Source organism: Rhodococcus sp. 14-2483-1-2 (genome assembly GCF_002259405.1).
Lineage (GTDB): Bacteria > Actinomycetota > Actinomycetes > Mycobacteriales > Mycobacteriaceae > Rhodococcoides.
This window is the reverse complement of record NZ_NPFW01000004.1, coordinates 113,093-170,763: the sequence shown is the minus strand read 5'-3', so window position 1 is coordinate 170,763 and position 57,671 is coordinate 113,093. Positions and strand designations below refer to the sequence as shown.

The following is a 57,671-nucleotide window of genomic DNA, read 5'->3' as shown; positions in this document are numbered from 1 at the left end:
CGGCGCGAGGTGGTCGAGGGCGCTCCGAAAACCGGTGGCCCACAGGATCACATCGGCGTGCTGACTCGACCCGTCCTCCCAGACCACCGAATCTTCCGTGATGGACGAGAACATCGGCTTCCGGTCGAGCGCGCCGCGTTTCTGGGCGGCCGCCAACGACGGCGTCAGCAGCAGCCCGGTCACCGAGACGACCGAACCGGGTGGCAGGCCGGCCCGCACACGTTCTTCGACCATTGCGACGGCCTTGCGGCCGGCATCGTGGTCGAACTCGCTGTCCCGAAACACCGGTGGTCGGCGCGTCACCCAGGTCGTGGACGTGACCTGCGAGATCTCGTCGAGCAGCTGGACGGCCGAGATGCCGCCGCCCACCACGACGACGTGCTTGCCGGCGAACTCGTCGGCGGTTCGATAGTCCTTGGTGTGCACTTGCCTGCCTGCGAACGTCTCGGCACCGTCGTAGTGCGGAACGAACGGCTTCTCCCATGTCCCGGTCGCATTGATCAGCCCCTCGGCCATGACGACGGTCTCGCCTGCCTCGACCCGGAACCGGGGTTCACGATCGCACACGACGGTCACCGTGACGGGGCGTCGAACATGCAGTTCGAAGCGGTCCTCGTAGGCGCGGTAGTAGCGGGGGACGGCGTCGGCGGCTGCGATGGTCTCGGCAGGCTCGTCGCCGAGGGTGTCGGTGAACGCCATTCCTGGCAGGTCGTGCACGCCGTTGACGGTGCTCAGCGTCAGCGAGGGCCAGCGGAACTGCCACGCACCACCCGGTCCGGGCGATCGGTCCAGCATCACGAACCCCTCACCGGCGGTCAGGCCCGCACGATGGAGGTGATAGCCGGCCGAGAGTCCGGCTTGGCCGGCGCCGATGACGGCGACCCGAGTGTCGATCATGCAGACCAGTAGATCAGGCCCCGCACTGTCAATTCCTGTACTGGTGGGTAACCTCTGCTCTCGTGATCGGACTCTCTCGTGACGGCGACGTCGTCACCATCGAACTGCAGCGCCCGGATCGACGGAACGCGTTGAACTCCGAGTTGTGCCTCGCGGTGCATCGCGGAGTCGAACAGGCCGAGCGTGACGGCGCGCGGGTCGTGGTCATCACCGGCCAGGGCACCAGCTTCTGCGCGGGCGCGGATCTGACGGGGGACGCGTTCCCCGAGCATTTCGGACAGATCCTCGAGGACATGCTGACCGCGGTGGAGGCGGCCTCGATTCCTGTGGTCGCGGCGGTCAACGGCCCGGCCGTAGGGGCCGGCACTCAGTTGGCGATCGCCTGCGATCTGCGGGTCGTTGCGCCGGGCAGCTTCTTCGAGATTCCGTCGACGCGCCTCGGTATCGCGGTGAGCAACTGGACCATCCGGCGATTGGCTGCGCTCGCGGGCGGGGGAGTGGCGCGCACCATCCTGCTGGGCGGGGAGCGGGTGCACGCAGATCAGGCGTACACGTGCGGGCTGGCCAACAAGCTCGGTGATCGCGATGTCGCGACGCAGTGGGCGAAATCGATCTGCGAGCTCGCTCCGTTGGCGCTGAAGCACCTCAAGCTCGTGTTCAACGACGACAGGATTCACGATCATCCGACGCCGGAGCAGGCCGCAGCGTTCGAGGCCGCGTGGAGCAGTGAGGACATGAAAGAAGCGCGCCGCGCACGAGCAGAGAAGCGCAAGCCGAAGTTCGTGGGCAAGTGATCACCGGAGCGCCCGATGCGGGCGACACCGCCTGGCTGATGGCCAGCACCGCGCTGGTGTTGCTCATGACTCCCGGCCTCGCGTTCTTCTACGGCGGCATGGTGCGCTCGAAGAGTGTGCTCAACATGATGATGATGAGCTTGTCGGCGATCGCAGTGGTGTGGTTGCTGTGGTTGGCGTTCGGTTTCTCGATGGTGTTCGGCGACAGCGTGATCGGTGGGTGGATCGGGAACCCGTTGCAGTACGCCGGGTTCGAGGGATTGCTGGGTGGGGTGTACACCTCGGCCGCAGGGACGGTGTCGATTCCGTTGGTGGGAACCGTTCCGGCGCTGGTGTTCGCGGCGTTCCAGGCGGGCTTCGCGATGGTGACGGTGGCATTGATCTCCGGGGCCGTCGCAGACCGCATGCGGTTCGTACCCTGGGTGCTGTTCGCGGCGCTGTGGTCCACTCTCGTGTATTTCCCGGTGGCGCACTGGGTGTTCTCGCTCGACGGCCTCACCAGTGAGTTCGGTGGGTGGATCACCAACCGGCTCGGTGCCGTCGACTTCGCCGGTGGCACCGCGGTGGAGATCAACGCAGGCGTCGCCGGGCTGGTGTTGGCTCTGGTCGTCGGCAAACGTCGGGGCTGGCCGCGAGATCCCATGCGCCCACACAACCTTCCGGCCGTCATGCTCGGAGCCGGATTGCTGTGGTTCGGCTGGTTCGGTTTCAACGCGGGATCGTCGTTGGCCGCGGACGGTGTCGCGGCGGTGGCGTTGGTGAACACGATGGGTGCCGGAGCGATGTCCATGGCGGCGTGGCTCGTCGTCGAGAAGTGGCGGGACGGCCATGCGACGTCGTTCGGCGCGGCCTCGGGCGTCGTGGCCGGACTGGTGGCCATCACACCGTCGTGCGCGGCGGTCACCCCTATCGGTGCCGCGGCGATCGGCATCGCGTCGGGTGCGCTGTGTGCTCTGGCCATCGGCCTCAAATACCGCTTCGGGTACGACGATTCGCTCGACGTCGTCGGTGTGCACCTCGTCGGTGGCATCGTCGGCACACTGATGATCGGACTCGTGGCCAGCGCCGAGATGCCGGCAGGCGTCGACGGTCTGTTGTACGGCGGCGGGCTGCATCAGCTGTGGGTGCAGGCGATCGCGGTGGTGGCGGTGTTCGCCTACTGCGCCGCCGTCACCACCGGCATCGCATTCGCGATCAAGGCGGTCATGGGAGTGCGCGCCGACGCTCAGCACGAAGCCGACGGCCTCGACGAGCACGAGCACGCCGAGTCCGCCTACGACTTCGGAGTGGGCCACGGAGGCAGCAACAAGCCTGGTCTTTTCGGTAAGTAGGGGCAACCCGTACGCGCCCTTTGGAAACCGATCGGTCGCTGAAAGTCGTTCTGTCCCTTTCGAGTCGAAATGATCGATCGTTGTTCGGATCGACCCCGTTCGTTCATCTCGGGTTCGCCTCACTCGCGTGTTCCACCCATAGTTTTTCGCTGCTCGGCATCGAGTGATGGACACGACGAAAGACTGAGGAACATGAAGCTGACTCGATTCGCGGCAACGTCCGCATTGGTCATTGCAGCGATGACGACCGCCATGGGCACCGCCTATGCGGATCCGGCACCGGCTCCCGCCGCTGCCGTCGGGTGGAATGTCACCCAGGCCGGCAACCAGGTCCTCGTCGACACGACGGCCGGCACCCTGAGCAACGAAGACAACCACCTCGTGGTTCGTGACGCCACTGGCGCACTGGTCGACTCGGTTCCGCTGGCCATTGCCGCCGACGGATTCTCGCACCCCGTCGCCGCCGTGATCGACGGCAACCACGCCACCCTGACCGCCGATGTCTCGCCTGCCGCGGCAACGCCGGTCTCCGCCTCACTCCCGGGTCTGCAGCAGGTCGACCTGCCCGCCGCAGTCTCCGGCGTCAAGGACAACATCAGCCTCTCTGCATCGATCGGTGGATTCCTCGGAGCCGCAACCGGTCTGGTCACCGGTTGCTTCCTCGGAGCCATCGCTGCCGGCACCGTCTCCGCGCCTGCACTGCTGCTCTTCGGCGCTGCACCGGTTGCCGGATGCGTCGGCGGCGCACTGCTTCTCGGCTCGGGTGCCTCGCTCGCCGGTACCGCCATCGGCGGTCTCGGTGCCATTGCCGGCAACGCAGGGCAGTTCATTCAGCTCCTCAATGCTCCCCCCGCCGTCAAGAAGTAATTCGCTTTCAGTGCTGTGGCCCGCATCGGATTTCCGTTGCGGGCCACAGTCGTCGGAAGGTTCTCGTGGCTAGCGAGCCAACGCAAGATCTCCCACGTGAGCACGTCGAGCGGCCGTCACGAGTTCTACGATGGCCTCGGCCACCTCGTGGGCCCGTTCCAGAATCACCATGTGCCCGGCCTGCGCGACGCGCACCAGGTGAGCGTCGGGTAGGTGTGCGGCAAGGGTTTCCGAGTGTCGCATCGGTGTCATCACGTCGTCGGATCCGCAGAGCACGAGGGTGGGAATCGAGGCGAGAGCGGCCAGGCCGGCCACCTCGTCGAGTCCTCGGAACGCCCCGAGGAAGCCGGCCATCGTCACGATGGACGTCTCGCCCAGCATCGCCGTCGCCAGCGTCACCACCCTCGGATCGACTTTTCGGGATCCGCATCCCGCTGTCCTGACGATGGGTGCACACACGCCACGACTGAGTCGCTTGGCACCCGACATCAGTCGAGGGGCTCGTCGCACAGCGGCCTGGAATGCCGACACCGCGGGATGCGCGAGACAACTACCGAGTCCGTCGTCGGTTATCCCACCCGCCGACGTCGCGATCAAACCGACTCCGATCAGGCGCGTGCCGATGGCCTCCGGGTTCTGACGGGCGTAGGACAGCGCCGTCATTCCCCCCATCGAATGGCCGACGACGACGAACGGTCCGGACGGGACCACCGCGCGGATGACGTCGGCCAGGTCCTCGCCGAGTCGGTCGATGGTGCAACTGTCCGGGGCGGCCGCGCTCGACTCACCGTGTCCGCGGTGGTCGTACATCACGATCCGCACATCGTCTCCCCAGGTGTGCTCCACCTGTCGACGCAGTTCGGTCCACGACTGCATGCGCAGGCAGTGTCCGTGCACGAACACCGCGGTCAGCGGCGCATTCGGATGCCCGAACTCGCGAACCGCCAGCGCGGTGCCGTCGCCGGCAGCGACGGTGCTGCGGCGACCGACCTGATGGGTCTGCTCGCTGGTGATCTCGTTGGTACTCATGGGCGGCGCTCCGCGGGTGTGAGTGTCACGTGCTGCGACGACGGTGTTGTCGGGTACTTCGCTCCGTCGACACGCCGTGTTACCTGAATCACACATTTCGGTCGGTGTGGTAGCTGCTCGGACCAAGCCGGTTGGGAATCGGCACCGAAGTACTGGTGAGCGTTCAGGAGAGGACGCGCGTTGCCAGTGAGGAGATCGACCATGAGCTTCGGCATGGACAGGCTCGAGGATGTTGTGCCCCGAGCCGTAGCGGGAGATCGACTCGCTCTCGAACAGGTGCTGGTGCTGATCCAGCCACCGGTTCGTCGATACTGCGCCTCCCGGATCGGAAATCTCGACGTCGCCGCGGACGATGTGGTGCAGGAGGTCTGCCTCGCACTGGTCACCGCCATCCCCAAGTACCGCGACATGGGCAAGCCCTTCATGGCGTTCGTGTACGGGATCGCCGCGCACAAGCTGGCCGACGCCGGTCGCAAATCGGTTCTGCGACAGACGTTCTCGATAGACGAGATGCCCGAGGAGCAGTCCACCGATGCCGGGCCGGAGCAGCTCGCGCTCGGCGACGAACTGCGTAGCCACACCCAGGCCTTGATGGACACCCTGCCGACGAAGTACCGCAAGATCATCCTGATGCGAGTCGTGTGGGGCATGACGGCACCGCAAACCGGCGAAGCACTCGGAATGACGGCAGGAGCCGTGAGAGTCGCCCAGCACCGGGCGATGAACATGCTTCGTGCGGAACTGTCGAACTTCTCGCTGCTGGCGGCCCGCGCAGCCGCGTGATGTAGCCGCAGAAGCGGGGCATTCGGTCCGTAATGTCCTGATCGTCGGAGTGAGTAACAGTAGCTACATCTTTCCAAGACACCCCGGCAACGTGGCGGTTCTACGTTACTGACCCATGACCGCCGTACAACCAGCGCCGACAGACACCGCGCTCAAAGAGACGCTAGAGGACTACACGCTGCGCTTCGCGCCGCGTAGCTACCGCAAGTGGGGAACCGGCGTCGTCGCGACGTCCGCGCTCGGCGGCATCGCGTACCTCGCGGACTTCGCGATCGGTGCCAACATCGGAATCTCCTACGGAACCGGCAACGCACTCTGGGGCATCCTGGTGTTCGCCGTGGTGATCTTCCTGACGGGACTCCCGCTCGCCTACTACGCCGCCCGCTACAACATCGATCTCGACCTGATCACGCGCGGTAGCGGATTCGGCTACTACGGGTCGGTGGTCACCAACGTCATCTTCGCGACGTTCACGTTCATCTTCTTCGCGCTCGAGGGTTCGATCATGGCGCAGGGACTCGAACTCGGACTGGGCATCCCGTTGCCCATCGGGTACGCGGTGTCCACGATCATGGTGATCCCGCTGGTCATCTACGGCATGAAAGCCCTTGCCAAGCTGCAGGTCTGGACCACGCCGCTGTGGCTGGTGCTGATGGTGCTGCCGTTCGTCTATCTGGTGATCAGCAATCCCGATTCGGTCGGGGAGTTCTTCGCCTACGGCGGCCAGGACGGTGCCGACGGCAAGGGCGTCAACATCGGGTCGGTGATGCTCGCAGCCGGCGTGTGTCTGTCGCTCATCGCGCAGATCGCCGAGCAGATCGACTACCTGCGCTTCATGCCACCCAAGACACCCGATAACTCCCGACGCTGGTGGACGGCAGTGCTTCTCGCCGGGCCGGGCTGGGTCATCTTCGGCGCGCTCAAGCAGGTCGTCGGCCTGTTCCTCGCCGTCTACCTCATTGCCAACGTCGTCGACGGATCCACCATCGCCAACGAGCCGGTGCACCAGTTCCTGGAGATCTACGAGAACTTCATGCCGGGCTGGCTCGCCATGACCCTCGCGGTGATCCTGGTAGTCATCAGCCAGATCAAGATCAACGTCACCAACGCCTACTCCGGATCGCTGGCGTGGACCAACTCCTACACCCGCCTCACCAAGACGTACCCGGGCCGCATGGTCTTCGTGCTGTTCAACCTCGCGATCGCGCTGATCCTGATGGAAGCCAACATGTTCAGCTTCCTCAATGACATCCTCGGTTTCTACGCCAACTGCGGTATCGCATGGATCGCCGTGGTGGCGTCGGACATCGTCTTCAACAAGTACATCCTCAAGCTCTCGCCCAAGGTTCCCGAGTTCCGACGCGGCATGCTCTACAACATCAATCCGGTGGGCTTCGGGTCGATGGCGGCGTCGGCGATCCTGTCGATTCTGGTCTTCTTCGGTGCATTCGGATCGACGATCAAGCCGTACTCGCCGATCGTGGCTCTCGTTCTCGCACTTGTTCTTCCGCCCATCCTGGCGGTGGCGACCAAGGGCAGGTACTACCTGCGACGCACCGACGACGGCATCGATCTGCCGATGTTCGACGAGCACGGAAACCCGTCCGACGCGCTCGTCATGTGCCACGTCAGCGGAATGGAATTCGAGCGACCCGACATGATCGCGTCCAACGTGCCCGGGCCGAACGGGGAGAAGCAGTACATCAGTTCACTGTCGCTGAGTACCGACAAGACGGGGGAGCACATCCTGCCCGAGCAGTAGGCGACTTCGTCGCAGGTGAGTGGAAACTCGTAGTGGGCCCGAGTTTCCACTCACCTGGCGAGTCAGCGTCCTCGGAACTCGGGATCGCGACGCTCGAGCATCGCGTTCACAGCCTCGGAATGATCCTCGGTGTGGTGTGCGATGGCCTGATAGGCAGCGGAGAGTTCGAGCAAGGATTCCAGACTCTGCTGCTGGCCCTCGCGCAACAACTTCTTCGTCATACGCAGTACCTGCGGTGGGTTGGCCGCCACACGCCGAGCCAGTGTGTGGGCAGCGTCGAGCAGGTCTTCGGGCTCGACGACCCGAGAGACCAAGCCCCATTCCAATGCCGTAGCGGCGTCGATGGCCTCGCCGGTGAAAGCCATCTCGCTCGCCCGTGCCATGCCGATGGCCCGGGGGAGCAGCCAGGCCCCACCGTCTCCGGGAATGATGCCCACCTTGGCGAAACTCTCGGAGAATGTCGCAGTGGTCGAGGCGATTCGAAGATCGCACATCAATGCCAGATCGCAGCCGGCTCCGATAGCTGGGCCATTGACCGCGGCGATTGTGGGAATCTCGCAGTGATACAACGCCTTCGGGATTCGTTGAATGCCGTGGCGGTAGCCCTGCCGCAACTCGGCCGGGCTACCACCGAACATTCCCTGCTTGTCCCGCATGTGCTTGACGTTCCCGCCCGACGAGAATGCCGAACCGGCACCGGTCAGGATGGCAACCCTGATCGATGGATCCCCGTTCGCGTCGGCGATCGCGGCCTCGAGAGCGTCGATGGTCTCCATCTCGGAGATGGGATTACGGGCCTGGGGGTTGTTCAACGTCCAGGCGACGATGTCCCCGGTTCGCTCGATCAGCAGTGGTGCGTCGGTCATGGCGGGAGGGTCCTCCATCTTCTCGTGCAGCTCGGGTCGTGAGTGGAACCTCGTAGCAGGCTACGAGGTTCCACTCACATACGGCGAAGCCGCTCAGATGGTGCGCGTCAACCGATCCGCCAGCAATCGGGAGAACTTCGCCGGGTCCTTGAGCTCGGTGCCTTCGGCCAACAAGGCCGTCGCGTAGAGCAATTCGGCAGTCTCGGCGAGGTGCGGATCGTCGCTGCGATCCTCGCGGGCCTTCTTCAATCCCGTCACCAGATCGTGGGTGGGGTTGAGTTCGAGGATGCGCTTGGAGGTCGGCACGAACTGTCCCGACGCCTTGTACATCTTCTCGAGCTGCGGGGAGAAGCTGAACTCGTCGCCGACGACGCAGGCCGGTGATGTCGTCAGGCGCGTCGACAGGCGCACCTCCTTGACGTCCTCACCGAGGGTCTCGGTCAGCCACGTGAGCAGGTCGGCGAACTCCTTGTCCTGCTCCTCGCGCTTGGCCTCGGACTCCTTCTTCTCCTCTTCGGTGTCGAGGTCCACCTCGCCCTTGGCGATGGACTGGAACGACTTTCCGTCGAATTCGGTGACGTTGCCGACCCACACCTCGTCGACCGAGTCGGTGAGCAGCAGCACCTCGAGCCCGCGAGCCTTGAAGGCCTCCATGTGCGGCGAGCTCTCGATCTGCTGACGGGATTCGCCCGTCATGTAGTAGATCTGCTGCTGGCCGTCCTTCATCCGGTCCACGTACTCGGCGAGGGTGGTGACGCCCTCCTCGGAGTCGGTGGACGCGAACGACGCGATGCCCAGCAGGGTTTCGCGGTTGTCACTGTCGGAGATCAGGCCCTCCTTGAGGACCGTGCCGAACTGCGACCACAGTGTCTTGTACTTGTCGGGCTGCTCGCTCTGCAGTTCCTTGACCGTCGAGAGCACCTTCTTGGTCAGGCGTCGACGGATCGCGCGGATCTGCCGGTCCTGCTGCAGGATCTCGCGAGAGACGTTGAGCGAGAGGTCCGCTGCGTCGACGACACCCTTGACGAAGCGCAGGTACTCGGGCAGCAGTTCCTGCGAGTCGTCCATGATGAACACGCGCTTGACGTACAGGTGCACGCCGGCCTTGCTCTCGCGCATGAACAGGTCGAACGGTGCCTGCGACGGAATGAACAGCAGCGCTTGGTATTCGAAGGTGCCCTCGGCCTTGAACGGGATGACCTCGAGCGGCTCGTCCCAGGCGTGGCTGACGTGCTTGTAGAACTCCTTGTACTCCTCCTCGGACACCTCGTCCTTGGAGCGGGTCCAGAGCGCCTTCTGCGAGTTGATCGTTTCCGTCTCGATCGTGACCGTGTCCTCGCCGACATCGCCATTCTCATCAGCTGGGCTCTTGACGCGCTTCTCGACGTCGATGCGAATGGGCCAGGCGATGAAGTCGGAATACTTCTTGACCAGTTCCTTGATCTTGCGCTCGGACGCGTAGTCGTGGAGGTGATCCTCCTCGTCGGCGGGCTTGAGAGCCAGCGTCACCGAGGAGCCCTGCGGGGCGTCCTCGACGTCGGTGATCTCGTAGGTGCCCTCGCCGGCGGACTCCCACTTGGTGGCCGTGCTCTCGCCGGCCTTACGGGTGAGCAGCGTGACCTTCTCGGCCACCATGAACGTGGAGTAGAAGCCGATGCCGAACTGGCCGATCAGCTCCTCGGAAGCCGCTGCGTCCTTGGCCTCCTTGAGTTTCTTGCGAACCTCCGCGGTGCCGGACTTGGCCAGCGTGCCGATCAGGTCGATGACCTCGGCGCGCGACATGCCGATGCCGTTGTCGCGGATGGTCAGCGTGCGGGCCGCAGCGTCGATGTCGATCTCGATGTGCAGATCCGAGACGTCGACGTCCAGGTCCTTGTTGCGGTACGACTCCAGGCGCAGCTTGTCCAGCGCGTCCGAGGAGTTGGAGATCAGTTCACGGAGAAAGCTGTCCTTGTTGGAGTAGATGGAGTGCACCATCAGATCCAGGAGCTGACGCGTCTCCGCCTGGAATTCGAGCTGTTCGGTACTCAATGTCTCCCCTTCTAGCAGCAAAACCGACGCGAATATTCTACGGCAAGGCTACGGGTGAGCTGCGAAGACGTCGACGCCGCCTACTGTGGTGGCCGTGACGAAGACGAAGTTCGTTCTGGGAGCCACGGCAGCATTGAGCGGGGCATGGTTGGCGCGTGCGCTGTGGGGTCTGCCGTCGGCCATCGGTGCCAGACGCGTGCACATCACCCCCTACGCCGCCGCGTCTCCGCGCTACCGCGATCGCCGGTTCCACAACTCCGACCCCAGTTCCAGCTACGTACCGGGGCGGGGCGAGAAGGGACAGCAGAACATGTTCGTCTCGCTCGTCACCGAACGCGGCAAGGGCAGGCCGCAGCGTCCGATTCCGTTGGCACCGCCGATCGCGCCGGTGGACGCGGGCGAGCTGGCCGTCACCTGGTACGGCCATTCGAGTGTGCTCATCGAGGTCGACGGCTATCGGGTCCTCGCCGATCCGGTGTGGAGCAATCGCGTCTCGCCGTCGTCGGTGGTGGGGCCCGCGCGCCTGCATCCGACGCCGGTCGAGCTGACCGATCTGCCGAAGGTCGACGCCATCGTCATCTCCCACGACCATTACGACCACCTGGACAAGGCGACGGTGCAGAAGCTGGCGAGCACACAGTCGGCCCCGTTCGTCGTGCCGCTCGGCATCGGTGCGCACCTGCGCAAGTGGCGGGTGCCCGACGATCGCATCATCGAGCTGGACTGGGACGAGCAGACGAACCTCGGCGGCCTCACCGTCACCTGCACCGAGGCTCGGCACTTCTCCGGTCGCGGCCTGACCCGGGACTCGACGCAGTGGGCATCCTGGGCGTTCGCCGGTCCGGTTCGACGCGTCTTCTTCGGCGGCGACACCGGCTACACACCGAAGTTCGCCGAGATCGGCAGCAACTACGGCCCCTTCGACCTGACGCTGCTGCCCGTCGGGGCCTACGACGTCCGGTGGCCGGACATCCACATGAATCCCGAGGAAGCGGTCACGGCGCACATCGATCTGACGGCGTCGGGCATCTTCGTCCCGATTCACTGGGCCACGTTCAATCTCGCCTTCCACCCCTGGTCCGAGCCGATCGTGCGCCTGCACGCCGCTGCGCAGGACGTCGGAGTTCAGGTGGCGGTGCCGATGCCGGGGCAGCGAATCGACGGCACGCGAACGCTGCACGACGATCGTTGGTGGGCTCGGCTGGGCTGACCGGACCGGGTTTAAGCTGCACGCATGTCTATCGAGGCCGATGCGCAGCGGGATACCGGGCTGACCGAGGCGGATGTCGCCAGGCTCAGGGCCGAGGGAAAGTCGAACGACGTTCCGGCCCGCGCTTCTCGGTCGGTTCGCGACATCGTCCGCGGCAACGTGTTCACCCGAATCAACGCCATTCTCGGTGTGTTGTTGATCATCGTGCTCTCCACGGGCTCGGTGATCGACGGCATGTTCGGGCTGCTGATCGTGGCGAACAGCGGCATCGGCATCGTGCAGGAGATCCGCGCGAAGCGCACGCTGGATCGACTGGCCATCGTCGGGCAGAACAAACCCCAGGTACGACGCGAGGGCACCTCGAAGCAGATCCCGCCCGACGAGGTCGTGCTCGGTGACATCGTCGAACTGGGCCCAGGCGATCAGATCGTCGTCGACGGTGAAGTGATCGAGACCGCAAGCCTCGAGATCGACGAGTCGTTGCTCACCGGTGAGGCCGACACGGTGCACAAACTTCTGGCAGCGCAGGTACTTTCGGGCAGTTTTGTCGTCTCGGGCAGCGGTGCGTATCGCGCGACGAAGGTCGGGCGCGACGCCTATGCCGCCAAGCTTGCCGAGGAGGCCAGCAAGTTCACGCTGGTCAAGTCCGAACTGCGTAGCGGTATCGACAAGATCCTCAAATTCATTACGTACCTGATGATTCCGGCCGGCGCACTGATCATCTACAACCAATTGTTCTCCAGCGGTCAGGCTTTGAAGCCGGCTCTCAACGGCATGGTCGCGGCCCTGGTGCCGATGGTCCCCGAGGGTTTGGTGTTGATGACCTCGATCGCGTTCGCGGTGGGCGTCATCAGGCTCGGTCAACGGCAGTGCCTGGTGCAGGAGCTGCCTGCGATCGAGGGCCTCGCCCGCGTCGACGTGGTGTGCGCCGACAAGACCGGCACCCTCACCGAGAACGGTATGCGGCTGTCCGAGTTGGTGCTGATCGACGAGCATGATTCCGATTCCGTCACAGCGGCTCTTGCGTCCCTGGCCCACGACGATCCGCGGCCGAACGCGAGTGTGCAGGCCGTCGGCGAGGCGTATCCGGACGCGCCGGGGTGGGTGCAGACGGCCGTGGCCCCGTTCTCCTCGGCCAAGAAGTGGAGCGGCCTGTCGTACGGCGAGCACGGAAACTGGCTCCTCGGTGCTCCGGACGTCCTGCTCGACGCCTCCTCCGACATCGCTCGTCGCGCCGAATCCACAGGTTCGAGAGGGCTGCGGGTATTGCTGCTTGCCAGCACTGACATCTCCGTCGACGATCCGGATGCGCCCGGTGTCGTCACCCCGCGAGCGCTGGTGGTTCTCGAGCAGAAGGTACGCGAGGATGCCCGAGACACGCTGGAGTACTTCGCAAGCCAGCACGTGCAGGTCAAGGTCATCTCCGGCGACAATGCCGTCTCGGTCGGCGCAGTCGCGGGATCGCTCGGCCTGCCCGGCGGCGACGCCCCGATCGATGCGCGTGAGCTGCCCGAGGACTCCGAGAAGCTGGCCGACACTCTGGCGACCTCCACCACGTTCGGCCGCGTCCGGCCCGATCAGAAGCGGGCGATGGTGGGCGCGTTGCAATCTCGCGGCCACACGGTCGCGATGACCGGCGACGGCGTCAACGACGTGCTCGCGCTCAAGGACGCCGACATCGGTGTGTCGATGGGTTCGGGGAGCGCAGCCACGCGAGCCGTCGCTCAGATCGTGTTGTTGGACAACAAGTTCGCCACGCTTCCCTACGTCGTGGGGGAGGGGCGACGTGTCATCGGCAACATCGAACGCGTCTCCAATCTGTTCCTCACCAAGACGGTGTACTCGGTGCTGCTGGCGTTCCTCATCGGGCTCTCGGGCGTGCTGTCGCAGATCTTTCACTTCGAGCCGATTCCGTATCCGTTCCTGCCCCGGCACGTGACGATCGCGGCGTGGTTCACCATCGGAATCCCCGCTTTCGTTCTCTCGCTCGCACCCAACAACGAGCGGGCCCGCAGTGGATTCGTCTCGCGGGTGATGCGACTGGCGGTTCCGTCCGGTTTGATCGTCGGCTCGTGCACGTTCGTGTCCTACCTGCTGGTCTATGCAGGCCCGAACGCCACCGAGACTCAGGTGACACAGGCCAGTACCACCGCGCTGATCACCTTGATCATGATCGCGCTGTGGGTGTTGGCCGTCGTCGCGCGGCCCTACAACTGGTGGAAGATTCTTCTTCTCGGTGGATCGGTCGGTGGCTATCTGCTGTTGTTCGCGATCCCGTTCTGCCGCACCTTCTTCAAGCTCGATCCGTCGAACGTCGGAGCCACCACCAGTGCGTTGATCATCGGTGGCGTCGGTATCGCGCTCGTCGAGGTGTCGAACAGGATCGGCACTGCGCTACGCAATCGGCAGAACAAAACGTAGGCTTTCGGGTGTTCCGTTGCACCCGACCGGCAGGAGAGTTTCATGGGCTTCGCAGACAATTTGAAGGGCATGGTCGACAAGGGCAAGGACCTTGCGGCCGAGAACTCGGACAAGATCGACGACGTCGTGGAGAAGGCGGGGGACTTCATCGACAACAAGACCGGCGGCAAGTACGCAGACAAGGTCGACAAGGTTCAGGACGCAGTCAAGAAGGCAATTCCGGACAAGTAGGACCTTTCGGTCTCCCGCATCGGTGATCGTGGCCGTCGGTCGTACCCCAGGGTGCGGCTGACGGCACAATCGTCGGGGTGGACGGACCGATTCTTCTTCTCGTAGTCATCTTCGCGATCGCGGTCGCCGGTTTCGCCAGGCGCATCGACCTGCAGGTCCCGCTCGTCCTGGTCACCGTCGGATCCATTGCCTCGTTCGTTCCCGGAGTACCGCACGTCAGTCTCTCGCCCCAGCTGATCCTCGGCGTGGTGCTTCCGCCGCTGCTGTACTCCGCCGCGTTGGATTTCTCGTTCGTCACCTTTCGGCGCAACCTCGGCCAGATTCTCCGGCTCGGTTTGGTCATGGTGATCGTGACGACGTTCGTGGTCGGCTGGTTCGCAAATCTGTTGATCCCGGAACTGACCCTGGGCGCGGCGCTGGTGCTCGGTGCCGTCGTTGCCCCGCCCGACGCGGTGTCCGCGGTCTCCGTCGGCCGCAAGCTCGGCCTGCCTGCTCGGATGATGGCCATCCTCACCGGCGAGTCTCTGGTGAACGACGCGGCCGCGTTGACTCTGTTCACTCTGGCCGTGGCGTCGGTGACGGGCAGTCGGATCGAACTGGGTTCACCGGTGCTGTTCTTCCTGTACGAGATCGCGGGCGGCGTACTCGTGGGGCTGGTCCTGGCTCGCATCGTGCGGTTCGTCCGCAATCGCATCGCGGACTCGGCGCTGGAGACCGTGCTCGGTCTGGTGCTGCCGTTCACGGCGTATCTGGCGGCCGAGGAGTTGCATGCCTCCGGTGTGCTCGCTGTCGTCACCGCCGGTTTCGTGTTGGGCCGCGTCACCGCCGACGTGTCGGTCTCCACCCGGGTGCAGGAACGCCAGGTGTGGCCGACGCTGGATCTTCTGCTCGAAGCATTCGTGTTCGCCTACATGGGTTTACAGCTGAAGTTCGTCATCGAGGAAGTCCAGCGTGAAGGGCTGCCGGTGCACCACGTGTTCGCCTACGCGTTGCTGGTGCTCGTGGTGGTGATGGCCGTCCGGCCGGCGTGGATCTTCGTCAATTCCGGTCGAAACACAGTGCTCCGCAAGCTGTTCCGGCGATCGTCGCCGGGTGAGGCCGGTCTCACGTGGCAGCAGAACCTGGTGCTCTCGTGGGCGGGCATGCGTGGGGTGGTGACGCTCGCTGCAGCGGCCGGTGTGCCGCTGACCACGGTGCTCGGTGACGAATTCCCCGGGCGTGCAGTGATTCAGGCCGTGGCCTTCGTCGTTGCCGTCGGTACGTTGCTGCTGCAGGGTCTGACGCTTCCGCTGTTGATCCGCCGACTCGACGTCGCAGATCCACTCGAGCAGCAGCGCAACGACAATCAGCGGCTGCTCTCGCAGGCCATTGCCCGTACGGCGGCAGAGGACTACCTCCAGCGCGCGGCGAAGGACGGAATTGCCGGAGTGGACGCCGAGCGCGTCGACGAGGTGATCGAGCGCGTCCGACGCTCGGTGCGCGCTCGGTTGGATGCCGACGAGACCGAGGATCGCGAGAAGCGGATCGCGGCGGCAGGGGCGTTGTTCGATTCGCTGCGGCACAACGTGCTGGTCGCGCAGCGGGCGGCGCTCATCGCGGCCCGCGACTCGGGGGAGTTGGAAGACGAAGCTCTGCGGGCAGTGTTGAATGGCTTGGACGTGGAAGAAATTGCGGCGGAGGCTCGCATCGCACGACGTACACCGTAGGAGCGCAGAGACAGTGAGGTCGACCGGACCGGTGGTCGCCGCGGCACTGGTGTTCGCCCTTGCCGCGTGCAGCAGTCCCACCGCCGAACCCGTCGACGCCGCCCCCACTGCGGTCGCGGCACCCGAAGGCCTCGAACGCGGTGAGATCGTGTCGTCGATGCTGCTGGGACAGGTCGACATCGGTGTCGCCTACCTCGGCGGGACCGCCACGAAAATCGTCTACCGCACCACCGACGGGATCACCGGAGGCGGCACGCAAACCTCGGGAACGGTGTTCGTGCCCAAGGGGTCTGCGCCACCGGGAGGCTGGCCGATCGTTTCCGTCGGGCACGGAACCACCGGTGTCACCGACGAGTGTGCGCCGTCGCTGTACCCCAACCTGTTGGGCACCATCGGCCTGGTGACGCCGTTCCTCGAACGCGGCACGGTGGTCGTGGTGACGGACTACCAGGGCCTCGGGACGCCGGGAGATCCCGCCTACCTCGACCGCGACGCCGCAGCGTACGACGTCATCGACGCGGTGCGTGCGGCCCGCAACGTGGTTCCCGACGTCGGCACCAGGTGGGGCGCAGTAGGCACTTCTCAAGGCGGACAAGCAGTCTGGGCGGCAGCCGAACGCAGTGACGACTACGGCGACGGTCTGCAACTGGTCGGTGCCGCGGCACTCTCTCCGGTGGCCGATGCCACTCGATTCTTCGCACCCGAGACCGAGCAGACCGTGCCGCGTCAACTGCTGGTGCCGTATCTCTACGAGGGTCTGCACGCCGTGGATCCGACTGCCGAACGTTCGGATTACATCCGCGGCACGTTCGCCGACAACGTGTCCGCACTGACCGCCTGCAGTGACCTCCTCGGCTTCTCCAAGGCCGACGCCGGAGCCGTCCTCGATCCGGCCGATGCTCTCCCGGACTCCGAGGAGGCATCGGATCGGATGACGCAATGGCTCGAATCGGTTGCGGTTCCGACTTCCCGCACCGGGGTACCGCTGTTGGTCCTGGTCGGCGAACGCGACGACCTCATCGATCCCCAGTGGACCCGCGACGCGGTGGCCGAGGCCTGCGCATTGGGCGACGACGTCGAGTTTCGCTCCGAACCGGAGCAGGGCCATGCCGAACTGGCCGCCAACGGCACCGGAGTCGACTGGCTCGTCGAACGCTTCCTGAACGTGCCCACCTCGACCACGTGCGCGCGATGACCGCGGCACTGGCAACGATGGCGGTGATCGTGGCCGTGATCGTCTCGGTGATCGCCGTGATCAGTCTGCGCGGGCGACGGGACCTGACCACACCTGCCGAGCGCGCCGTCCACGCCACTCTGCATACCGCCTCGCTGGCGGCCAAGCCGCTGCGCGACGGCCTCGACGCTCGTTCGGCCGCCGCGGCCGCGCCGCATCTGCGGGTGCTGACGGGTGCGGACGCACTGGGCATCTGCGATCCCGACGGTTCGCTGCTGGCCTGGGACGGCCCGTGGGACGAGCTGACGCCGGCCTTCGTCGAGGCGGCGAAACGGGCCGTGGACGGGCAGCGTCGCGTCCTGGTGCGTCTGCCGCTCGGTTCGATCCACGAGGTCAGAGCGCTGGTGGTGCAGCCGTTGGTCGTCGACGAGTCTCCGGTGGTCGGGGTGTTGGGCGCCGCTGTCGTCGCCGAGCCCGGACCGGGCATGCTCGGGGCCATCGCCGAGGTCGCGCGCTACGCCTGCGGTCAGATCGAGCTTGCCGAACTCGACGCGTCGAGGGCGCGGTTGGACCGCGCCGAGGTGCGGGCCCTGCGCGCACAGATCAGCCCGCACTTCATCTACAACGCACTCGGCACGATCGCGTCGTTCGTGCGCACCGACCCGGATCGGGCGCGGGAGCTGGTGCTCGAGTTCGCCGACTTCACCCGATACTCGTTCCGCAACGCGGGCGAGTTCACGGTGCTCGCGGACGAGCTGCGCAACATCGATCGGTACCTGACGCTCGAACGCGCCCGCTTCGGCGATTCCCTGCAGGTCACGTTGCAGGTCGCTCCCGAAGTGTTGGGCGTAGCACTGCCGTTTCTCGCGCTGCAGCCGCTCGTCGAGAACGCCGTCCGGCACGGCCTGTCCGGTAAGGCCGACGGCGGCCGAGTGACGATCATCGCCGCCGACGAGGGCACCGACGCGGTGATCAGTATCGAGGACGACGGTGTGGGGATGGATCCCGAAGTGTTGCGCTCGGGAAGTCTGCACACCGAGGACGCGGCCCATGTCGGATTGGCGAACGTGGACGATCGGCTGCGGGCAGCCTTCGGGAACGATTACGGTCTCGTGGTGGACACCGCACCGGGCGCAGGCACCAAAGTGAGCATGCGGGTGCCCAAATTCAGGCCGGGTGTGCGGGCATGACGCAGGCTGCCACCCCCGGCCGTGGGTTGATCGTCCTCGCCGTCGACGACGAGCGCCCGGCACTCGACGAACTCGCCTTTCTGCTGCGCCAGCAGGACACCGTCGCCGAGGTGTTCACCGCGCAGGACGCCACCACCGCACTGCGGCAGCTGCAACAGACCTCCGCGCAACCGATCGACGCAGTGTTCCTCGACATCAACATGCCCGGGCTCGACGGCCTCGAACTGGCCGGCATCCTGTCGGCATTCGCGCGGCCACCCGCCGTCGTGTTCGTCACCGCCCACGACGACCGGGCCCTGGCCGCCTTCGATCTCGGTGCCGTCGACTACCTGCTCAAGCCGTTGCGAGAGGATCGGCTCACCGAGGCACTGCGCCGGGTGTTGCTGGCGCGGCGTCGACCCGCGGAGTCGACGGACACGTCGGCCGACGAGGTCATCCCCGTCGAACTCGGCGGAACCACCACCTTGGTGCACCGATCGTCGGTCGCGTGGGTGGAGGCCGACGGCGACTACGCGAGGTTGCACACTTCCAACGGCTCGCACCTGGTGCGTATACCGATCTCGGCCCTCGAAAGTCGCTGGGCCGATGCCGGATTCCTCCGCGTGCACCGCTCGTACCTGGTCTCGCTGCGATTGGTCACGGGGATCCGCAGCGTCGGTTCGGGTCTGGTGGTGTGTCTGCGGGCCAGCGGAAACCTCGCTGCCTGCGAACTGCCGGTGAGCCGACGGCACGCCAGAGAACTCAAGGACAGACTGGTCCGCGGGCCGCTGCAATCGTGGTCGTCCCGGTGACGAGGAATACGCAGTGAGCCAGCCGCACCGACAGCGGGTGGTGCTCTCGCAACGTCGCGGCGCACGGATGGTGCGCACTCGTGTCGAAGTGCAGGAGCAAACCGAGGTCGGCGACGCCCTGGTCCGTAGCCTGGTTCGCGCGCAGCTGTTGCTGTCGGTGCGCCTGGCGGTGATGACGCTGTCGATTCTGTTCGCAATTCCGTTGCTGGGGCTGCTCCTCGCGCGTGTGACCGACGTCCCGCTGCTGGGAATCGGGCTGTCGTGGGTGGTGCTGGGAGCAGCGATCTATCCGATGCTGTTCGGTGTGGGCTGGATGTACGTGCGTAGAGCCGAACGCAACGAACACGACTTCACCGTCTTGATGGACGATTGACTCGATCGATGATCAGATAGCGTTCACTGTCATGTACAGGCCAAGGGCCAGGAGTATCGCGATCAAGACGACGTCGCTGTACGCGACGAACCGGTCGACGACGGTGCTCATGGGACGTCGGGCACGGTCGCGGAAGACGAGCAGCGCGACGGCAGGTGCAGCGACGCCCAGGCTGGACACCACCACGAACACCACCGCGGCCGTGATCTGGACGGCCACAACCGAGGACGCGTCGACGATCACCGCGACGGCGGAGAGCGCGATGACGGCACTCTTCGGATTCACCGATCCGAGCAGGAACGCAGTGGCGAAAGCCTTGCCTCCGGTGAGGTTTCGGGCCGTCCCGACCCACCCCGGTTCTTCCTGCGCCGGGCCGTTCCGCACCCGCCCGACCAGCTTGCGGACGCCGAGAACGAGCAGAGCGAGACCGAGAGCCACCCTCAGCCACCGCACCCACCCGGACGAGTCCGACGCCAGGACTGCGGTGTCCACGACCACCAGCCCCGCGGCGGTGACGGCCGCGACGCCTGCCAGCCATCCGGCAGTGAACCGAGCGAGCACGGAACCGGTGTTCAGAGAGCCGAGACCGGCCGCCACAGCGGCCGTGGGCAGATGCGCGAACACAGCACCTGCTGCGAACGGCAGACACGCAGCGACGGCCGCCGATACCGTCATCGGGTCGCGCTCGGCACGTGCACACACTCAGTGTCCCACCGCGAAACCGATCACCACATGAGTTTCGGTGCTGGGATCCACGATCAGCAGATCGCCGTCCAGTGAACCAATCCATTCCGATCGCGACGGTGATCGCGCTGCTGGTGGCCGCCGTGGCCACGGTGGGCATCGGTATCTACGGAGTTCGGCTGGCTCGCACCACCTCCGACTTCCTGGTGGCCTCGCGTACCGTCGGGCCACGCTGGAACGCCGCCGCCATCAGTGGTGAATACCTCTCCGCTGCATCCTTTCTCGGGGTTGCGGGTCTGATTGCGAAGTACGGAGCCGATGCGCTGTGGTACCCGGTCGGCTTCACCGCCGGCTACCTGGGTCTGCTGTTGTTCGTCGCGGCACCGCTGCGCAGGAGCGGCGCGTACACGGTGCCCGATTTCGTCGAATTTCGGCTCGGCGCACCGTGGTTGCGGACCGTGGCGATGCTGGTGGTCGTGGTCATCTGCGCGCTGTACCTGGTGCCGCAGTTCCAGGGCGCAGGCCTGACCCTGAACATTCTGCTCGGAGTGCCCGGCTGGGTCGGTGCCCTGGCGGTGGGGCTGATCGTCATCGCGAACGTCGTCGGCGGTGGCATGCGCTCCATCACCTTCGTTCAGGCGTTCCAGTACTGGCTCAAGCTCACCGCAATCGCCATCCCGGCACTGGTGCTGGCCGTGCATTTCTATTCCGACGACCGCGACGTCGGCAGTCCGGCCCCACCCACGGTGACCGAACAGACCGCCGTCGACATCACCATCGATGTTCTCGTACAGGTGGATTCGCCGATCGTCGTCACCGTGACGGGGACTCTCGACGACGAGAGCGTCGACGGGCGAGTCCTGCTGGACGCAGGTGAACACCGGCTGGGCTCGGGTACGTTGCTGACACTCGACGCCGGATCGCCCGTCCCCGTCGTCGCGGGAGCGCCGACCACCGACCGGGCGTGGGCTATGCCCGGCGGGGGACTGGGCGGAGCACACCCGCTGTATCAGGTGTACTCGCTGATTCTGGCCACGTTCCTCGGAACCCTCGGCCTGCCGCACGTGCTGGTGCGCTTCTACACCAACCCCGACGGCCGAGCGGCGCGACTGACCTCGCTCACCGTCCTCGCGCTGCTCGGCATGTTCTACCTGTTCCCGACGGTGCTCGGAGTGTTCGCCCGGCTGTACGTGCCACAACTGCTGATCACCGGGGCATCCGACGCAGCGGTGCTGCTGCTGCCCGGCTCGGTGCTGTCCGGAATACCGGGCCAACTGCTCGCCGCACTCGTGGCCGCCGGTGCCATCGCCGCCTTCCTGTCCACGTCGTCGGGCCTGCTGGTCAGCATCGCCGGTGTGCTCAGTACCGACGTCCTCTCGGGCAAGGTCCGAGATTTCCGCGTCGCTGCCGTTCTGGCCGGTGCCGTGCCGCTGGCACTGTCGATCGGCGTTGTCTCACTCGATCTTTCGCGCACCGTCGGGCTCGTGTTCGCCGTCGCCGCATCCACCCTGTGCCCGCTGCTGGTACTGGGCATCTGGTGGCGCGGTCTCACCGCAGCCGGAGCCGCGACCGGACTGCTCCTCGGTGGTGGCATCTCACTCGTCGCCGCGTCGATCTCCGTCGTCACCCCCATCTCCGACGGCGTCCTCGGCGGCTGGGCGGCAGCGATCCTCGGCTACCCCGCCGCCGTCAGCGTCCCCGTCGCCTTCGCCTCGATGATCGCCGTCAGCCTCGCCACCCGAAGAACGATCCCGTCGGACATCTCCCGCATCTTCGCGCGACTGCACCTGCCGGAAGGCCTCGACATGGGCAAAGACCGAGAGCGCGAGCTCTGAGACCACTGGGTCATTCCGCAGGCTCCACTCCCGCAGAGCCGCTCAACTGCCATTCTCGACCGCTCGTCGCACACTCCCGCAGCCCATCGTGTGATCGACACCACCTCCTGATTTTGTGACCTGACTCTCATTACTGTTCCGAGTCAGCTACAGCTCACATCTACTTCAGGAGTCCAAGGTGACCGCATCGGAAACCAATTCGCCACCGGACGCGCAAGCGTTCGTCGACATGCAGGCCAGTCCCGAGTTCCAGGAACTCCGACGACGCCTGCGTAGCTTCGTGTTCCCGATGGCCGGGTTCTTCCTGGTCTGGTACGTCCTCTACGTGCTGCTGAGCACCTACGCGGTCGACTTCATGTCGACCAAGGTGTGGGGCAACATCAACATCGGCCTGCTGCTCGGCCTCGGCCAGTTCGTCACCACGTTCGCCATCACCGGCATCTACGTGAAGTTCGCCAACCGTGAACTCGATCCTCGCGCCGCAGCCTTGCGCGCCGAGATGGAAGCCTCCCAGGGAGCCAAGCGATGAATCTCGCGCAAGCAGCAAGCACCACCGTCGGCGAACCACTCGTCAACATCGCGATCTTCGGCGCGTTCGTCATCATCACGATGGCCGTCGTCATCCGCGCATCGAAGAAGAATGCGACCTCTGCGGAGTTCTTCACCGCAGGCGGCGGATTCTCCGGACCGCAGAACGGCGTCGCCATCGCCGGTGACTACCTTTCGGCCGCAAGCTTTCTCGGCATCGCCGGTGCCATCGCCGTCTACGGTTACGACGGCTTCCTGTACTCCATCGGCTTCCTCGTCGCATGGCTCGTTGCACTGCTCCTCGTCGCCGAATTGCTCAGGAACACCGGCAAATTCACGATGGCGGACGTGCTGAGCTTCCGGCTCAAGCAAGGACCGGTTCGTACCGCAGCTGCTCTGTCCACGCTGACGGTGTCACTGTTCTACCTGCTCGCACAGATGGCAGGTGCAGGCGGACTCGTCGCACTGCTGCTCGACATCTCCGACCGCACCGGGCAGTCCATCGTCATCGCCATCGTCGGTGTGCTGATGATCGCGTACGTGCTCATCGGCGGCATGAAGGGCACCACCTGGGTGCAGATCATCAAGGCCGTTCTGCTCATCGCAGGTGCGGCGTTCATGACCGTTCTGGTTCTCGCCAAGTTCGGCCTGAACTTCTCCGAGCTGCTCGGCAGCGCACAGGCCATGGTGGCCGGATCGGCCAACGAGGCCGTGGCAGCACGTGACGTCATCGAGCCAGGCGCTCAGTACGGCGGCAGTGCCACCTCGAAGATCAACTTCCTCTCGCTCGGTATCGCACTCGTGCTCGGCACCGCGGGTCTGCCGCACGTGCTGATGCGCTTCTACACGGTGCCCACCGCCAAGGAAGCTCGTCGCAGCGTCGTGTGGGCCATCGCGCTCATCGGTGCGTTCTACCTGTTCACCCTGGTGCTCGGCTACGGTGCCGCAGCGATCGTCGGACCCGACCGCATTCTGGCCTCGGCCGGCGGTCAGAACTCCGCAGCTCCGCTGTTGGCCTTCGAGCTCGGCGGCGTCATTCTGCTCGGTGTCATCTCGGCGGTCGCCTTCGCGACCATCCTGGCCGTGGTCGCCGGATTGACGATCACCGCGTCGGCGTCGTTCGCTCACGACATCTATGCGAGCGTCATCAAGAAGGGCAAGGTCGACGACAAGAAGCAGGTCAAGGTCTCGCGCATCACCGCCGTCGTCATCGGCCTGCTCGCCATCGGCCTCGGCATCCTCGCCAACGGGCAGAACATCGCCTTCCTGGTGGCACTCGCGTTCGCCGTCGCTGCGGCCGCGAACCTGCCGACCATCCTGTACTCGCTGTTCTGGCGTCGCTTCACCACCACCGGCGCACTGTTCAGCATGTACGGCGGCCTGATCTCGACGATCGTGCTGATCATCTTCTCCCCGGCCGTCTCCGGATCGCCGACGTCGATGATCCCCGGCTCGGACTTCGCGTGGTTCCCGCTCTCCAACCCGGGCATCGTGTCGATTCCGCTCGCATTCATCCTCGGCATCGTCGGAACTCTGATCTCGAAGGACACCGAGAGCACCGACAAGCAGGCCGAGATGGAGGTTCGCTCCCTCACCGGTATCGGTGCGGAGAAGGCCAGCGCCCACTGATCGATCGCAGCACCATCGAAAATGCCCGTGTGAGCAAGGCCTCACGCGGGCATTTTCGTTTCAGCGGTTACCATCCCTGCTGTGGCCAAGCTGAAGGTTTCCCTCGACGTCCCGCTGACCCCCGAGCAGACGTGGGCGCACGCGTCCGATCTGTCCGGATACGAGCAGTGGCTCTCCATCCACGAAGCGTGGCGCGGTGAGCTGCCCGAGCAGCTGGCCGTCGGCACCACCCTCGACTCCATCGCCAGCGTGAAGGGCATGCGCAACCGGGTGTCCTGGAAGATCGAGTCCTACGATCCGCCCAAGAAGCTCGAGCTCAAGGGCAACGGCAAGGGCGGCGTCAAGATCGGCCTGAACATGTCCGTGAAATCCAAGGGTGACGGTTCCGAGATCACCATCGACATCAACCTCGGCGGTGCGCCGCTGTTCGGTCCGATCGGTTCCGGTGTCGCCCGCGCGCTCAAAGGCGACATCGAGAACTCGTTGAAGACGTTCGTCAAGATCTACGCCTGACGGTGTAGGAGTGGAGATGCATGCCCGGTAGGCACAGTGCGCCGTCGTCCGCGACGAGCAGCAGAGGACTCGCCAAGTACGGTGTCGTGGCCGTTTCCGTCCTGCTCGTGGTCGGCGGCGGTGTGGTCGTCGCGCAGAAGGCCTTCGGGTCGGAATGCGGCGACCCCGCGTCGTACTCTCTGGCCGCGGACCCGGCGATCGCACCTGTGCTGCAGAAGATCGTCGACGACACATCCGCGGAAAGTCTCGGTTGCGCCGAGATCGAGGTCACGGCGACCGAGTCCGGTCAGGTCTCGGCGGCTGTTGCCAAGGGCGACGATGTCCCCTCACTCTGGATTCCGGATTCATCGCTGTGGGTCGGCAAGACCGTACGGTCGACCGCGACACTGATCGACCTCGCGAGTCAGTCGGTGGCCGCCACCCCGGCCGTGCTCGCGGCACGCAAGGACGAGGTGCCGTTCTTCGACACCTGGCTCACTGCCCTGAAGCTCGAAGGTCTGCGCATCGGTAACCCGTTGGCCAACACCACGTCCGACGCGGCCATCCTGGGCGCGGTGGCCGAGGCCGGATCGGACGAGGCCGCCCTCGACTCGGTCGGGACGGCGCTCGTCCCCATCGCTCAGGCTCAGGCCGCCACTCGTGGTGAGGCCGATCCGACGGTACGGCTCGACGATCTGGTCGCCGACGGAGGCGTCGCAGTGGTCTCCGAGCAGGCTTTCCTGGCCTACCAGCAGGACAACAGCGTCGAACTGGGCGCGACGGTGCCGCCGACGGGCACCATCTTCCTGAACTTTCCGCTGGCGGTGACCGAACCCGCAGGCGATCGACACGAGGCCGCGAAGTCCGTAGGGACGGCACTGGCCACGGCCATCGAATCCGAGCTGGGGCAGCAGGCGCTGTCCGACGCCGGCTTCAGATCGGCGGACAACGCACCCCTCGATGCCGGTCGTGGGATCGGTGACGTGACATCACTGACCGTGGCCGACCAGCAGGCCGCCGAGTCGACGTTGCGTCAGTACCAGGTCTTGGCTCTGCCCTCTCGTGCGTTGGTGATGGAGGACGTCTCCGGGTCGATGAACTACAGCGCCGGGGCGAATACACGCATCGCCATGACGGTGCAGGCCAGTGAGACCGGAAATCGGCTGTTCCCCGACAACGCGTCGATGGGTTTGTGGGCGTTCTCGATCGGACTCGGCGGCGAATCGCAGGACTACCGTGAGCTCGCACCGATCCGGCGAATGGACGAGCAGGTCGGCAACACCACGCAGCGTGAGGTGCTGTTGCAGCAGACTCGGACGCTTCCGACACTGGTCGGAGGTGGTACCGGTCTCTACGACACCACGTTGGCGGCGTTCCGCACCGTGCAGCAGGGCTACGACCCCGATGCCGTCAACAGCGTCATCATCCTCACCGACGGCACCAACGAGGACCCCGCCAGCATCTCGCTCGACGAGCTGCTGTCCACTCTGCGAGCCGAGCAGGACCCGTCCAAGCCGGTCGTCATCGTGACCATCGGCATCACCGATGATGCAGATGCCGGTGTGCTGCAACAGATATCGGCTGCCACAGGCGGTACGAGCTTCGTCGCACGAAATCCGGCGGAGATCCCGAATGTGTTCGTCAATGCACTCAGAAGTCGCTCGGGTCGCTGAGGGGGCTACTATGCTGTGCGTCGCGTCACTTCTGAGCGCGCGTGCTGTTGCACTCGCCCGGTGAGTGCAACGGGGGGGCCGAGCAGGGGGTTGCATCGATGTCGGGACGTCACAGCGGTAGTAGTTCCAGGTTCGGCCGCGTGTGGACCTGGGCGGTTCTCGCTCTGACTGCGGTCATCGTCGTGGTCGGTGGATGGTTCGGAGTGCAGGCAGTGCGCGCGTCCGGTGCGGATTCCTGCGATTCCCTCGACACGGTGTCGCTCGCGGTGGACACCTCCATTGCCGAACCGGTCCAGCAGATTCTGGCGCAGGCCGGCGAGTTCGACCGCGGCTGCGTGAACTTCGAGGTTCGCCCCGAACGTCCAGCCGACACCGCCACCGAGATCGCGGGAACCGAAAATCGCCCGGACCTGTGGATACCGGATTCGACGCTGTGGCTGCTCAAGACGCTTCGCTCGACCGGTGCCCTGCCCGAGCTGGCCAAGACATCCGTCGCGAACACGTTGCCGGTGCTGGTATCGAAGTCCGACGCAGTGCCGGTGACCGATACCTGGCTCAGCGTGCTCCAGCTTCCCGGTCAACGCATCGGTGACCCCTTGACCAGTAGTGCCTCGAACGCCGCGATCCTCGGTGCGCTGGCCGAATCCGAGGTGGCCATTTCCGACGCCAAGGCCGTGTCCGCCGCTCTGGTCCCGATGGCGCAGGACTTCGGACGGATAGCGAACACTCCACACGACACTCCGGATCTGGTGGCCCTGGCGGCTGCCGAGGGTGGCACCAGCGTGGCCACCGAACAGGCATTGCTTGCGTACGAGGCCGACAACCCGGGATCGGGACTGACCGAGTCGGTTCCGCCGACCGGCAGCTATTTCCTCAACTACCCGCTGGCCGTGACCGCGCCTGCCGGCCCCGAATACGACCGCGTCAAGCAGGCCGGAGCGGCACTGGCCTCGGTTCTCGCCACCGCGTCGGCCGCCGACACCATGGTCGCAGCAGGCTTCCGAACATCGAGTGGCACACCACTTCCCGACGGCCGAGGCGTCGGGTCCGTGGCCTCGCTCGAGATCAAGAACCCGTTGTCGATCGAGACGACGCTGCGGGATTGGGCGGTGCTCGCGCTACCGCTGCGGACCCTCGTCGTCGAGGACGTGTCGGGTTCGATGGCCGCGAGATCGGGCGACTCCACGCGTATCGCGCTGACCGTGGACGCGTCTGTCGGTGCGAATTCGCTCTTCAGTGATCAGACACAGATGGGGTTGTGGGCGTTCTCGATCGGTCTCGGTGGTGGCAAGCAGGACTACCGCGAGTTGGTGCCGATGGGTAAGGCCGACGGTACATTCGGCGGAAAGTCGCAGCGCGACGCCATTCTCGATTCGATCCGAGGCCTTCCTGCTCTCGTCGGAGGCGGAACAGGGCTCTACGACACCACGTTGGCTGCGTTCCGGCGGGTGAAGGAGGGCTACGACCCCGATTACGTCAACAGCGTCATCATCCTGACCGACGGAGCCAACGAAGACGAGGGCAGTATCTCCCTCGACCAGCTGCTGGCGTCGCTGCAGAAGGAACAGGATCCGGTGCGACCCATCGTGATCATCACGGTCGGCGTCACCAGTGATGCAGATCCGGTTGCACTGCAGCAGATTTCGGCGGTCACCGGTGGAACGAGCTATGTCGCCGAGGATCCGCGAGACATCCCGGACGTGTTCGTCAAGGCCTTGAACTCGCGCACCGAACGTCTCGCGGGCGAGTAGCTCAGCTCCACAGGAAGCTGATCGCGATGGCCGCAGTGCACGCGAGCGTCACCACGGTCAGCGTCACCGCGTCGGAGGCCTTGAAACGCGCGTCGGTTGCGGTGATCATTCCGGTGCCCCCGCGGGCCGTGATGGCCCCACCCATCTCGTCGGCCCGTCGGATGGCAACCGACATCACCGTCGTGACGATGTCGACCAGGGAATTGTCCGACGCGCTGTTGACGACCGGTTTGGGGCGCAGGCGTCGGGCGGCATTGAGGGTGCGCATCTCCTCGATGAGCAGCGGAAGCGAGCGCAGGCTCAGGGCCACGGCGATCGCCCACTCGTCGACCGGCAATTTCAGCTTCTTCAGCGGTGTGCCCAGTTTGGAGACCGCAGGGGCGATGTCGCTCATCGACGTGGTCCAGCCGATCATCATCGATGCGCCGAGCAGGACGAAGATGAACAGCGTCGCGCGCAGATACACCAGCACTGCCGCGCCGCCGATCGGCAGATTGATGAGAGCTCCGACGCCGAACAATGCCCAGATCCACCACGGGGGACGCGGAATTGCGGTGATCGGGACATGCGCGATGATCGCGGCGATGATTAACAGTGCGAAAACGATTCCGAGCGCGGGCCACGTCGGTGCGACGACAAGAGTGATGCTCAGCAGTAGTACGACGACGAGTTTGGTGCCGGCCCACAGGCGATGGATCGGTGAGAATCGCGGGACCTGACGTAGTACGACGGTGGTCACGAGTGCACGCTCCCCAGGATCGAATCGGAGACGATGTGGCCGTCGGCCATCGTGATGGTGCGGCTGCAGACGGTGTCCATGCCATCCACGTCGTGGGAGATGACGACGATGGCGACGCCGCGATCGCGCAGTCCGGCGAGAACGCCGATGATGTCGTCGCGCCCGGGCGGGTCGAGCCCGGCCAGGGGTTCGTCGAGAACCAACATGCGAGGCCGACGCGCGATCAGCCCGGCGAGCACCACGCGTCGCATCTGCCCACCACTGAGTGAATCGATGTCGCGAGCGGCCAACGACCTGTCCAGGCCGACGGCGTCCATCGCGGCCGATACTGTGGCAGAGCCTGTTTCGGGACCGGCAGCGGCAGCGATGTCCTCGGAGACGGTGCGCCGCTGCAGCTGCAGGCGCGAGTGCTGGAATGCGAGCCCGACGTCGCCCACCCGTGCAGTCATCGCCTTGCCGCCGAGCTGGGCGGTGCCCTTGGTCGGGCCGGTGAGGCCGGCCATGATCCAGGCGAGAGTGGATTTGCCCGAACCGTTTCCACCGAGAACGAGTACACCCTCACCGCGTTTGACAGTGATGTCGATGCCGTTCAGTGCTACCTGCGCCCACGGTGTGCGCCGGTTGTACGTGTGCTCGACGCCGCTCAGTTCGAGGAGGCGTTCACTCGAATTGTCGTGCAGCGCAGCGGAATTCTCCGTTCGAGCCTGCATCCACGTGGAGTCGTGCTGCACCTGATAACCCTCGTGCAGATGCACGACGCGATCTGCGGCGACGGTTTCCGAGACATGGTGCGTGACGAGCACGACCGACATCCGGTGCCTGCGGGGCAGTTCGGCGAGGAGCGAGACCAGATGTTCGCGCCCTGAGGCGTCGATCATCGCGGTTGCCTCGTCGGCGATGAGAAGTGCAGGACGGCGAGCAAGTGCTGCGGCGACAGCGAGCCGCTGCATCTCGCCGCCGGACAGGGAGGAAGTGTCGCGCGCTCCCATGCCGCCGAGTCCGACCTCGTCGAGCAGGGCTTCGACGTCGGGGCGTGAATCGCCGGGCGGCAGTCCCCACACCACGTCGTCGGCGACGCGGGTGCCGAGGATCTGGCTTTCGGGACGCTGCAGCACCACCGCGGTGCCGCCGTATCGTCCGAGGCCGGTCGAGCCGGGCCTGTCCACTGTGCCCTCCGACGGTTCGAGGCCGGCGAGGATCCGCGTCAGTGTCGATTTACCGGAACCGTTGTGGCCGACGATCGCCACGAACTCACCTATGTCGATGCGGAGGTCGACGCCGGTCAGCGCGGACGTCGTGCTTTCCGGGTAGCGGAAACCGACTGCGGTGAGCGTGACCGGTAGTGGCCCGATCTCGTCGTCGGCGTTCGAGACCAGAGGCTCGGGGGTGGGGATGGTGGAGAGACGGTCGAGGATCGCGGTGAGGATGAGCCACGCGAACAGCGTTCCGGTGACGATGCCGAAGGCGATCGATCCTCCGACCCACCACCACCAGTTGTCGAGCACGGCGGTGCTGCTACTGCGGAGCACATCCGCGGCACCTTGCAGCGCCGACGTTCGCTCGAGCAATCGAGAAATGCCCTCCATCGTGTTGCGGAGCGTTTCGAGGAACAGCTCGCGCAACGGAACGAGGATGAGCAGCATCAGCACGGTCAACGCCCCGAGTGCCGGCCCGACGACCATCGAGGTGACGAGAACGCCGAACAGTCCTTGCTTCTTGCGCTTCGCCCGCCCGACCAGGCCGCCCAGTAGGGCGGCGCTGGCCACGGTGATGGCCGTCTGGGTTCCGGCCGCGACGAATCCGACGAGGGTGCCCGCGACCGCGGAGGTGACCAGTGCGCGAGTCCGATACCGGAGCGCGACCACCGACATGGGAATCGCCGCGACGACCTGAAGGATCGCCGCCATCGGTACCAGCACACCGATCACCGTCAGGGCAACGGTGAAGCTGCTCATGACGGCAGCGGTCGCCATTTCCTGCGGACCGAGGGGCCCTGACTTCGGCGTGTGGGAAGAGCTGACGGTCACCGCTCCAGTGTGCCAGCCTGAGATCAGCGGCTGCGCTGGCTCGTGGCAGGCCCTGCTGCACGACGGCTGTGGCCGCCGCCACCGCTGCGCGGCTGACCGCCACTGCGGGGCTGTCCTCCACTGCGCGGCTGTCCACCACTGCGGGGCTGTCCACCGGAGCGGGCCGGGCCGCCGCGTCGCGCGTTGTTGCTGTTACGAGGGTTCGCGGCGCGAACTTCCGGCTCGGCCTTCGGCGCGGGCTGGACGTAGCGAGCCTGCTCGCCGACGAGGTTCGCCACTGCGGGCGAGTCGGCGGTGACGCGGACCGGGGTGACCTTGATGTCGGCCTTGCGCAGCAGAACTGCGGTGTCCTTGCGCTGCTCGGGCAGGACGACGGTCACGACGTCTCCGGCGCTTCCCGCGCGTGCGGTGCGGCCGGAACGGTGCAGATACGCCTTGTGCTCGGCCGGCGGGTCGACGTGGACGACGAGCTGGACGTCGTCGACGTGGACGCCGCGAGCTGCGACGTCGGTGGCGACGAGAACACGGGCCTGGCCGGAGGAGAACGCGGCGAGGTTGCGGTCACGCGCGGCCTGCGAGAGGTTGCCGTGCAGGTCGACGGACGGGATTCCGGCGTCGGTGAGCTGCTTGGCGAGCTTGCGGGCCTGGTGCTTGGTGCGCATGAACAGGATGCGTCGTCCGGTGCCCGATGCGAGCTGGTGGACGAGCTTCTTCTTGGCTTCGACGCCGTCGACCTCGAAGACGCTGTGCGTCATGGCCTCGACGTGCGAGGTGGCCTCGTCGACGGAGTGCGTGATCTGGTTGTGCAGGAAGCGCTTGACCAGCTTGTCGACGCCGTTGTCCAGGGTCGCGGAGAACAGCATGCGCTGGCCCTTGTCCGGAGTGGCGGCGAGGATGCGGGTGACGACGGGCAGGAACCCGAGGTCGGCCATGTGGTCTGCCTCGTCGAGGACGGTGATCTGAACGCCGTCGAGGGTGAGGTGGCGCTGCTTCATCAGGTCTTCGAGGCGACCGGGGCAGGCGACGACGATGTCGACTCCACCCTTGAGCGCGGAGACCTGGCGGACCTGAGACACACCGCCGAAGATGGTGGTGACCTTCAGCGAGTATGCGGAAGCAAGCGGCTCGATCGCGACGGCGATCTGGGTGGCGAGCTCACGCGTCGGCGCGAGGATCAGGCCGCGCGGGCGGCCGGGCTTGCGGTTGCCGGGAAGCTGGCCTGCGAGGCGAGCGACCATCGGGATGGCGAATGCGAGTGTCTTACCGCTGCCGGTCTTTCCGCGTCCGAGTACGTCGCGTCCCTGCAGTGTGTCGGGGAGGGTGTCGGCCTGGATGGGGAATGCCTCGGTCTTGCCCTGGCTCGCGAGTACATCCGCGATGGCCTGGGGTACGCCGAGTGCAGAAAAAGTCTGTGGGGTCGTCATAGTGATGAAAAGTGCCTTTCGGGCAGGGTGTTGCACCTGCGGACCTTCGGGCCGAGATGCAAGGTGGCGAGACTGCCGGTGGGCAGTTTCGATCGCCGTAAGAGAAGCCTGTGCAGGGTGCACATGGACTGCGCGGCCGGAGCCGGGCGGAAGTAAAAGCATTCCACGACGTCTGACGTGCAGCTACGCGCGTCGTTACCGAGTGTAACCGAGTTGGTGCTCGGTCTCTTCCCGCGGCGACCTGTCACGCGGCATCGTCGTCGAAGAGACCGGTGATGATCACGTTCTCGATCCGCGAGTTGTACAGCTCCACCACCGGCATCGGCGGCGCACTCGAGTCATAGGTGTGCCCGGTTGGTGAGATGAGTGTGTATCGGTGTCGAGCGCCCCATTTGTCGCGTCTCGCCTCGGCCGTCCAGCCGTCGCCCTCTTTCGCGTAATTGCATGCGGCACAAAGGCCTGCGCCGTTCTCGGCACTTGTTCTGCCGCCCGCGGAGTGGGGTCTGATGTGATCGTGGTGACGGATCGGTGCGTCGCACCACGGGGTTCGGCAGGTGCGGTCGCGGAGATCGATGAGGCGTCCCAGCGCGGTCGGGAATGCGCGTGATGTGGACTCGACCGCCGTCAACGCACCGGACGTCGGGTGCGCATAGAGGCGGCGCAATGCGACGTGCGTCTCACTGTCGAGTGTGTCTCGGATGAGTTGCCGGGCGACGTCGGACGGAATGTCGCCGTAGCCGTGCATGTATGCGGACGTGTCACCGCCGGCGAGGAGGGCGGAATCCGCGATGACGACGTCGACGGTCACCGGTGGGCCCTGTGCTGCGGATGCGCCGGTGATGCGCTCGAATACGAGGTCGGCCATGATCTGGTCGCGGGTGCGTGTGTCACCGCCGGAGTTGATGATGGTGTCGGCGTCACGTCGCAGTGTCGCCCACATGCAGACCATCTTCTCCATCGAGGTGAGGACCGTGAAGAAGCCCATCGACTCAGGTGCAGGACGGGTGCTGGTGCGACGGGCAGCGTAGGCCTTGGCGCGTCGTTTCACCTGGGAGGCGGCGTCGAGTTCGTTGGCGAGTGCGCGGGCACGGCCTTCGATGGTGCGGTCGCCGGCACCGGCCAGTGTGGCGGGGTCTGCGCACAGTCGTTCGTCTATGGTGCGGCGATCGTCGACGGTGAGACATGCGGTTTCGCGAGCGAGGATCATCGCGCGCCACTCGTTGAGTTCGCCTGCTTTCAGGCGCGCGAGAGTGTGCGGCATTTCGTGCACTAGCGCGCGAGCGAGACCGAGGTGAGTACCGCCTCGGTTCGGTGATTCGCGCCGAGCCAGACCGATTTGTGACGCAATACCGTTGCGCCACTGTGCTTTCGGTTTGCCGCGCTCTTTGCGTTCGTTGCTGATGGCTGTTGCGACGGCGTCGGTCACCACGGCTTGCGTTGCCACGCTGGCGCACTTGACGGTCTCGAGGGCAGAGATCAAATCGATGCCGGCTGCTGCGTCGACAACGACATCGGACGACTGAAGACGCGCGACGAAACGCAACACTTCATCGGACGTCAGCGGTGAATCTTGTACGGCTGTGACCACGAGTTCCTCCCCAGTACTCGAATGCATGTTCGATAGTACGGGTGATTTCTTGGCAGCGCAATAGTGCGGCAATTGGGGGAGCGTGGAGCACGGAGTCGACTCGTGGTGCCCTCGGCAGGATTCGAACCTGCGACCTACCCTTTAGGAGAGGGTTGCTCTATCCCCTGAGCTACGAAGGCTGGTGATCGTTCTGCTGATCCGAAGCCATTGTCCAGCAACGGCTTTCGATTCATCGAACAATCGGTTGCGGATGGGTTCGCTGCCACGGTGCACAGCCGGCCCACATCGCGCTCGCTAGTCTAGCGGCCCACCGTGTCGATCGTGAAGCAGGTTGCCGCTGATCGTCACCGCGCCGGTCAGTGACGTGATCAGGTTCAGGGCAGTGCGGTGCTGGTGAGCGGTGTAGTCGGCAGTCGATTCGATGCCGACGAAGCACTGGATATCGCGGGCGAAAGCGTCGAACGTCGTCGCGAGAATTCCCGCCGAGGCGAACACTCCCACGATGATGAGCTGGTCACGGCCGCGTCGGCGCAGTTCGACCTCCAGATCGGTGGCGTAGAAGGCGCTGTAGCTGCGTTTCGCAATCGGAACGAAGTCCGGCTCGGAAATCGCAACCTCCTCGGCGGACGGACCCAAGCCCCACATCGGTCCCAGCAGTCCACGCTGCTCGATGGCACTCGCTGCCCGCGGACCACTCGCCAAGATCGGTAGCCCCACGGCCCGGGCGCGCGACACCAATGTCGACGCCTCCGCAGCAACCCGCGAACGCACCGAGTTGTGCAGCACGTTCAGGTAGTACGGCTGCATGTCGTGGACCAGTACGGCGGCGCGCTCGGGCTGCACCTCCCACTCGGGACCACCCACGCAGTCGCGCAGACTTTCGACCGCGTACTCCTCGACTTCGACGCTGAATGTGGCCACATCGGCCATCCTCGTACAAACGCGCGCGCATTTGCCGAACGCGCGCAGAGTCGCCGACCTATCGCTGTCTATTCCGCTCGCACCTGACGAACGCGCGCGCGTTTGCGGATCCCGAGGCCCCGACAGATCCCGAGGCCCCGATCCGCACCACCTAATCCGCCGCGATGGCGTCGACGATGTTCAGTCGAGAGGCATGCACAGCAGGTGGAGCCGAACCCAGCAGCGACAGGCCGAGAGCCACGAGTCCGTACAGCAGCACCGACCAGCTCGCGGTGTAGGCGACCGGAATTCCGATGCTTGCTCCGAGGATCAGGGTGCTCAGGTATTGCAGACCTGCACCGATGATCAGGCCGAGGACACCACCGACAATGCCGACCGATAGCGCCTCCGCCAACACCATTCGGGCAAGAGTTCCCCGTCCGCCGCCCATGGCGCGCAGTACGCCGAGTTCGCGGCGACGCTCGAGTACCGACAGCGTCAACGTGTTGAGCAACGCAACGGCAGCGACGAGCGCGACGATCCACTGCAACGCGATGGCCAGTGCACCGGACTGTCGGATGGCCGCGCTCGTGCCCTCGAGAGCGGCAGCGCCGGTGTAGACGAAGGCCTCGGGGGGCAGCGTAGCGCGCAGTGAATCCTCCACGGCCGCAACGTCTCCGTCGACGCCGATCTCCAGGTAGGTGGCTCCGGGCCGGTCGTACCAACGCTGCATCGAATCCAACGAGATCGCCATCGTGCCGCCGGCGGCGTTGATGTAGTCGACCAGATCCAGCACTCGCACGTTCTGCACGCCGGTCGGCGTCGGGAGGTCGATGTAGTCGCCCACCGTGACACCCAACGTTCTGCCGAACCCCTGCGACAGCACCACCCCGTCACCGGCGAGCACCTGGGAACGCACATCGTCGCTGAGCGACGCGAGCGTGACCGCATTGCTACCGTCGGCGACGCCCTGGATGGATACCGTCTCGCCGTCGATCGTGGCATAAGCCCACTGCCCCTCGACGACGCGAGAGACCCCCGGCGTCGCCCGGACAGCGTCATCGACTGAGGCGGGAACGATCGGGCCCGACGGTATGGCGTCGGGCGAGGTCATCGACACGTACAGGTCGGTATCGGCCAACGACGACAACGATTCCGCTGCCGAGTCGGTCATGTTGGTCAGCGAACCCGACACTCCCACACTGACTCCCACCGCGATCACGATCGTCATCACGGTAGCCCAGATGCGGCGAGGGGCGCGTTCGATGGTGGCGGTCGCGAGGCGTCCCGCTCCACCCCAGCGGCGGGGGACCGCTGCGGTGATCGACACGATCGGTCCGGTCGCGCCGACACACAGTGCGACGACGCCGAACATGAACAGTGCACCGGCCCCGAGGGTCAACTGCCCGTCGACGTTGACGGCGAACAGAAAGGATCCGGCCACGGCGAGCACGCCGAACACGGTCGCAGCCAGGGTGAATCGCAGACCGGGGCCACCCGAGGTTTCCCCGCCGCCGACGGCGAGTGCTTCGATCGGCGAGATGCGATACACCTGCACGGCGGCGACGGCCGAGGCCCCGACGCAGGCCAGCACGCATGCGACGATCGCCACCGGAATCGCGAAGCCGGGCAGCACGTATTCGATCCTTGCATCGAACGCCTGCGAGAGGAACGGCGGCAGACTTTCGATCGCGATGCGGCCCATCGCGATTCCCAGCGGAACTCCGACGGCACCGCCCACGAGACCGACCAGAACGGACTCGAACAGCAGGTCTCGGACGATATCGCCGCGGCGGCCACCGACTGCCCGGAGCAACGAGATGGTGGGTCGACGCTTCGCGATGGCCATGTTCATGACGTTGAAGACGAGGAACGCCGCGACGACGAACGCGATGAGCGAGACCATCAGTGTCGCATTGCGAGTCAGGCTCATGGCCTGGTTCGCGCGGTCGGCCCGGAAGTCCGGATTCATCACCGACACCCGGCCCGCCAATGCGGTGTCCAGGTCGGCGCGCGGAGTGTCGCCGCTGCCGAGGACGAAGATCGAATCGAGCTGACCCGCGCGGTCGGTGAGCGTCTGAGCCGTCGGGATGAGCGCGACGGCGAACATGCCCCCACCGATGCGCTGCGTTCCAGGGCCGTCGACCACGCCGACCACCGCCGTCGGAACATCGTCGATGGTGACGGTGTCGCCCTGTGTCAGACCCGTTGCGGCTCCGACCAATACACCGGCCGGATCGGTGAGCAACCCTGCCGCGTTGCCGACTGCGCCTTCCAGATCGGATTGCAGTGCCGTGATGGATGAGTCGACACCGAGGATCGTCAGGTCTCCGACGTCTGACCGAACGGTGCTGCGCAGCAATGGAACCGCTGTCTCGACGCCGGGAACAGCACGGACGGCGTCGAGTTCGCTCTGATCGAAGCCCGAGTCGGTCACACCGACGATCTCGTAGTTCGCGTTACCGGCGATCGACACGGCGAGACGCTCGACGGATCCGGTCAAGGATCCGTACGTGCCGAGGACGGCGATGAGCAACCCGGCCGCGACGGCGACGACGCCGGCCGAGACCAACGAACGCACCCAGTGCATACGGAGGTCGCGAAGGCTGATGACTCGAAATCTGCTGAGCGCGGTGCCTATCACCGATCGAGGCCCGCGGTCGGGGTGTCGGTCTCGACGCGACCGTCGATCATGCTGACGATGCGATCGGTCGACCGTGCCGCCTCGAGGTCGTGGGTCGCCATCACCACTGCTCGACGCCCGTCGCTGGCGTGCGCCACGTCGGCGAGGATCTCGAGGACGTTGTGGGAGGTCTTCGAGTCGAGATTGCCGGTCGGTTCGTCGGCGATCAGCAGCGCCGGATCCATCATCAACGCCCGGGCGATCGCGATGCGCTGAATCTGACCGCCGGACAACTGTGCCGGACGGTGCTCGGATCGGTTCGAGAGTCCGACCATGTCGAGCAGACGCATCGCGTCGGACTTGGCCTTCTTGATGGGGGTGCCGTCGAGCAGCTTGGGCACGGCGACGTTCTCCCACGCGGACATCGTCGGCAGCAGGTTGAAGAACTGGAAGACGAACCCCACCTGGTGGCGTCGAAAATCGGATTGGGCGTTGTCGTCGAGGGTGGTGACCTCGACGTCGTCGAACCGAATGGAACCCGACGTCGGCGTGTCGAGTGCGCCGAGCATGTGCAGCAGCGTCGACTTACCCGCACCGGACGGCGCGACGAGCGAAACGAACTGGCCACCCTCGATCGTGAGATCGATACCGTCCAACGCGCGTACCGGTTGCTCGCCGGTGGGGTACTCCTTGACCACACCGGCCAGCACGAGCTTCAACTTCGTCATGCAACGATCCCCTGCTCCTCGAATACTTCCGACGCTACCTGCCGTCGGGTCGAGAAACCGGTCGGAGTTCTCAGATCACGCTGCGCCGCGCGAGGATTCGAGCCGTCGGGCCACCAGGGCGGCCTGCAGGTGTCGAATCCCTGAGGGACGGGTCGGGTCGAACCCGGTCAGTTGGGCGATCCGCTTGAGTCGGTAATCGACGGTGTTGGTGTGCAGATGGAGCTGGCGAGCGGACCGCTGACGGTTCAGATCGTGCGAGATGTGGATCTCGAGGGTCTCGAGCAGCTCTGGTGACGAGTCGAGCGGCTCGAGGATCTGGGTCAGGTGGCGTCGACCGGGGCCCGGACGCGTCAGCTGGTATTCCAGCACCAGGTCGTCCATGCGGTACAGGCCGGACGGGCGGTGCAGTTGATGGGCCAGGGACAGCAGTTCGTGAACCTGATCGGCTGCAGTGGGGATGTCCGCGGTGGCGGCTTGCTCGGCAGTGACGGTGACGGGGACCTCGGCAGCGGTCCCGATGCGATGCACCAGAGCCTCGACCCACTCGTCGTCGTGGACACCAGGAATGAGGACGGTGCCACCCTCGGTGCTCAGCAGAGACAGGGGAGTGCGGCCGCAGATCGTGGCCAGTTCGGCCTGTACGCGACGCAGCTTTCTGCGGGCGGCGACGGTCTTCTGGATGTTGGGGTCGTTCTCGTCGGGGTGCGGCGGCACCGAGATGGCGAGCACGAGGTAACTGTCGGCGAGTTCGATGCCGGACTGACGGGCCATCGAGACCGCGTTGTGTCCGCTGAGCAGCGAGGTCACCAGGGTGTGTGCTGCCGTGTGGTGCTCGCTGGCGACCGCCTGGAGCTCCTCGACGTAGCTCTTGCTGGCGGCGATGGACACCTTCTCCGACAGCAGCACGAACATCCGGGCGGCCTCGATCAGTTGAGCGGCATCACCCTCGCCTGCCCTCTTGGACACCAGATTCCAGCCGATCTGGATGCCCTCGTGGTAGACGCTGAGCACGGACTCGAGGGGCACACCCTCGCGGGCCCACTGGCTGGCCTTGGCGCGGAGTTCGGCCAGGTCGGACTCGGCCGGAGCACGCCGTTCGTCGAGCATCTGCACGGCAATACTGATGCACTTGACGGTGAATTCGGTGACGTCGCCGTGGAGCTGTTCGCCCGGCAACGACCCGCAGGGGGTGTTGGCGGCGAAGTGCCCCACGAGGAGCCGAGCGACTGCGCGGAAGTCGCGAAGAGGAGCCGACGCAGGCTGACCCGCGACCATGATTCCGAGGCTAGTCGAGTTGTGAACGGTCACAGATCAACCCTTCGTGTTGAATTCTTCAGGTCATCGGAGAGCAAACTTACCGGCGCGTATCGATGCGCTTCCACGGCTCAATGTATGTAATCCCCGACGAAACCGCGGCGTTTTCGTACTTCAAGTTTGTTTCCTGGCCTCTAACAGGGTCGATCATAGGTTGTTATCAACGCGTTATCCACCATTTCGGAAAAATTCGTTGTGACCTATCTCGAGCGCGCGCCCCGGCCGCTTGCGACTTGCCCTAAACAATCGTCAAGGGGTCCACGACACGGGTTCGGCGGCCCTACGTTGATGTCGTTCGGAGTGGGTAGGCGGGCGGCGAAGGGGCGGGTATGCGCAGTGACATCGGGCAGTTCGCGGTTCTGCGAGAACTGTTGCCGACCATCGAGGTGAATCTCGCTCGCCATCGCGCCGAAGCCGTGCAGTGGGAACCGGCCGACTTCGTTCGGGCCGAGATGTACTGGGGTTCGCGGCCCTCGACCTTGACCGAGGCCGCCAAAGCGGCACTGGTGACCACTCTGTTGGTCGAACAGAACATTCCGCTGTACCGGCGAGATACCGCTGCCTCCGAGGTCGGGGTCTGGCCGTCGTGGCTCACGGAGTGGAGCGACGAACGGACCCGGCACGCAGTGGCCGTCACCGACTACCTGGTGGCCACCCGCAGCGTCGATCCGATCGCCCTCGGTCGAGCCCGAGCGCAGTGCATGACGGTGGGTTTCGACGCCCTGATGAACGGCGCGCACCTGCTCCGATCGCTGGCTCAGGTCGCCCTGGACGAGTCGGTCTCGAGTATCTGTCATCGCAACACCGCCGCTCAGTGCCACGATCCGGTGGCCGACCGCCTGCTCGGACGCATCGTCGCCGATCAGGACCTGCACGTCCGCTTCTTCTCCGACCTGGTCTCCGCGGCGCTCGACGTTGCACCGTCGCTGACCGTCACGGCGATCACCGAGGTCGTCATGAACTTCCAGCTCCCGGGCAGCAACCTGCCGGGGTTCGCGCGGAGCGCGATGCTCATCTCGCGTGACGGAATCTACGATCTACCGCGCCATCTCGACGAAGTCCTGCGTCCCTTGTTGGCGCAGTGGCGCATCTTCGAGCGCACGGATCTCGGCGTCGGAGCACGCAGCCGCGATCAGCTGGCCGACTATCTCGATCATCTCGACGCCCAGAACGCCGCTACCGAGCTCGGCCGCACGCGAAGCCAGGAGTACGCAAACGCATTGCGCGCCAGCTGACGCCATATACCCCGGGGGGTCCGTGGGACCGGCGCCTCTTCGGTTCGATCCGAATCGAAGAGGCGCTTGGGCGGGGGTCCATCGACTAGCCTGAAGTCCTATTCGTCAGACGCTCGAAGACCTCGTGCGCGGGGCAACGACCGGAGGCCCGAAACGTGACAGGCTCTCGACCGATCATCGTCGGTATCGACGGTTCCGCGGCAGCGGACAAGGCGGTGATCTGGGCGGCTCTCTGTGCGCGCAGACGCGATCGGCGATTGCACATCGTCACAGCCGTCGACATGCCAGGAGTGGTCGACCTGAGCGAATTCGCCGGAGAAGCAACCGAATTCGTGGCCACGGCCAAATCCAGACTGGTGGCGGCAGAAACTCTGGCGGCTCTGGTCGTCGACGATCCCACTTTCGAGGTGACCTCGAGCGCCGTCGAGGGCGGTGTGATGGACGTTCTCATCGGCGTCTCGGCACAGGCCGAGCTCCTGGTGATCGGGGCCAGCGAAACCGGCGCTGTCACACTCTCGTTGGCTGCGCACAGCGTCTCTCCGGTCGCGGTGGTGCGAGGCCGTGACATCGACGGTCGCCCGGTTGCCGAGGGGCCGGTCGTCGTCGGTATCGACGGCTCCGACGTCAACCAGGCTGCGGTCGAGTGGGCATTCGTCGAAGCATCGGCCCGGGGCGCCGTGCTGATCGCGGTGCACGTGTGGTCCGATGTCGATCTGACCCAGTCGTTCGGCCGTGCGCCCAAGGACTGGCAGGCCATCGCCGACGGTGAGGAGGCTCTGCTGGCAGAGAGCCTCGCCGGCTGGCAGGAGAGGTTCCCCGACGTCGAGGTACAGCGCGTCGTCGCTCAGGACCGTCCGGTGCGGATTCTGAGTGGATTGTCCGAAACCGGAGCGTTGATCGTGGTGGGCAACCGGGGGCGCGGCGGATTCGGTGGAATGCTGTTGGGCTCCACGAGTTTCGCGCTCGTCAACACCGCGGACTGCCCCGTGCTGGTCGTGCGGAAAGCGCTCACATAGCGACGGTCAGCAGGAAGCTCACGTCTTCGAGGGCCTCGACGCTGTGGCGGGCGTCGGGGATGACGAGAAGGTCGCCGGTCGAGCCCTTCCAGGAGCGCTCACCGGAGATCAGTTCGAGCTTGCCACTGAGTACCAGGACGGTCGACTCGCCGGAGAGGTCGTGTTCGGCCAGCTTGTTGCCTGCGGCCAGAGCCACGACCGTCTGCCGCAGGTGGCGCTGGTGACCGCCGTACACCGTCTGCGAACTGCGGCCACTCGACGCGCCGACTGCAAGTTTGAGCTGTTGGCGGGCAAGGGCGGTGAGTGACTTCTTGTCCATGATCGTCAGGATGACGCACCGCTCGCAGTCGCGACGGGGGAATCCTGAACGCGCTCAAGAAGGTTGGGTAGGCTTTCCGTACTCCACGAAGCGGAATCGGGTCCCGTCGACCCGGCTGTTCTGCCACTCGCCCGCCGTCGCAACCCAGCCGGCCGGAATCTCGGGAGCCCTCGTGTCGCCCTCGACGTCGAGATCGACCTCGGTCACCTCCAGGTGGGTCGCGATATCCATTGCACTGCGATAGATTTCGCCGCCGCCCATGACCCAGGCCGGGCTCTCGCCTACCAGGGCCACGGCGTCGGCGACACTCGATGCGTTCTCGGCACCGTCGGCGGTCCACGAGGAGTTGCGGGTGACCACGATGTTGCGCCGGCCGGGCAGTGGACGGAACTTCGCGGGCAGTGAGTCCCAGGTCTTACGGCCCATGATCACCGGATGCTCGGCCGTCTTCGATTTGAAGTGAGCCATGTCCTCGGGGACATGCCAGGGGATGGATCCCGCATCCCCGATGACGCCCGCGGTGGTCTGGGCCCAGATCAGACCGACGAAGTGCGGTGCACTCACACCGCTACCGGGGCCTTGATCGCCGGGTGATGCCGGTAGTCCACTATCTCGATGTCCTCGTAGGTGTAGTCGAAGATCGAATTGCGTTGCGCCAGTTTCAGAATGGGGTATGGATACGGCTCGCGTGAGAGCTGCTCGGTGACCTGATCGCGGTGGTTGTCGTAGATGTGGCAATCGCCGCCGGTCCACACGAACTCGCCGACCTCGAGGCCGGTCTGCGCCGCCACCATGTGCGTGAGCAGTGCGTAGCTGGCGATGTTGAACGGCACACCGAGAAACATGTCTGCACTGCGCTGGTAGAGCTGGCAGGAAAGCTTGCCGTCGGCCACGTAGAACTGGAAGAACGCGTGGCAGGGCGGGAGCGCCATCCGCGGGATCTCGCCGACGTTCCAGGCCGAGACGATCATTCGCCGCGAATCCGGATCGGTCTTCAGGGTCTCGATGACCTGGCTGATCTGGTCGATGTGCTCGCCCGACGGGGTGGGCCACGACCGCCACTGCACGCCGTAGACGGGGCCGAGTTCACCGTCCGGCGCTGCCCACTCGTCCCAGATGCTCACGCCGTGCTCCTGCAGCCACGTGGCGTTCGAGTCTCCGCGCAAGAACCACAACAGCTCGTAGACGATCGACTTCAGATGGACCTTCTTGGTGGTGATCAACGGGAAGCCCGCTGCCAGGTCGAAGCGCATCTGATGCCCGAACACGCTGGTGGTGCCGGTTCCCGTGCGGTCGGATTTCGCCGTACCGGTATCGAGGATGCGGCGCAGCAGATCTTCGTACGGAGTCGGAACCATCACGACGGTCATCGTAGCTGCATACTGGACACATGCCGGAATTACCCGAGGTGGAAGCCCTTGCCGGCTTTCTGCGCGAGCATGCCGTCGGTGCCGTGATCGGTCGCATCGACATCGCCGCGCTGAGCGTTCTCAAGACGTTCGATCCGCCGATCACCGAGCTGCAGGGCAAGGACGTCACCGATGCCGCCCGCTTCGGGAAACATCTGGCCCTCCGAGCCGGTGACCTCTGGCTGATCACCCATCTCTCTCGCGGAGGATGGCTGCGGTGGGTGGACAACCCCAGCGTTGCACCGCCGAAGCCGGGCAAAGGCCCCCTGGCGCTGCGGATCCACTTCTTCACCCCCGAGGGGGCGACGCCCGCCATCGATCTCACCGAAGCCGGTACCAAGAAGCGATTGGCGGTGTGGGTGGTGCGCGACCCACAGCAGGTCGCGAGTATCGCGCGGCTCGGACCCGACGCGCTGGCGGTCACCGAGCTCGAATTCGCCGAGATCCTCGGCAGCACCACCGCACGACTGAAGACCTCGTTGGTGGATCAGTCCCTGCTGGCCGGCATCGGCAATGCGTATTCGGACGAAATCCTGCACGTCGCCAAGCTGTCGCCGTTCGCATCGTCGAGCAAGCTCGATGCGGAGTCCGTCGGGGCGCTCTATGCGGCGATGCGTTCTGTCCTGTCCGACGCGGTGGCCCGCTCGGCCGGGCAGGATGCGGCGCGTCTGAAGGGGGAGAAGCGATCGGGGATGCGGGTGCACGCCAGAACCGGACTTCCCTGCCCGGTGTGCGGCGATCCGGTACGCGAGGTCGCCTACGTCGATCGCTCGTTTCAGTACTGCGCGACGTGCCAGACGGCCGGCAAGATTCTCGCCGACCGTCGCATGTCCCGCCTGCTCAAGTGACGGGTTCGAGCTTCTGGCTGTCGTAGCCCCGGTAGCCTTCCCACGCCTTGCGACGATCGCTCCGTGGATCCTTCTGTACCCGCGTGCGGGTGTCGAATATCAATGTCTTGCGGTCGGATTCGTCGTACGCCGGCCACGAGTCGAGCGGCTTTCCGTTGGTGGCGAACGTAATCCACTGAGACTGCACGGCCTCTGTGACGTCGGCGAAGGCCTTGCGCCCGCCCGCCACCGTCAGCGCCTTGCCGAACAAGGTCTTGCTGATGCCGAACACCGCGAACAACTCGAAGCCGTGGGTGGCGTCGAAACCGAGCAGCTTCATCGACCTGGGGGCGAAGTCGAACCGGTAGAAGTACGTCGGTGCGTGACGCGAATGTCCTTCGGCCACTTCGAGAGACGGCTTCCAGAAGGTGAAGTCTCCACCGAAGTCGATGGCCGCCCGCTCGTTGGGGTAGCCCCGGTAGCCCGAGGTGACCACGGCTTCGGCGTCTGGATCGGTCAGTGAGAACAGCTTGGTGATGCGCTCGGGGTTGGTGGGCAGCGCGTCGAGGAACTTCGGAAACAGTGTTCCCTCACGGGCATTGGTACCGATGATCAGTGGGACGCGGTGCGCGGTTCCGTTCGCATAGGCCTCGACCGGGCTGACCGGGAGGAAGTCGCCGTCGATCACCGGGCCGAACGGAAGCAGACCCGGAGTGCGGTGCAGGGTGGTGAGGCCGAGTTTGGTGCCGGCCCGGCCGAGCCGCAGCACCTCGGCGTTCTCCAGCGTCTCGGCAGCGTTGTCGACCGTGCCGCCGAGATAGCCGACGTACTCGCGTGCCCATTGATCGGCGCGTTCCTTGGTGGCCGTCATGCCGGGAGCAGAGCTCTCGGAAATGGCTTGGGCGAACAACCCTTTCGCGGCGGGAACCGTCAGCAGTGTGGTGACGGCATTCCCACCGGCCGACTCGCCGAAGATCGTGACGTTGTTGGGATCGCCGCCGAAGTTCGCGATGTTGCGCTGTACCCACTCGAGCGCCGCAACCTGGTCGCGCAGGCCGAGATTGGAGTCGAAGGGCCGCTCGGGAGTGGAGAACTGGGACATGTCGAGGTAGCCCAGTGCGCCGAGTCGGTAGTTGACCGACACGTAGATGATGCCGTCGCCGTCCTTCAGCGAGCGCCGCACCAGAGAACCGCCGCCGTACAGCGGGGTGGCCGACGTGCCGAGCGTGTAGGCACCACCGTGAATGAACACCATGACCGGACGTGGGCTCGCGCTCGGTGCGCTCGGGGCCAACACGTTGAGCGTCAGGCAATCCTCGCTCGACGGCTGGTATTTGCCCACCGCGAGCATCGTGCCGCGCTTGTGCTGAATCGAGGCGTTGCCCCACTCGGTGGCGTCGCGCACGCCCGTCCACGGCTGCGTCGGTTGCGGCGCGCGGAACCGAAGCGGGCCGACGGGTGGGGTGGCATAGGGGATGCCGCGCCAGGTGGTGAGGTCGCCCACCGGCTTGCCCTCGATGATGCCGTCGGTGGTGGTCACGCGTGTCGTCACAGCCATGTCGCGAGTGTACTGATCCGTCCTTACCCGCGGGTAAGAACCGGCTGGGTTCGGTACCGGGCAGACTCGAGAGCATGCCTTTCGAGTATCGAGCCCAGATAGTGGAGCTGCTGCGGGCGCCCTCGCACGCGTACTTCGGGAGATCCAAGGACGGCCCGGCCGATGTGCCGACCGAACTGCCCGACAGTGTCGAGATCGTGGCCCACAAGGGCATCCGCGGCGATCGATTCTTCGGTGTGAAAGCGCATACCGAGGCGGCGGTGAGCTTTCTGTCGCTCGAGGCATGGGAGGCCGTGGGGGATGTGCTCGGTGTCGAGGTGCCCGATCCCTCGGTGGCCCGACGAAATGTCGTCGTGCGCGGTCTCGAGCTCGACCCACTGCGCGGTCTGGAATTCGAGCTCGATTCCGGTGATGGCTGGATTCGGTTCCGGGGCGGGCGACCGGCCCATCCCTGCGCGTGGATGGACCGCATGGTGGTCGACGGCGCACGCAAGGCACTGATCGGTCGTGGCGGGCTGCGGGTGGAACCGCTGTCCGACGGCATCCTGCGGGTCGGGGAGGTGGCGGTGCGTTCACCTGTCGAACTCGACGCCTCCCGCGCGGCGTTGTCGGTCAGGCGCGCGCAGCCGATCTGACCTGGCTCTCGGTGGACGCTCGTGGCTCGATGCTGCCCGAGCTCTTGCTCACGAAGTAAATCTATGCCCATAATGTGGGTATCAGTGTGGTGGATCACACCGAACCGCCTGCCATGGCAGCGGTCACTCTCACCCAGCGGGAAGAATCGCCGATGTCCGATATGTGGATCGTGATCAACACCGTCGTCGCCGTTCTGGCGGTGGTGGTCTTCATCGTTCGTTTTCACTTCAACCCGGTGATCTCGCTGGTACTCGGGGCCGCGTACCTGGGACTGGCGACGAAGCTGGGAGTGTCGACCACTGTCGACACGATCACCGGCGGATTCGGCGAGATCATGGCCGAGGTCGGCCTGCTCATCGCCTTCGGCGTTCTGATGGGTTCGGTACTGCAGGAGATGAGTGCCATCCAGCGACTCGTCGGAACGCTGCTGCGAACGTTCGGTCCCAAGCGTCTGCCGTACGCGCTGTCTCTGACCATCGCGACCCTGCTGCAGTCCATCTTCCTCGACGTGCTGCTGGTGATCTCCGCTCCACTCGCTCGGAATCTCGCCCCCAAGATCGGCAAGTACGGCACAGCGAGGATGGCCACGGCCCTGGCCATCGCCCTCGAATGCGGCATCGTCTTCATGGTCCCCGGTGTCGCGACGCTCGCCTTGGCCGGACTGCTCGGAGTGCCGCTGGGCAAGATGATGATCTACGGACTGATTTTGATCGTGCCGGTGGTGGTGCTGTCGGTGGCCATCATGTCGTTCGTCTTCCGGCACGGTTGGTGGAACGAGGAGAAGGACGAGCAGCAGATCGGCGTGGTCCCAGAGCCTGTGGTTCCCGAGGCGGTCGATTCCGAGGACGAGCCCCTCGAATCCGGAGGTGGCGTGGCCCAGAAGGTCCGCACCGAGAAGCAGACGTCGCTGCTGGTGTTGCTCTCGCCGCTGCTGCTCGCGCTCGTCCTCATTGCCATCGGTGCCGTTCTCGAAGTCGCCGAAATCTCTGTTCCGGTAGTCGAATTCATCGCCAGCCCGGTCATCGCGCTCCTCATCGGACTGGTGGGGACGTGCCTCATCGGCCGGTACCACGTCGGTCAGGCACGGGTGGAGAAGGCGTTGGCTCGTGGTTTCGCCGAGAGCGGTCAGATCCTGATCCTCACCGGTGTCGGCGGGTCGCTCGCGGCTGTCATCAACGAGGCAGGGCTCGGCGACATTCTCGGCCAGTACTTCACGGCCAGCACCGCTGCTCCTCTGCTGATGGTGTGGGTCATCGCTGCGGCGTTGCACATCGCCGTCGGATCGGTGACGATCTCCGCCATCACCTCGGCCGGCATCCTCGCCCCGGTCGCTCCATTGATCGGTCTCGACCCGGTGTTCATCGCGCTCGCCGCGGGTGCCGGATCGCTGTTCGCCGTCCACGTCACCAGTAACACCTTCTGGCTGCTGCAGTCCTTGATGGGCCAGTCGACCAGGGGCACACTCAAGACATGCTCGGTGGGCGTCTCGGTGGCATCGGTCATCGCCATCGCGTTGATCGTGCCGATGAGCTGGATCCTGTGAGCTCGTCTCCTGTGAGAATCGAAAGGAACACGATGGCATTGCCGCTCAGCGGAGTTCGAGTCCTCGAACTCGGCAACTACATAGCCGCCCCTACTGCGGCGCGCATGCTCGCCGACTTCGGTGCCGAGGTCATCAAGGTCGAGCGGCCAGGAACCGGCGACGAACTACGCAACTGGCGGCTGTACTCCGGCACGACGTCGATGCTCTACCGCACGATCAACCGGAACAAGAAGTCGATCGTGCTCGACCTGCGTACCGAACAGGGGCGCAAGGACGTCGTCGATCTCGCGGCGAAGTGCGACATCGTGCTCGAGAACTTTCGCCCCGGCACTCTGGAGAAGTGGGGTATCTCGCCGGAGGTGCTCTCTGCGGCCAACCCCGAGTTGATCATCACGCGCATCTCGGCCTTCGGGCAGACCGGTCCCATGTCGCAGCGACCCGGATTCGCGGCTGTCGCAGAGGCATACGGCGGCTTCCGCAATCTCGTGGGTGACCCGGACCGGCCACCGGTTCGAGTGGGGGTCTCGATCGGTGACTCGATCGCCGGCCTGTACGCGGCGTTCGGATGCGTCATGGCCCTGTTTCAACGGCAGACCCAGCGCGCGTCGCAGGCACCGGACGAGCAGTCCCCGCTGTCGCTGGCACAGCGTTCCATCGATGTGGCGCTGAACGAATCCATTCTGTCGATGATGGAATCGCTGATCCCGGATTATCTGGCGTACGGCGTCGAACGCGAGCGAACGGGCGGCCGGATGGAGGGCATCGCCCCGTCGAATGCGTACCCGTGCAACGACGGTCACTCGATCATCATCGCAGGCAACGGCGACGCCATCTTCCAGCGATACATGGAGACCATCGATCGTCCCGACCTGGGAGCCGATCCGGACCTGGCGTCCAACGCCGGCCGGTGGCGTCGACGCGACGAGTTGGACGCAGCCATCTCGGCCTGGACCGGATTGCATTCGCGCGAGCAGGCTCTGAAGATTCTCGACGCCGCCGGAGTGCCGTCGGGTCCGATCTACACCGCGGCCGATATCGTCGCCGACGAGCAGTACGCCGCCCGCAACATGATTCAGCACTTTCCGGTCGACACCGGAGGCGAAAAGCCCGCCGACGTCGGATTCGTCGGCGTCGTCCCGGTGATCGGTGACGCGTCTCTGCCGATTCGTTCGGTCGGACCGGATCTGGGTGAACACACTCGAGAAGTACTGTCGACTCTGCTCGGCCGCACCGACCAAGAGATGGGCCTGTAGATGTACCGATTCACCCCCGCTGCGGAGCTGCGCGACGTCACGATGCGCGACGGTCTGCAGCTCACCGGCAAGATGCTCGCCACCGAACGCAAGCTCGAGATCATCAGGGCCCTCATCGAACTCGGTGTGCCGTCGCTCGAAATCGGATCGATGGCGCGGGGCGACAAGGTGCCGCCGATGGCCAACACCCTCGAGGTGATCGGCGAGCTCACCGCCGACGAACTCGCGCGATGCTGGGTGTGGGTCGCCACTCCACGCCACGTCGAGAAGGCAGCCGCCGCGGGGGCTCGCAACTTCCAGTACTGCTTCTCGGCCTCGGACTCGCACAACCAGGCCAACATCGGTAGGACCACCGAGGTGTCCCTGGCAGCGATGCCCGACGCCGTCGACATCGCACGATCGGTGGGCGGCGAGATCGAGCTGTGTATCGCGACGTCCTTCACCTGCCCGTTCGAGGGCCAGGTGCCGCCGGACCGTGTCATCGAGATAGCCAACGACGAACGCGCAACCGGCGCAACGGATATCGTCATCTGCGACACCCTGGGTCAGGCGATTCCGGTGCAGGTGCAATCGCTGATCTCACGGGTCCGCGCCGAAACTCCCGACCGCAGAGTGGTGTTCCACGGTCACGACACCTGGGGTCTCGGCGTTGCGAACACTCTCGCCGCGATCTCGGCCGGAGCAACGATGGTCGACGGCTCGCTCGGCGGACTCGGCGGTTGTCCCTTCGCTCCCGGTGCCAGCGGCAACACCTCGTCGGAGGACATTCTGTTCGCGACGCGTCCGGACTGGTTCGAGCCGAAAACCCTGGCCGCCATGGTGACTCTGTCGGAGGAGTTGCTCACCGAACTGGGCGAGCCCATGCGATCGAAAACCGTTCAGGGTGCCAGGTCCGAAGCGCGTGCCTTCGAGTGGGTCCTATGAGCCGCATCCTCGTCACCACCGAGATCCCGGCTCCGGGCATGGACATCCTGCGCGCCGCGGGGGACGTGGACCTGCGGGAGGTCGATCACGATCAGTTGCTCGACGCCTGCGCCTCGGGGGACTACTCCGTGGTCGTCTCTCAGCTGCGAGATCGGTTCGACGCGGAGTTACTGGCCTCGGCGTCGATCACCGGGATCTCCAACTACGCCGTCGGATTCGACAACATCGACATCGCAGCCGCAACCGCCAACGGCATCACGGTTGCCAACACCCCTGGGGTGCTGACGGATTCGACCGCGGACATCGCGATGCTGCTCATCCTGTCCACGGCCCGCCGGGCCGTCGAGGCCGATGCGTTCGTCCGCTCCGGCTCGTTCACCGGCTGGGAGCCGGAACTGCTTCTCGGCAGCGATGTCTCGGGCCGGGTGCTGGGGCTGGCCGGGTTCGGCCGCATTGCCCGCGCCACCGCGCGCCGAGCACTGGGCTTCGGCATGACGGTCAAGTTCTGCCCCCGTCCGCCCGGCGACCGAGAGGTCTCCGAGAACGAGCTCGGTGAGTTCACGGGTCGCGTCGAGCATGCGTCGTGGGACGAGATCGTCACGACCAGCGACTTCCTGTCCCTGCATGTTCCGTTGTCGGATTCCACTCACCATCTGGTCGACGCAGCCGTACTCGGAGCGATGAAGCCGTCGGCGATCGTGATCAACACCGCGCGCGGACCGGTGATCGACGAGGCCGCTCTGGTGACCGCGCTGCGCGAGGGCACCGTTGCTGCAGCAGGATTGGACGTCTACGAACGCGAGCCGGCCCTCGAACCCGGTCTGGCGGATCTGCCCAACACGGTGTTGCTCCCGCACGTGGGGAGTGCGACGGTATCGGTACGGTCGGAGATGGCGCGGCTGTGTGCAACCAATGCCGCCGCGATGTTCGGTGGTTCGATGCCACCGCATCCGGTGAATCCCGACGCCTGGTCTCACGCGGGGTAGCGGCCGCCGAGGGTCCTCGTGATCCGCTCGGCATGGGAGATCAACAGATCCACCCAGTCCTCGCACTGCGACTGCGGCATCCTCAGCGTCGGTCCGCTGATGGTGACGGCACCGACGATGTCCGCGGCCGAGTCGAACACCGGCGCTGACAGTCCCGATGCGCCGGTCTCGCGCTCGCCGGTGGTGATCGCGTAGCCGTCGGACCTGGTCTGCGCCAACAGGGTCCGCATCGTCTCGGCTTCGGTCACCGTCTGCTCGGTCATCGATTCGAGTTCGCGAGAGAGGACACGCTCGGCGAGCTCGTCGTCCCAGGCCAGCAGGACGCGGCTGGCCGATCCCGCGCTGAGTGGGATGACCTTGCCGACGTACATGTCTCGGCGCAAGGCATGCCGCGTCTCGGCGATGGCGACGCACACACGGTAGTTCTGTTCGGGCCTGAAGAAGCACGCGGTCTCGGTCGTCAGGTCTCGCATGTCCTTGAGAACAGGGTTGACGACCGACAGCACGTCGAGGTCCTTGGTCGCCGTCGCGGCCCAATAGGCCATGCGGACCCCGATGCGAATGCGATCGCCGCGCCGGTCCAGAAATCCCTGCTGCACAAGGTTGGTGACGAGGCGCTGCACCGTCGAGGTCGGCAGGCCAGTGGTCTGTTGGATCTCACCGAGGGTCATGGACGGGCGGTCGAACGAGAAGGCGTCGAGAATCTCGGTGATCTTGCCCAGCACGAGAAGCGGTTGCTGCTTCGACGCGCTCTCGGTGCTCACACGACCAATCTACTTGGCCACCCGCTCCTCGAGACGGTTGATCGGCGCGGTGAGCAACAGAATCAGCAACGACCACAGGCCGAGCGGGGTGAACGACAGCCCGAGAGCGACCAGCATCAGTACCGACGTGATGGCTCCGTTGCGCGTGCTCCCGGACGTCGGGGTGTCGCGCGCGACGATGTTCGGGTGCCGAGACACGATCACGTCGGCCACGAACATCGCGATGACGGACACCGCGATGGTCGCGACGTAGAGCGGAGAGGCGCTCGCGTCGTAACCGCTCTTCTCGGCGATCAGCTTGGTGGGGAACGGGAGAAACACTATGGACAACAACCAGACGAAATTCACCCACATCAGACCCCGGGTGTACCCGACCAGGTTCCGGAAGACCCGATGATGGCTCAGCCACTGCGAGAAGATGACCAGAAAGCTGAGGACGAATGCGAACAGCTCGACCCCGTGCTCACGCAGAATATCGACGAATTGTGCACTGTCGTCCGGTTCTGCCAGTTCCACCAACGGAAGAATGAGCAGCGTTGCAGCGATCGCGACCACAGCGTCACTGAAGTTGACCAGTCTCTCGAAACCGCGTTCGTATTCCATGTCAGCATTCTGCTCCCTCTGCGAGTAGCGTCCGAACGATGTCCGAGCGACGTACTCTGACCACCGGACGAGTGGTATTTCTTGTGGTGGCTGCCGCGGCACCGATGGCGGCGATGATCGGCAATGTACCGCTGGCCCTGATCCGCGGCAACGGTGCCGGTCTGCCCGCGGCGTACGCGATCAGTGCTGTTGTGCTGCTCTGCTTCTCGGTAGGTTTTGCGGCGATCAGCCAGCAGGTGTACAGCACCGGTGCGTTCTACACCTACATCGGTCTGGCGTTGGGTAAGCCGCCCGGTGTCGCTGCCGCATATGTCGCAGTTGTCGCGTATACGTCGCTGGCGTGCGGACTTTCCGGCGCATTCGGATATTTCACGCATTTGGTATTCGCCGACTCGGGTATCGATATTCCGTGGTATATCTTCACGGCAGCCGCTGTCGTGATTGTCGCATTCCTGGGTTTCCGAAACGCCGACCTCTCGGCCAAGGTTCTCGGAACTCTGATGGTGCTCGAATTTGCGTTTCTGACGGTGTTCAACGCCCTGGTGGTGAGTGACAAGGGGACCGCGGCACTGCCACTGGAGTCGTTCACTCCGACGCAGGTGTTCTCCGGGTCGCTGGGGATAGCAATGATGTTCGCTTTTTCAAGTTTCATCGGTTTCGAGTCCGCAGCTCTGTACGGTGAGGAAACCAAGGACCCCAGACGCAGCATCCCGCGCGCGACATTCATCGCGGTCACGCTCATCGCGGTCTTCTACGTGCTGACGAGTTGGATCATCGTCGGGGCCGCGGGTGGAGTCGACGCACCGGTGCTGGCCCAGACCGAACTGGGCAATCTTCTGTTCACGCTGGCGCAGCAGTACGGCGGAACAGTGCTGTACGACGGTACCGCGGTGCTGCTGTGCACCAGTGTGCTCGCGTCGTATCTCGCCGTGCACAACGCAGCCAGTCGATATCTGTTCGCTCTCGGGCGTGAGCGCGTACTTCCGGTGCGGCTGGGCCGAATTCACCCGAAGCACTCGAGCCCCCACATCGGCAGTATCACCGCCTCGATCGTGGCTGCAGTGGCGCTGGCGGTGTTCGCGGTGACCGGTGCCGACCCGTACCTGATCTACGCTGCCGGTGCCATCGGCCTCGGAACTCTGGGGGTGATCGCCTTGCAGGCTGCGGCAGCGCTGTCGGTGGTGGTGTTCTTCATCGGCCATCCGGATCGCTCACTGTGGCGCACCGGGATTGCCCCCGGCATCGGCTTCGCCGGTTTCATGACCGGATTGGTGCTCGCCGGAACGCATTACAGCATCCTGACCGGTTCCGATTCTGCGGTCGTCAATGCAATCCCTGTGGTGCTGATCCTCGCCGCGATCCTGGGGGTACTGGTGGCGCTGCGCATCAAACGTGCCGACCCGACAACCTACGAGGGCATTGCCGCGGCCTACATGCGTCAGTGATCGGGTGTTCGACGCGCCTCGAGTAGCCGGAGCCAGATCTCGCTGACCGTCGGATACGACGGCACCGCATGCCACAGGTCGTCGAGCGAGACCTTGCCGACCACTGCGACAGTGGCGGCATGAACGAGCTCGGCGACGCCCGGGCCGACGAACGTCGCGCCTACTATCGTGTCCGTGGCGCGGTCGATCACCAGCTGCGCACGGCCCGAGTAGTCGTCCTGCTGCAGAGACGAACCCGCGACGGCGATGTCCTGCGCCACGATCTCGACGTCGATGCCTTCCTTTCGGGCCTTTGCCTCGGTCAGTCCGACGGACGCCACCTCGACCGGAGTGAACACCACCTGGGGGATCTGACCGTGATCCGCTGATGCGCGGAATCGCTTGCTGTCCAGCGGCTTTCCCTCGGCTCTGGCGGCGATGACGTCGCCGGCCACCCGGCCCTGGTACTTGCCCATGTGCGTCAGTGGCGCGCGGCCGTTGACGTCGCCCACCGCGTAGAGCCAGTCGTGACCGGCAACGTTCAGATGATCGTCGACGTCGATGTAGTGGTCCTCGTCGAGTCCGAGGCTCGACAATCCGAGGTCCGCACTCGCCGGGGTGCGGCCGGCCGCAACCAGAATCTCATCGGCGACGATCTCGGTACCGTCGACCACGAGACCGACCGGGCCGCCGTGGATTCGGCCGATGCCGGTGTCGGCAGGGTTCTCTCGTGACACCGACTCGAGGGAGGCGTCGAGCATGATCGCCCCGCCGCGCTTCCTCAGCGCCTCGGCGACCAGTTCACCGGCGAACGGTTCGGAACCGGCCAGCAGCGACGATCCGCGCACGATCATCGTGACCTTTGCTCCGAGCGAGAGCAGCCAGGTCGCCGCCTCCGTCGCGACGACGCCACCGCCGATGATGGCGATGTGCCCTGGGGTCTCGTGAATGTTGGTGGCATCGCGGGAGATCCACGGCCGGGCGTCGCGCAGGCCGGGGGTGTTCGGCACCGATGCGGTGGTTCCGGTGGCGAGGACAACAGCGTGACGAGCGGTGAGTGTGCGGCCGTCGACCTCGACGGTCCTGGCCCCGGTGAGTCGCCCGTGGCCACGGACCACCGAGATGCCTGCCGACTCGGCCCACGTCACCTGCGAGGAGTCGTCGAGGCTGTGGGTGAAGGATTCGCGTCGGGCCAGGACGGCGTCGGCGTCGAGGGGTTGATCGCCAACCAACTCTTTGACTCCCGGCATGTTTCGTGCGGTGTCGAGAACCTCGCTCGGACGCAGCAGTGCCTTGCTCGGCATGCAGGCCCAGTACGAGCATTCACCGCCGAGCAGTTCGTGTTCGACGATCACCGCGGTGCGATCGCTGCCCTGTATTGCGTACTGCGCGGCATTTTCGCCGACCGGTCCACCGCCGATGACGATGACATCGAATTCCGAGCTTTCTGAGGCCATTGCTCCACAGTGACATAGGCTCGCCGCTTATGGCGACCACTCGGAACAAGATTCTGATCACCGGAGCGAGCTCGGGGCTCGGTGAGGAAATGTCGCGACGGTTCGCAGGCATGGGCCGGGACCTTGCGCTCTGCGCCCGACGCGTCGAGCGGTTGGACGATCTTCGCGCCGAGTTGATGCATCACAACCCGAACATCACCGTGGTGGTTCGAGCCCTCGACGTCACCGATCACGACGCGGTCGGTGAGGTGTTCGGAAGATTGCGAGACGAATTGGGCGGCCTCGATCGAGTGATCGTCAATGCCGGGCTCGGCAAGGGCGCGAAGATCGGCACCGGCCGGGCCGAGGCCAATCTGCAGACCGCACGCACCAACTTCGTCGGGGCCCTGTCGCAGGCGGAAGCTGCACTGTCGATCTTCAGAGAGCAGAAGCGCGGGCACCTGGTGTTCGTCTCGTCCATCAGCGCCGACCGGGGACTGCCGGGAGCCAAAGCGGCCTACTCGGCCAGCAAGGCCGCAGTGGCTTCGCTGGGTGAATCGCTGTCCACGGAACTGTCGCGAACCGACATCGCCGTCACCACCCTGCTACCCGGCTTCATCGCCACCGACATGTCCGCCAAAGCGGGCGACAGTGCCGCTCTCACAGCCACTCTCGACCAGGGTGTCACCGCGATGGTCGACGCGATCGAGAGCGAGACCCGCCGCGCCGCGCTACCCGGACTCAAGTGGCGTGGCATCGACGCGGCGCTGCGGTTCCTGCCGAACGTGCTGACGGATCGGATGGTCTAGGAGTCGGGCACGGGCTACTGCAGGTACCCCTCGACCCGGTCGACGCTGTTGGCCGTTGCGGTGTCGGGGTTCTTGCCCGCATCGATGCGCGCCCGACGCTGGCGGAGCAGGTCCCAGCACTGATCGAGGGCGTGTTCGAGGGACGCCAGTTGGGCCTTCTCGGTGTCCGGGTCGATGTCGCCCGACTGGGCCTCGGTGCGAAGCTTGTGCTCGGTGGCGATGAGCTGCTGGATCTTGGTGTGGATATCGTGCTCGTTCATGGCGACAACGGTAGACCTACCAGGGTTTGGCGGCCAGGTTCCGTGTTGCCAGGGCTCGCTGCACGGCCGCGGTGAGCTCGGCGGTCGATCCGGCCAACGCGTCGTCGGTGCACACGAGCGAGAGTGTGTAGTTGCCGTCCAGGCGCGAGAGATAGGTCGACATTCTGATCGTCGACAGCGCGCCCGACGGATTCGGATGGATCGCGCGGGTTGCGAGTCCGCACGATCGGTGGGTGCCGAGTGCGGTGATGCCGTCGGGAATGTTGCCGATGTTGGAGCACAACACTTCTCCGCGCCCCGGGGTCGACGTCAGCTTGGCGGCGACGCGATGGGGGAGCAGCTGGACGATCTCGGGTGGATAGCCTGCGGGTGCTCCCACCGGCTTGCCGAACGCCTCCTTGCACGCTGCTCGGATGGCCGCGGGCGAGTCGTCTCCGCGGACGGCGACGGTGGCCATGCCGATCGCATTGGCGTCACCGGACCCGGTGCGAAAAGGAATGTCGACGGTCACCGCGGGTGACCCGAGTTCTCTCATCGTGGCGGCGACGACCGAGACGAACAACGAATTGGCCGATCCGCCGACACTTTCTGCCGCCGAATCCCACTCTGCGGCATCGATATCGACGATCACCGCGTACATCTGCCGCGCCCGGTGCGGGGTGACGCCGCCGCTGTCGGCGGTGGTGAATGCTCGCAGTTCGGCTCGGGCCTTCTTACTGACCCACAACCTCGCCGTCGCTGCGATGGATCGTTGGAGAACGGTGAAGATCATCGAGAGCGCGTCCCTCACATCCGATCCCGGGTGCAGCGCCGGTACGGGTGTCGATCCGGCGAATGCGCGGGCCGCAGCGTCGATGAGCTCACGAGCATCGGCCAGTGCGTGCGAACACACCAGAGACAGGACAGTGCCGCCGTGTGCAATGGGCGCGGCCGTCAACCGCCAGCCGGGCCCGTACTGCGGGTCGAGTCGAACGTCTGCCTGCGCGTCGGCCCATCCGATGATGTCGTCGACCGCGTCGGTACCGTAGTCGAGTGGGAGCGATTCGGACGAGATGTCCCATCGAAGTCGTGCCCCCGGTGTGCGGGGCTTGCCGACTCGACGGCCGAGCTGCCCGATGGCCAGCTCGTCGTGGACCCGGTGTAGTTCTTCTGCGCTCACCGTCTCGGTGGTGCGCCAGATACCTTGCAGCGCAATCGGAATTCCATAACCGCGGTGGGTCCGGAGAAATATCTCGTCGATCACCGACAGGCGTGTGGATTTCACGGGCTCGCGGTGCC

General features: G+C 65.4%; 52 protein-coding genes and 1 tRNA gene (2 of these 53 running past the window's edge). 29 read left to right on the top strand and 24 right to left on the bottom strand.

All coding sequences use genetic code 11. The annotated features are described in order from the left end of the window. Positions 1–897, bottom strand: partial view of a flavin-containing monooxygenase gene (locus CH295_RS03405; RefSeq protein ID WP_094739786.1) — the 5' portion only. The gene continues 171 nt to the left of window position 1, outside the view; only the first 897 of its 1,068 coding nucleotides appear in the window; its start codon is at positions 895–897; its stop codon lies beyond the left edge, outside the window. 62 nt (positions 898–959) lie between these two features. Here CH295_RS03405 and CH295_RS03400 point away from each other — a divergent pair, with 62 nt between their 5' ends. The 3 genes from CH295_RS03400 (at position 960) to CH295_RS03390 (ending at position 3,889) form a co-directional block, all read left to right on the top strand. Further along, positions 960–1,691 (top strand): enoyl-CoA hydratase, encoded by a 732-nt coding sequence (locus CH295_RS03400; RefSeq protein ID WP_037191787.1) that lies wholly within the window; start codon positions 960–962, stop codon positions 1,689–1,691. After that, on the top strand, positions 1,688–3,022 hold the full coding sequence (locus tag CH295_RS03395) for an ammonium transporter (RefSeq protein WP_094739785.1): 1,335 nt from the start codon (positions 1,688–1,690) through the stop codon (positions 3,020–3,022). The genes CH295_RS03400 and CH295_RS03395 overlap by 4 nt, the downstream gene beginning before the upstream one ends. Positions 3,023–3,214: 192 nt before the next feature. After that, positions 3,215–3,889 carry a DUF8020 domain-containing protein gene (locus tag CH295_RS03390; protein ID WP_037191791.1) on the top strand — a complete coding sequence of 225 codons (675 nt, stop codon included), beginning with the start codon at positions 3,215–3,217 and terminating at the stop codon, positions 3,887–3,889. A 69-nt stretch (positions 3,890–3,958) separates the two neighbouring features. Here CH295_RS03390 and CH295_RS03385 read toward each other — a convergent pair whose 3' ends face one another. Then, complete coding sequence (locus tag CH295_RS03385) at positions 3,959–4,918, bottom strand: alpha/beta fold hydrolase (RefSeq protein ID WP_094739813.1); 960 nt, start codon at positions 4,916–4,918, stop codon at positions 3,959–3,961. A 201-nt stretch (positions 4,919–5,119) separates the two neighbouring features. On the opposite strand from CH295_RS03385, the gene shbA reads away from it, so the two are divergent. Both shbA and CH295_RS03375 read left to right on the top strand, forming a co-directional pair. Then, complete coding sequence (shbA, locus tag CH295_RS03380) at positions 5,120–5,701, top strand: RNA polymerase sigma factor ShbA (protein WP_094739784.1); 582 nt, start codon at positions 5,120–5,122, stop codon at positions 5,699–5,701. A gap of 115 nt (positions 5,702–5,816) precedes the next feature. After that, the gene (locus CH295_RS03375; protein WP_094739783.1) at positions 5,817–7,463 is read left to right on the top strand and encodes a purine-cytosine permease family protein; all 1,647 of its coding nucleotides are present in this window, start codon (positions 5,817–5,819) and stop codon (positions 7,461–7,463) included. Between the two features lie 62 nt (positions 7,464–7,525). Here CH295_RS03375 and CH295_RS03370 read toward each other — a convergent pair whose 3' ends face one another. Beyond that, the gene (locus tag CH295_RS03370) at positions 7,526–8,329 is read right to left on the bottom strand and encodes a crotonase/enoyl-CoA hydratase family protein (protein WP_094739812.1); all 804 of its coding nucleotides are present in this window, start codon (positions 8,327–8,329) and stop codon (positions 7,526–7,528) included. Positions 8,330–8,422: 93 nt separating this feature from the next. Continuing rightward, a complete protein-coding gene (gene htpG / locus CH295_RS03365) occupies positions 8,423–10,360 on the bottom strand; it encodes a molecular chaperone HtpG (RefSeq protein WP_094739782.1) in 1,938 nt (645 codons plus the stop codon). A gap of 94 nt (positions 10,361–10,454) precedes the next feature. Between htpG and CH295_RS03360 the strand changes: the two genes are divergently transcribed. From CH295_RS03360 to CH295_RS03325, 8 genes are all read left to right on the top strand, one after another. After that, positions 10,455–11,570, top strand: coding sequence for an MBL fold metallo-hydrolase (locus tag CH295_RS03360; RefSeq protein WP_082323719.1), 1,116 nt, complete (start codon positions 10,455–10,457; stop codon positions 11,568–11,570). A 24-nt stretch (positions 11,571–11,594) separates the two neighbouring features. Then, positions 11,595–13,991 (top strand): HAD-IC family P-type ATPase, encoded by a 2,397-nt coding sequence (locus tag CH295_RS03355; protein ID WP_094739781.1) that lies wholly within the window; start codon positions 11,595–11,597, stop codon positions 13,989–13,991. Positions 13,992–14,033: 42 nt separating this feature from the next. Then, positions 14,034–14,222 carry an antitoxin gene (locus CH295_RS03350; protein WP_037191803.1) on the top strand — a complete coding sequence of 63 codons (189 nt, stop codon included), beginning with the start codon at positions 14,034–14,036 and terminating at the stop codon, positions 14,220–14,222. A 77-nt stretch (positions 14,223–14,299) separates the two neighbouring features. Continuing rightward, the gene (locus CH295_RS03345) at positions 14,300–15,928 is read left to right on the top strand and encodes a Na+/H+ antiporter (RefSeq protein WP_037191805.1); all 1,629 of its coding nucleotides are present in this window, start codon (positions 14,300–14,302) and stop codon (positions 15,926–15,928) included. A gap of 13 nt (positions 15,929–15,941) precedes the next feature. After that, entirely contained in the window at positions 15,942–17,123 is a 1,182-nt protein-coding gene (locus tag CH295_RS03340; protein ID WP_094739780.1) for an alpha/beta hydrolase family protein, read from the top strand. Further along, positions 17,120–18,292 (top strand): sensor histidine kinase, encoded by a 1,173-nt coding sequence (locus CH295_RS03335; RefSeq protein WP_037192165.1) that lies wholly within the window; start codon positions 17,120–17,122, stop codon positions 18,290–18,292. The genes CH295_RS03340 and CH295_RS03335 overlap by 4 nt, the downstream gene beginning before the upstream one ends. Continuing rightward, on the top strand, positions 18,289–19,083 hold the full coding sequence (locus CH295_RS03330; RefSeq protein WP_037191809.1) for a LytR/AlgR family response regulator transcription factor: 795 nt from the start codon (positions 18,289–18,291) through the stop codon (positions 19,081–19,083). The genes CH295_RS03335 and CH295_RS03330 overlap by 4 nt, the downstream gene beginning before the upstream one ends. A 67-nt stretch (positions 19,084–19,150) precedes the next feature. Next, entirely contained in the window at positions 19,151–19,456 is a 306-nt protein-coding gene (locus tag CH295_RS03325) for a DUF485 domain-containing protein (RefSeq protein ID WP_371828448.1), read from the top strand. 12 nt (positions 19,457–19,468) lie between these two features. On the opposite strand, the gene CH295_RS03320 is transcribed toward CH295_RS03325, so the two are convergent. Beyond that, positions 19,469–20,131: a GAP family protein gene (locus tag CH295_RS03320; protein ID WP_141216946.1), complete on the bottom strand. Its 663-nt coding sequence runs from the start codon at positions 20,129–20,131 to the stop codon at positions 19,469–19,471. A 101-nt stretch (positions 20,132–20,232) separates the two neighbouring features. Here CH295_RS03320 and CH295_RS03315 point away from each other — a divergent pair, with 101 nt between their 5' ends. The 6 genes from CH295_RS03315 to CH295_RS03290 all read left to right on the top strand — a co-directional run bounded on the left by CH295_RS03315 (position 20,233) and on the right by CH295_RS03290 (position 28,048). Further along, positions 20,233–21,975, top strand: coding sequence for a sodium/solute symporter (locus CH295_RS03315; RefSeq protein ID WP_094739778.1), 1,743 nt, complete (start codon positions 20,233–20,235; stop codon positions 21,973–21,975). Between the two features lie 229 nt (positions 21,976–22,204). Beyond that, positions 22,205–22,504, top strand: coding sequence for a DUF485 domain-containing protein (locus CH295_RS03310; protein ID WP_037192167.1), 300 nt, complete (start codon positions 22,205–22,207; stop codon positions 22,502–22,504). Beyond that, on the top strand, positions 22,501–24,132 hold the full coding sequence (locus CH295_RS03305; protein ID WP_037191820.1) for a monocarboxylic acid transporter: 1,632 nt from the start codon (positions 22,501–22,503) through the stop codon (positions 24,130–24,132). Before CH295_RS03310 ends, CH295_RS03305 begins: the two co-directional genes overlap by 4 nt. Before the next feature lie 81 nt (positions 24,133–24,213). Next, positions 24,214–24,645 carry a type II toxin-antitoxin system Rv0910 family toxin gene (locus CH295_RS03300; protein WP_037191822.1) on the top strand — a complete coding sequence of 144 codons (432 nt, stop codon included), beginning with the start codon at positions 24,214–24,216 and terminating at the stop codon, positions 24,643–24,645. Between the two features lie 20 nt (positions 24,646–24,665). Next, positions 24,666–26,297 (top strand): VWA domain-containing protein, encoded by a 1,632-nt coding sequence (locus CH295_RS03295; RefSeq protein WP_094739777.1) that lies wholly within the window; start codon positions 24,666–24,668, stop codon positions 26,295–26,297. Between the two features lie 140 nt (positions 26,298–26,437). Continuing rightward, complete coding sequence (locus tag CH295_RS03290; protein ID WP_252341888.1) at positions 26,438–28,048, top strand: VWA domain-containing protein; 1,611 nt, start codon at positions 26,438–26,440, stop codon at positions 28,046–28,048. Between the two features lies 1 nt (position 28,049). On the opposite strand, the gene CH295_RS03285 is transcribed toward CH295_RS03290, so the two are convergent. The 9 genes from CH295_RS03285 to CH295_RS03245 all read right to left on the bottom strand — a co-directional run bounded on the left by CH295_RS03285 (position 28,050) and on the right by CH295_RS03245 (position 39,352). Continuing rightward, complete coding sequence (locus CH295_RS03285; protein ID WP_094739775.1) at positions 28,050–28,787, bottom strand: energy-coupling factor transporter transmembrane component T family protein; 738 nt, start codon at positions 28,785–28,787, stop codon at positions 28,050–28,052. Further along, positions 28,784–30,814: a DUF2232 domain-containing protein gene (locus tag CH295_RS03280; RefSeq protein ID WP_212556138.1), complete on the bottom strand. Its 2,031-nt coding sequence runs from the start codon at positions 30,812–30,814 to the stop codon at positions 28,784–28,786. The genes CH295_RS03285 and CH295_RS03280 overlap by 4 nt, the downstream gene beginning before the upstream one ends. A gap of 23 nt (positions 30,815–30,837) precedes the next feature. Next, positions 30,838–32,238 carry a DEAD/DEAH box helicase gene (locus tag CH295_RS03275; RefSeq protein WP_037191832.1) on the bottom strand — a complete coding sequence of 467 codons (1,401 nt, stop codon included), beginning with the start codon at positions 32,236–32,238 and terminating at the stop codon, positions 30,838–30,840. A 244-nt stretch (positions 32,239–32,482) separates the two neighbouring features. Beyond that, positions 32,483–33,826, bottom strand: coding sequence for an HNH endonuclease (locus CH295_RS03270; RefSeq protein WP_252341887.1), 1,344 nt, complete (start codon positions 33,824–33,826; stop codon positions 32,483–32,485). A gap of 103 nt (positions 33,827–33,929) precedes the next feature. After that, a tRNA-Arg gene (locus tag CH295_RS03265) sits at positions 33,930–34,005 on the bottom strand. A gap of 115 nt (positions 34,006–34,120) precedes the next feature. Next, on the bottom strand, positions 34,121–34,747 hold the full coding sequence (locus CH295_RS03260) for an isochorismatase family protein (protein WP_170945725.1): 627 nt from the start codon (positions 34,745–34,747) through the stop codon (positions 34,121–34,123). A 151-nt stretch (positions 34,748–34,898) separates the two neighbouring features. After that, positions 34,899–37,307, bottom strand: coding sequence for an ABC transporter permease (locus tag CH295_RS03255; RefSeq protein WP_170945724.1), 2,409 nt, complete (start codon positions 37,305–37,307; stop codon positions 34,899–34,901). A 59-nt stretch (positions 37,308–37,366) separates the two neighbouring features. Further along, positions 37,367–38,077, bottom strand: a complete 711-nt coding sequence (locus tag CH295_RS03250; protein WP_170945723.1) for an ABC transporter ATP-binding protein — start codon at positions 38,075–38,077, stop codon at positions 37,367–37,369. 75 nt (positions 38,078–38,152) lie between these two features. Continuing rightward, on the bottom strand, positions 38,153–39,352 hold the full coding sequence (locus tag CH295_RS03245) for a PucR family transcriptional regulator (RefSeq protein WP_230592574.1): 1,200 nt from the start codon (positions 39,350–39,352) through the stop codon (positions 38,153–38,155). Positions 39,353–39,720: 368 nt separating this feature from the next. Here CH295_RS03245 and CH295_RS03240 point away from each other — a divergent pair, with 368 nt between their 5' ends. Both CH295_RS03240 and CH295_RS03235 read left to right on the top strand, forming a co-directional pair. Further along, complete coding sequence (locus tag CH295_RS03240) at positions 39,721–40,626, top strand: acyl-ACP desaturase (RefSeq protein WP_094739772.1); 906 nt, start codon at positions 39,721–39,723, stop codon at positions 40,624–40,626. 155 nt (positions 40,627–40,781) lie between these two features. Continuing rightward, positions 40,782–41,642 carry a universal stress protein gene (locus CH295_RS03235; RefSeq protein WP_037191863.1) on the top strand — a complete coding sequence of 287 codons (861 nt, stop codon included), beginning with the start codon at positions 40,782–40,784 and terminating at the stop codon, positions 41,640–41,642. On the opposite strand, the gene CH295_RS03230 is transcribed toward CH295_RS03235, so the two are convergent. The 3 genes from CH295_RS03230 to CH295_RS03220 are packed head-to-tail and all read right to left on the bottom strand — an operon-like array spanning position 41,635 to position 43,322. Further along, complete coding sequence (locus CH295_RS03230; protein ID WP_068050089.1) at positions 41,635–41,961, bottom strand: cupin domain-containing protein; 327 nt, start codon at positions 41,959–41,961, stop codon at positions 41,635–41,637. The genes CH295_RS03235 and CH295_RS03230 overlap by 8 nt on opposite strands. 54 nt (positions 41,962–42,015) lie before the next feature. After that, positions 42,016–42,525, bottom strand: coding sequence for a dihydrofolate reductase (locus CH295_RS03225; protein WP_094739771.1), 510 nt, complete (start codon positions 42,523–42,525; stop codon positions 42,016–42,018). Next, positions 42,522–43,322: a thymidylate synthase gene (locus CH295_RS03220; RefSeq protein WP_094739809.1), complete on the bottom strand. Its 801-nt coding sequence runs from the start codon at positions 43,320–43,322 to the stop codon at positions 42,522–42,524. Before CH295_RS03220 ends, CH295_RS03225 begins: the two co-directional genes overlap by 4 nt. Before the next feature lie 29 nt (positions 43,323–43,351). Between CH295_RS03220 and CH295_RS03215 the strand changes: the two genes are divergently transcribed. Then, positions 43,352–44,218, top strand: a complete 867-nt coding sequence (locus CH295_RS03215; RefSeq protein WP_094633086.1) for a DNA-formamidopyrimidine glycosylase family protein — start codon at positions 43,352–43,354, stop codon at positions 44,216–44,218. Here CH295_RS03215 and CH295_RS03210 read toward each other — a convergent pair. After that, positions 44,211–45,755, bottom strand: coding sequence for a carboxylesterase/lipase family protein (locus CH295_RS03210; protein WP_094739770.1), 1,545 nt, complete (start codon positions 45,753–45,755; stop codon positions 44,211–44,213). The two genes, CH295_RS03215 and CH295_RS03210, sit on opposite strands and share 8 nt — an antisense overlap. A gap of 74 nt (positions 45,756–45,829) precedes the next feature. Here CH295_RS03210 and CH295_RS03205 point away from each other — a divergent pair, with 74 nt between their 5' ends. The 5 genes from CH295_RS03205 to CH295_RS03185 all read left to right on the top strand — a co-directional run bounded on the left by CH295_RS03205 (position 45,830) and on the right by CH295_RS03185 (position 51,097). Then, the gene (locus tag CH295_RS03205; protein WP_094739769.1) at positions 45,830–46,390 is read left to right on the top strand and encodes a molybdenum cofactor biosysynthesis protein; all 561 of its coding nucleotides are present in this window, start codon (positions 45,830–45,832) and stop codon (positions 46,388–46,390) included. Between the two features lie 152 nt (positions 46,391–46,542). Then, positions 46,543–47,934, top strand: coding sequence for a GntP family permease (locus tag CH295_RS03200; protein WP_094739808.1), 1,392 nt, complete (start codon positions 46,543–46,545; stop codon positions 47,932–47,934). A 32-nt stretch (positions 47,935–47,966) separates the two neighbouring features. Continuing rightward, positions 47,967–49,187: a CaiB/BaiF CoA transferase family protein gene (locus tag CH295_RS03195; protein ID WP_252341886.1), complete on the top strand. Its 1,221-nt coding sequence runs from the start codon at positions 47,967–47,969 to the stop codon at positions 49,185–49,187. Next, entirely contained in the window at positions 49,188–50,111 is a 924-nt protein-coding gene (locus CH295_RS03190; protein WP_094739767.1) for a hydroxymethylglutaryl-CoA lyase, read from the top strand. Continuing rightward, on the top strand, positions 50,108–51,097 hold the full coding sequence (locus CH295_RS03185; RefSeq protein ID WP_094739766.1) for a 2-hydroxyacid dehydrogenase: 990 nt from the start codon (positions 50,108–50,110) through the stop codon (positions 51,095–51,097). Before CH295_RS03190 ends, CH295_RS03185 begins: the two co-directional genes overlap by 4 nt. Here the strand turns inward: CH295_RS03185 and CH295_RS03180 are convergent. Then, the gene (locus CH295_RS03180) at positions 51,085–51,861 is read right to left on the bottom strand and encodes an IclR family transcriptional regulator (protein WP_037191884.1); all 777 of its coding nucleotides are present in this window, start codon (positions 51,859–51,861) and stop codon (positions 51,085–51,087) included. The two genes, CH295_RS03185 and CH295_RS03180, sit on opposite strands and share 13 nt — an antisense overlap. Before the next feature lie 9 nt (positions 51,862–51,870). Further along, positions 51,871–52,464, bottom strand: coding sequence for a TMEM175 family protein (locus CH295_RS03175; protein ID WP_094739765.1), 594 nt, complete (start codon positions 52,462–52,464; stop codon positions 51,871–51,873). Between the two features lie 38 nt (positions 52,465–52,502). On the opposite strand from CH295_RS03175, the gene CH295_RS03170 reads away from it, so the two are divergent. Then, the gene (locus CH295_RS03170) at positions 52,503–53,909 is read left to right on the top strand and encodes an APC family permease (RefSeq protein ID WP_094739764.1); all 1,407 of its coding nucleotides are present in this window, start codon (positions 52,503–52,505) and stop codon (positions 53,907–53,909) included. Here the strand turns inward: CH295_RS03170 and CH295_RS03165 are convergent. Beyond that, positions 53,903–55,345 (bottom strand): dihydrolipoyl dehydrogenase family protein, encoded by a 1,443-nt coding sequence (locus CH295_RS03165; protein WP_094739763.1) that lies wholly within the window; start codon positions 55,343–55,345, stop codon positions 53,903–53,905. The two genes, CH295_RS03170 and CH295_RS03165, sit on opposite strands and share 7 nt — an antisense overlap. Positions 55,346–55,374: 29 nt before the next feature. On the opposite strand from CH295_RS03165, the gene CH295_RS03160 reads away from it, so the two are divergent. Further along, positions 55,375–56,133, top strand: coding sequence for an SDR family oxidoreductase (locus CH295_RS03160; RefSeq protein WP_094739762.1), 759 nt, complete (start codon positions 55,375–55,377; stop codon positions 56,131–56,133). Between the two features lie 14 nt (positions 56,134–56,147). Here the strand turns inward: CH295_RS03160 and CH295_RS03155 are convergent, their stop codons facing one another. The 3 genes in view from CH295_RS03155 to CH295_RS03145 are tightly spaced (at most 16 nt apart) and all read right to left on the bottom strand, a layout consistent with a single transcriptional unit that may run on beyond the window. Beyond that, entirely contained in the window at positions 56,148–56,393 is a 246-nt protein-coding gene (locus tag CH295_RS03155; protein ID WP_037191897.1) for a DUF2630 family protein, read from the bottom strand. Positions 56,394–56,409: 16 nt separating this feature from the next. After that, complete coding sequence (locus CH295_RS03150) at positions 56,410–57,657, bottom strand: hypothetical protein (protein ID WP_094739761.1); 1,248 nt, start codon at positions 57,655–57,657, stop codon at positions 56,410–56,412. Beyond that, positions 57,654–57,671: the final stretch of a crotonase/enoyl-CoA hydratase family protein gene (locus CH295_RS03145; protein ID WP_037191901.1), read on the bottom strand. 747 nt of this gene lie beyond the right edge of the window; only the last 18 of its 765 coding nucleotides appear in the window; its start codon lies beyond the right edge, outside the window; the stop codon is at positions 57,654–57,656. The genes CH295_RS03150 and CH295_RS03145 overlap by 4 nt, the downstream gene beginning before the upstream one ends.

Excerpts from the sequence above, each read along its gene's own strand:
- CH295_RS03390 (WP_037191791.1), top strand. The coding sequence starts at position 3,215 with ATGAAGCTGACTCGATTCGCGGCAACGTCCGCATTGGTCATTGCAGCG.
- CH295_RS03385 (WP_094739813.1), bottom strand. The coding sequence starts at position 4,918 with ATGAGTACCAACGAGATCACCAGCGAGCAGACCCATCAGGTCGGTCGC.
- shbA (WP_094739784.1), top strand. The coding sequence starts at position 5,120 with ATGAGCTTCGGCATGGACAGGCTCGAGGATGTTGTGCCCCGAGCCGTA.
- CH295_RS03375 (WP_094739783.1), top strand. The coding sequence starts at position 5,817 with ATGACCGCCGTACAACCAGCGCCGACAGACACCGCGCTCAAAGAGACG.
- CH295_RS03370 (WP_094739812.1), bottom strand. The coding sequence starts at position 8,329 with ATGACCGACGCACCACTGCTGATCGAGCGAACCGGGGACATCGTCGCC.
- CH295_RS03355 (WP_094739781.1), top strand. The coding sequence starts at position 11,595 with ATGTCTATCGAGGCCGATGCGCAGCGGGATACCGGGCTGACCGAGGCG.
- CH295_RS03350 (WP_037191803.1), top strand. The coding sequence starts at position 14,034 with ATGGGCTTCGCAGACAATTTGAAGGGCATGGTCGACAAGGGCAAGGAC.
- CH295_RS03335 (WP_037192165.1), top strand. The coding sequence starts at position 17,120 with ATGACCGCGGCACTGGCAACGATGGCGGTGATCGTGGCCGTGATCGTC.
- CH295_RS03330 (WP_037191809.1), top strand. The coding sequence starts at position 18,289 with ATGACGCAGGCTGCCACCCCCGGCCGTGGGTTGATCGTCCTCGCCGTC.
- CH295_RS03325 (WP_371828448.1), top strand. The coding sequence starts at position 19,151 with ATGGTGCGCACTCGTGTCGAAGTGCAGGAGCAAACCGAGGTCGGCGAC.
- CH295_RS03320 (WP_141216946.1), bottom strand. The coding sequence starts at position 20,131 with ATGACGGTATCGGCGGCCGTCGCTGCGTGTCTGCCGTTCGCAGCAGGT.
- CH295_RS03310 (WP_037192167.1), top strand. The coding sequence starts at position 22,205 with ATGCAGGCCAGTCCCGAGTTCCAGGAACTCCGACGACGCCTGCGTAGC.
- CH295_RS03305 (WP_037191820.1), top strand. The coding sequence starts at position 22,501 with ATGAATCTCGCGCAAGCAGCAAGCACCACCGTCGGCGAACCACTCGTC.
- CH295_RS03295 (WP_094739777.1), top strand. The coding sequence starts at position 24,666 with ATGCCCGGTAGGCACAGTGCGCCGTCGTCCGCGACGAGCAGCAGAGGA.
- CH295_RS03275 (WP_037191832.1), bottom strand. The coding sequence starts at position 32,238 with ATGACGACCCCACAGACTTTTTCTGCACTCGGCGTACCCCAGGCCATC.
- CH295_RS03250 (WP_170945723.1), bottom strand. The coding sequence starts at position 38,077 with ATGACGAAGTTGAAGCTCGTGCTGGCCGGTGTGGTCAAGGAGTACCCC.
- CH295_RS03245 (WP_230592574.1), bottom strand. The coding sequence starts at position 39,352 with ATGGTCGCGGGTCAGCCTGCGTCGGCTCCTCTTCGCGACTTCCGCGCA.
- CH295_RS03240 (WP_094739772.1), top strand. The coding sequence starts at position 39,721 with ATGCGCAGTGACATCGGGCAGTTCGCGGTTCTGCGAGAACTGTTGCCG.
- CH295_RS03230 (WP_068050089.1), bottom strand. The coding sequence starts at position 41,961 with ATGGACAAGAAGTCACTCACCGCCCTTGCCCGCCAACAGCTCAAACTT.
- CH295_RS03215 (WP_094633086.1), top strand. The coding sequence starts at position 43,352 with ATGCCGGAATTACCCGAGGTGGAAGCCCTTGCCGGCTTTCTGCGCGAG.
- CH295_RS03210 (WP_094739770.1), bottom strand. The coding sequence starts at position 45,755 with ATGGCTGTGACGACACGCGTGACCACCACCGACGGCATCATCGAGGGC.
- CH295_RS03205 (WP_094739769.1), top strand. The coding sequence starts at position 45,830 with ATGCCTTTCGAGTATCGAGCCCAGATAGTGGAGCTGCTGCGGGCGCCC.
- CH295_RS03200 (WP_094739808.1), top strand. The coding sequence starts at position 46,543 with ATGTCCGATATGTGGATCGTGATCAACACCGTCGTCGCCGTTCTGGCG.
- CH295_RS03195 (WP_252341886.1), top strand. The coding sequence starts at position 47,967 with ATGGCATTGCCGCTCAGCGGAGTTCGAGTCCTCGAACTCGGCAACTAC.
- CH295_RS03190 (WP_094739767.1), top strand. The coding sequence starts at position 49,188 with ATGTACCGATTCACCCCCGCTGCGGAGCTGCGCGACGTCACGATGCGC.
- CH295_RS03185 (WP_094739766.1), top strand. The coding sequence starts at position 50,108 with ATGAGCCGCATCCTCGTCACCACCGAGATCCCGGCTCCGGGCATGGAC.
- CH295_RS03175 (WP_094739765.1), bottom strand. The coding sequence starts at position 52,464 with ATGGAATACGAACGCGGTTTCGAGAGACTGGTCAACTTCAGTGACGCT.
- CH295_RS03170 (WP_094739764.1), top strand. The coding sequence starts at position 52,503 with ATGTCCGAGCGACGTACTCTGACCACCGGACGAGTGGTATTTCTTGTG.
- CH295_RS03165 (WP_094739763.1), bottom strand. The coding sequence starts at position 55,345 with ATGGCCTCAGAAAGCTCGGAATTCGATGTCATCGTCATCGGCGGTGGA.
- CH295_RS03160 (WP_094739762.1), top strand. The coding sequence starts at position 55,375 with ATGGCGACCACTCGGAACAAGATTCTGATCACCGGAGCGAGCTCGGGG.
- CH295_RS03155 (WP_037191897.1), bottom strand. The coding sequence starts at position 56,393 with ATGAACGAGCACGATATCCACACCAAGATCCAGCAGCTCATCGCCACC.